49 protein-coding genes and 2 riboswitches (1 of these 51 running past the window's edge) are annotated in these 57,671 nt (G+C 55.2%); of the genes, 21 read left to right on the forward strand and 28 right to left on the reverse strand.

Features of this window, described 5'->3' with window-relative positions; all coding sequences use genetic code 11:
• Positions 1–191 precede the first annotated feature (191 nt).
• A complete protein-coding gene (gene nfo, locus HFD95_RS20840) occupies positions 192–1,037 on the reverse strand; it encodes a deoxyribonuclease IV (RefSeq protein WP_167430674.1) in 846 nt (281 codons plus the stop codon).
• 51 nt (positions 1,038–1,088) lie between these two features.
• Positions 1,089–2,144 (reverse strand): YeiH family protein, encoded by a 1,056-nt coding sequence (locus HFD95_RS20845; RefSeq protein WP_167430675.1) that lies wholly within the window; start codon positions 2,142–2,144, stop codon positions 1,089–1,091.
• A gap of 106 nt (positions 2,145–2,250) precedes the next feature.
• On the opposite strand from HFD95_RS20845, the gene HFD95_RS20850 reads away from it, so the two are divergent.
• From HFD95_RS20850 to HFD95_RS20870, 5 genes are all read left to right on the forward strand, one after another.
• Positions 2,251–2,625, forward strand: a complete 375-nt coding sequence (locus HFD95_RS20850) for a YkvA family protein (RefSeq protein WP_167430676.1) — start codon at positions 2,251–2,253, stop codon at positions 2,623–2,625.
• Positions 2,626–2,634: 9 nt separating this feature from the next.
• Positions 2,635–3,501 carry a DNA-binding transcriptional regulator YeiE gene (gene yieE, locus HFD95_RS20855; protein ID WP_010248285.1) on the forward strand — a complete coding sequence of 289 codons (867 nt, stop codon included), beginning with the start codon at positions 2,635–2,637 and terminating at the stop codon, positions 3,499–3,501.
• Between the two features lie 117 nt (positions 3,502–3,618).
• Positions 3,619–5,085: an amino acid permease gene (locus tag HFD95_RS20860; protein WP_022625044.1), complete on the forward strand. Its 1,467-nt coding sequence runs from the start codon at positions 3,619–3,621 to the stop codon at positions 5,083–5,085.
• A 208-nt stretch (positions 5,086–5,293) separates the two neighbouring features.
• On the forward strand, positions 5,294–6,370 hold the full coding sequence (locus HFD95_RS20865; RefSeq protein ID WP_010248280.1) for an iron ABC transporter permease: 1,077 nt from the start codon (positions 5,294–5,296) through the stop codon (positions 6,368–6,370).
• Positions 6,370–7,158, forward strand: coding sequence for an ABC transporter ATP-binding protein (locus tag HFD95_RS20870; RefSeq protein ID WP_010248276.1), 789 nt, complete (start codon positions 6,370–6,372; stop codon positions 7,156–7,158). The genes HFD95_RS20865 and HFD95_RS20870 overlap by 1 nt, the downstream gene beginning before the upstream one ends.
• 150 nt (positions 7,159–7,308) lie before the next feature.
• Here HFD95_RS20870 and fghA read toward each other — a convergent pair whose 3' ends face one another.
• The 3 genes from fghA to HFD95_RS20885 form a co-directional block, all read right to left on the reverse strand.
• Positions 7,309–8,151: an S-formylglutathione hydrolase gene (fghA, locus tag HFD95_RS20875; protein WP_022625042.1), complete on the reverse strand. Its 843-nt coding sequence runs from the start codon at positions 8,149–8,151 to the stop codon at positions 7,309–7,311.
• 12 nt (positions 8,152–8,163) lie between these two features.
• A complete protein-coding gene (locus tag HFD95_RS20880) occupies positions 8,164–9,288 on the reverse strand; it encodes an S-(hydroxymethyl)glutathione dehydrogenase/class III alcohol dehydrogenase (protein ID WP_010248270.1) in 1,125 nt (374 codons plus the stop codon).
• A 100-nt stretch (positions 9,289–9,388) separates the two neighbouring features.
• Positions 9,389–10,300, reverse strand: a complete 912-nt coding sequence (locus tag HFD95_RS20885) for a LysR family transcriptional regulator (protein WP_010248266.1) — start codon at positions 10,298–10,300, stop codon at positions 9,389–9,391.
• A 117-nt stretch (positions 10,301–10,417) separates the two neighbouring features.
• On the opposite strand from HFD95_RS20885, the gene HFD95_RS20890 reads away from it, so the two are divergent.
• From HFD95_RS20890 to mglC, 7 genes are all read left to right on the forward strand, one after another.
• Complete coding sequence (locus HFD95_RS20890; protein ID WP_061703764.1) at positions 10,418–11,545, forward strand: YbfB/YjiJ family MFS transporter; 1,128 nt, start codon at positions 10,418–10,420, stop codon at positions 11,543–11,545.
• A 125-nt stretch (positions 11,546–11,670) separates the two neighbouring features.
• Positions 11,671–12,336 (forward strand): GTP cyclohydrolase I FolE, encoded by a 666-nt coding sequence (folE, locus tag HFD95_RS20895; RefSeq protein ID WP_010248259.1) that lies wholly within the window; start codon positions 11,671–11,673, stop codon positions 12,334–12,336.
• 49 nt (positions 12,337–12,385) lie between these two features.
• Positions 12,386–13,546: a DUF418 domain-containing protein YeiB gene (yeiB, locus tag HFD95_RS20900; RefSeq protein ID WP_167430677.1), complete on the forward strand. Its 1,161-nt coding sequence runs from the start codon at positions 12,386–12,388 to the stop codon at positions 13,544–13,546.
• Between the two features lie 147 nt (positions 13,547–13,693).
• Positions 13,694–14,734: an HTH-type transcriptional regulator GalS gene (galS, locus tag HFD95_RS20905; protein ID WP_022625039.1), complete on the forward strand. Its 1,041-nt coding sequence runs from the start codon at positions 13,694–13,696 to the stop codon at positions 14,732–14,734.
• A 311-nt stretch (positions 14,735–15,045) separates the two neighbouring features.
• Positions 15,046–16,041 carry a galactose/glucose ABC transporter substrate-binding protein MglB gene (mglB, locus tag HFD95_RS20910; RefSeq protein WP_010248252.1) on the forward strand — a complete coding sequence of 332 codons (996 nt, stop codon included), beginning with the start codon at positions 15,046–15,048 and terminating at the stop codon, positions 16,039–16,041.
• Positions 16,042–16,109: 68 nt separating this feature from the next.
• Positions 16,110–17,630 carry a galactose/methyl galactoside ABC transporter ATP-binding protein MglA gene (gene mglA / locus HFD95_RS20915; RefSeq protein WP_010248250.1) on the forward strand — a complete coding sequence of 507 codons (1,521 nt, stop codon included), beginning with the start codon at positions 16,110–16,112 and terminating at the stop codon, positions 17,628–17,630.
• 19 nt (positions 17,631–17,649) lie between these two features.
• Positions 17,650–18,660, forward strand: coding sequence for a galactose/methyl galactoside ABC transporter permease MglC (gene mglC / locus HFD95_RS20920; RefSeq protein WP_010248248.1), 1,011 nt, complete (start codon positions 17,650–17,652; stop codon positions 18,658–18,660).
• A gap of 733 nt (positions 18,661–19,393) precedes the next feature.
• Here mglC and sanA read toward each other — a convergent pair.
• From sanA to metG, 6 genes are all read right to left on the reverse strand, one after another.
• Positions 19,394–20,113 carry an outer membrane permeability protein SanA gene (sanA, locus tag HFD95_RS20925; protein WP_010248246.1) on the reverse strand — a complete coding sequence of 240 codons (720 nt, stop codon included), beginning with the start codon at positions 20,111–20,113 and terminating at the stop codon, positions 19,394–19,396.
• Positions 20,114–20,248: 135 nt separating this feature from the next.
• Positions 20,249–21,946 (reverse strand): NAD-dependent malic enzyme, encoded by a 1,698-nt coding sequence (locus HFD95_RS20930; RefSeq protein ID WP_010248245.1) that lies wholly within the window; start codon positions 21,944–21,946, stop codon positions 20,249–20,251.
• Between the two features lie 269 nt (positions 21,947–22,215).
• Positions 22,216–23,106 (reverse strand): cytidine deaminase, encoded by an 891-nt coding sequence (cdd, locus tag HFD95_RS20935; protein WP_167430678.1) that lies wholly within the window; start codon positions 23,104–23,106, stop codon positions 22,216–22,218.
• Positions 23,107–23,226: 120 nt separating this feature from the next.
• Positions 23,227–23,919: a CidB/LrgB family autolysis modulator gene (locus HFD95_RS20940; protein ID WP_010248240.1), complete on the reverse strand. Its 693-nt coding sequence runs from the start codon at positions 23,917–23,919 to the stop codon at positions 23,227–23,229.
• A complete protein-coding gene (locus HFD95_RS20945) occupies positions 23,912–24,304 on the reverse strand; it encodes a CidA/LrgA family protein (RefSeq protein WP_010248237.1) in 393 nt (130 codons plus the stop codon). Before HFD95_RS20945 ends, HFD95_RS20940 begins: the two co-directional genes overlap by 8 nt.
• A gap of 233 nt (positions 24,305–24,537) precedes the next feature.
• On the reverse strand, positions 24,538–26,571 hold the full coding sequence (metG, locus tag HFD95_RS20950) for a methionine--tRNA ligase (RefSeq protein ID WP_167430679.1): 2,034 nt from the start codon (positions 26,569–26,571) through the stop codon (positions 24,538–24,540).
• A gap of 177 nt (positions 26,572–26,748) precedes the next feature.
• On the opposite strand from metG, the gene apbC reads away from it, so the two are divergent.
• Positions 26,749–27,861, forward strand: a complete 1,113-nt coding sequence (apbC, locus tag HFD95_RS20955) for an iron-sulfur cluster carrier protein ApbC (RefSeq protein WP_010248231.1) — start codon at positions 26,749–26,751, stop codon at positions 27,859–27,861.
• Here the strand turns inward: apbC and HFD95_RS20960 are convergent.
• On the reverse strand, positions 27,858–28,313 hold the full coding sequence (locus HFD95_RS20960) for a GNAT family N-acetyltransferase (protein ID WP_010248228.1): 456 nt from the start codon (positions 28,311–28,313) through the stop codon (positions 27,858–27,860). The genes apbC and HFD95_RS20960 overlap by 4 nt on opposite strands.
• A 236-nt stretch (positions 28,314–28,549) precedes the next feature.
• Here HFD95_RS20960 and ahpC point away from each other — a divergent pair, with 236 nt between their 5' ends.
• Both ahpC and ahpF read left to right on the forward strand, forming a co-directional pair.
• Positions 28,550–29,113 carry an alkyl hydroperoxide reductase subunit C gene (gene ahpC, locus HFD95_RS20965; protein WP_010248225.1) on the forward strand — a complete coding sequence of 188 codons (564 nt, stop codon included), beginning with the start codon at positions 28,550–28,552 and terminating at the stop codon, positions 29,111–29,113.
• 71 nt (positions 29,114–29,184) lie between these two features.
• On the forward strand, positions 29,185–30,753 hold the full coding sequence (gene ahpF, locus HFD95_RS20970; RefSeq protein WP_010248223.1) for an alkyl hydroperoxide reductase subunit F: 1,569 nt from the start codon (positions 29,185–29,187) through the stop codon (positions 30,751–30,753).
• A 54-nt stretch (positions 30,754–30,807) separates the two neighbouring features.
• Here the strand turns inward: ahpF and HFD95_RS20975 are convergent, their stop codons facing one another.
• Positions 30,808–31,767 carry an AEC family transporter gene (locus tag HFD95_RS20975; protein WP_022625034.1) on the reverse strand — a complete coding sequence of 320 codons (960 nt, stop codon included), beginning with the start codon at positions 31,765–31,767 and terminating at the stop codon, positions 30,808–30,810.
• Positions 31,768–31,864: 97 nt separating this feature from the next.
• Entirely contained in the window at positions 31,865–32,062 is a 198-nt protein-coding gene (locus HFD95_RS20980; RefSeq protein ID WP_010248217.1) for a hypothetical protein, read from the reverse strand.
• Positions 32,063–32,369: 307 nt separating this feature from the next.
• A riboswitch (TPP riboswitch) is annotated at positions 32,370–32,470 on the forward strand.
• A 66-nt stretch (positions 32,471–32,536) separates the two neighbouring features.
• Between HFD95_RS20980 and HFD95_RS20985 the strand changes: the two genes are divergently transcribed.
• Together HFD95_RS20985 and HFD95_RS20990 are read left to right on the forward strand one after the other, a co-directional pair.
• A complete protein-coding gene (locus HFD95_RS20985; RefSeq protein ID WP_167430680.1) occupies positions 32,537–33,631 on the forward strand; it encodes a tyrosine-type recombinase/integrase in 1,095 nt (364 codons plus the stop codon).
• Positions 33,632–33,674: 43 nt separating this feature from the next.
• The gene (locus HFD95_RS20990; protein WP_167430681.1) at positions 33,675–34,508 is read left to right on the forward strand and encodes an AbiJ-NTD4 domain-containing protein; all 834 of its coding nucleotides are present in this window, start codon (positions 33,675–33,677) and stop codon (positions 34,506–34,508) included.
• Between the two features lie 641 nt (positions 34,509–35,149).
• Here the strand turns inward: HFD95_RS20990 and HFD95_RS20995 are convergent.
• A complete protein-coding gene (locus tag HFD95_RS20995) occupies positions 35,150–35,623 on the reverse strand; it encodes a recombinase family protein (RefSeq protein WP_207713353.1) in 474 nt (157 codons plus the stop codon).
• A gap of 969 nt (positions 35,624–36,592) precedes the next feature.
• Here HFD95_RS20995 and HFD95_RS21000 point away from each other — a divergent pair.
• Positions 36,593–37,402: a short-chain dehydrogenase gene (locus HFD95_RS21000; RefSeq protein WP_167430682.1), complete on the forward strand. Its 810-nt coding sequence runs from the start codon at positions 36,593–36,595 to the stop codon at positions 37,400–37,402.
• Between the two features lie 176 nt (positions 37,403–37,578).
• On the forward strand, positions 37,579–37,716 hold the full coding sequence (locus HFD95_RS21005) for a hypothetical protein (protein WP_167430683.1): 138 nt from the start codon (positions 37,579–37,581) through the stop codon (positions 37,714–37,716).
• Positions 37,717–37,867: 151 nt separating this feature from the next.
• Here HFD95_RS21005 and HFD95_RS21010 read toward each other — a convergent pair whose 3' ends face one another.
• Positions 37,868–38,539, reverse strand: coding sequence for a DUF4823 domain-containing protein (locus tag HFD95_RS21010; RefSeq protein ID WP_243208644.1), 672 nt, complete (start codon positions 38,537–38,539; stop codon positions 37,868–37,870).
• A gap of 93 nt (positions 38,540–38,632) precedes the next feature.
• A riboswitch (TPP riboswitch) is annotated at positions 38,633–38,733 on the forward strand.
• A gap of 34 nt (positions 38,734–38,767) precedes the next feature.
• On the opposite strand from HFD95_RS21010, the gene thiM reads away from it, so the two are divergent.
• Together thiM and thiD are read left to right on the forward strand one after the other, a co-directional pair.
• Complete coding sequence (thiM, locus tag HFD95_RS21015; RefSeq protein WP_089413997.1) at positions 38,768–39,565, forward strand: hydroxyethylthiazole kinase; 798 nt, start codon at positions 38,768–38,770, stop codon at positions 39,563–39,565.
• Positions 39,552–40,352, forward strand: a complete 801-nt coding sequence (gene thiD / locus HFD95_RS21020) for a bifunctional hydroxymethylpyrimidine kinase/phosphomethylpyrimidine kinase (protein WP_033778762.1) — start codon at positions 39,552–39,554, stop codon at positions 40,350–40,352. Before thiM ends, thiD begins: the two co-directional genes overlap by 14 nt.
• Before the next feature lie 52 nt (positions 40,353–40,404).
• Here the strand turns inward: thiD and HFD95_RS21025 are convergent, their stop codons facing one another.
• The 12 genes from HFD95_RS21025 to HFD95_RS21080 all read right to left on the reverse strand — a co-directional run.
• Positions 40,405–41,091: a GntR family transcriptional regulator gene (locus HFD95_RS21025; protein WP_010248206.1), complete on the reverse strand. Its 687-nt coding sequence runs from the start codon at positions 41,089–41,091 to the stop codon at positions 40,405–40,407.
• A 100-nt stretch (positions 41,092–41,191) separates the two neighbouring features.
• Complete coding sequence (locus HFD95_RS21030; RefSeq protein WP_167430684.1) at positions 41,192–42,652, reverse strand: mannitol dehydrogenase family protein; 1,461 nt, start codon at positions 42,650–42,652, stop codon at positions 41,192–41,194.
• A gap of 67 nt (positions 42,653–42,719) precedes the next feature.
• Complete coding sequence (locus HFD95_RS21035) at positions 42,720–44,003, reverse strand: MFS transporter (RefSeq protein WP_010248200.1); 1,284 nt, start codon at positions 44,001–44,003, stop codon at positions 42,720–42,722.
• 82 nt (positions 44,004–44,085) lie between these two features.
• Positions 44,086–45,096: a Zn-dependent oxidoreductase gene (locus HFD95_RS21040; protein ID WP_033788256.1), complete on the reverse strand. Its 1,011-nt coding sequence runs from the start codon at positions 45,094–45,096 to the stop codon at positions 44,086–44,088.
• Between the two features lie 10 nt (positions 45,097–45,106).
• Positions 45,107–46,321 (reverse strand): D-mannonate dehydratase ManD, encoded by a 1,215-nt coding sequence (gene manD / locus HFD95_RS21045; RefSeq protein WP_010670990.1) that lies wholly within the window; start codon positions 46,319–46,321, stop codon positions 45,107–45,109.
• Positions 46,322–46,541: 220 nt separating this feature from the next.
• Positions 46,542–47,441 carry a lipid kinase YegS gene (gene yegS, locus HFD95_RS21050; protein WP_033772226.1) on the reverse strand — a complete coding sequence of 300 codons (900 nt, stop codon included), beginning with the start codon at positions 47,439–47,441 and terminating at the stop codon, positions 46,542–46,544.
• 220 nt (positions 47,442–47,661) lie between these two features.
• Positions 47,662–49,044, reverse strand: coding sequence for a tRNA 5-hydroxyuridine modification protein YegQ (gene yegQ, locus HFD95_RS21055; protein WP_033772224.1), 1,383 nt, complete (start codon positions 49,042–49,044; stop codon positions 47,662–47,664).
• Between the two features lie 120 nt (positions 49,045–49,164).
• A complete protein-coding gene (gene baeR, locus HFD95_RS21060; RefSeq protein WP_010248188.1) occupies positions 49,165–49,872 on the reverse strand; it encodes a two-component system response regulator BaeR in 708 nt (235 codons plus the stop codon).
• Between the two features lie 6 nt (positions 49,873–49,878).
• The gene (gene baeS / locus HFD95_RS21065) at positions 49,879–51,267 is read right to left on the reverse strand and encodes a two-component system sensor histidine kinase BaeS (protein ID WP_010670989.1); all 1,389 of its coding nucleotides are present in this window, start codon (positions 51,265–51,267) and stop codon (positions 49,879–49,881) included.
• Positions 51,264–52,670: an MFS transporter gene (locus HFD95_RS21070; protein ID WP_031592103.1), complete on the reverse strand. Its 1,407-nt coding sequence runs from the start codon at positions 52,668–52,670 to the stop codon at positions 51,264–51,266. The genes baeS and HFD95_RS21070 overlap by 4 nt, the downstream gene beginning before the upstream one ends.
• A gap of 51 nt (positions 52,671–52,721) precedes the next feature.
• Positions 52,722–55,796: a multidrug efflux RND transporter permease subunit MdtC gene (gene mdtC, locus HFD95_RS21075; protein ID WP_167430685.1), complete on the reverse strand. Its 3,075-nt coding sequence runs from the start codon at positions 55,794–55,796 to the stop codon at positions 52,722–52,724.
• On the reverse strand, positions 55,793–57,671 hold the 3' portion of the coding sequence (locus HFD95_RS21080; protein ID WP_010248179.1) for an MdtB/MuxB family multidrug efflux RND transporter permease subunit. 1,244 nt of this gene lie beyond the right edge of the window; 1,879 of the gene's 3,123 nt are visible here — the last part of the coding sequence; the start codon falls outside the window, past its right edge; the stop codon is at positions 55,793–55,795. The genes mdtC and HFD95_RS21080 overlap by 4 nt, the downstream gene beginning before the upstream one ends.

The following is a 57,671-nucleotide window of genomic DNA, read 5'->3' on the forward strand; positions in this document are numbered from 1 at the left end:
ACGGTTCGTCGGCACGACGTCAAAGCCGAAGGTACCGCGTGAGCGGCGCGAGGACGGCCCGGCAGCAGCAGAGGTGCACTGGCCCGCACTGCGGCTCGCTCGCACTGACAAAAAAGCGGCCACGTTTGACCGTGACAGCCTTTACAAATCTAATCTTAACTGACCAGCATTAAGCCAGCTGGCTCCCTTTTCTATCCCTGCTGTTCGGCTTTCAGCCAGGCAATCTCATCTTTCCAGATATCGGGATTAATGGTTTCCAGAATCAACGGGATGCCATCAAACCGCGGATCTTTCATCAGCCAGCTAAACGCTGTTTTGCCGATATTGCCTTCACCCAGGCTGTGATGGCGGTCAACGCGACTGTCGAAGGCGCTTTTGGCATCGTTAAGGTGCATGCCGCGCAGATAGTTAAAGCCGACAATGCGCTCAAATTCGGCGAAGGTCGCTTCGCAATCCGCTTCGGTACGCAGATCATAACCACCGGCAAACGCATGGCAGGTATCAATACAGACGCCGACACGCGATTTATCTTCAACATGCTCAATAATGGTGGCGAGATGCTCGAAGCGGAAACCCAGATTACTGCCCTGACCGGCGGTATTCTCAATGACGGCGGTGACGTTCTGGCTCTTGTCGAGGGCGATGTTGATCGACTCCGCAATCCGCTTCAGACAGGCCTCCTCATCAATCTGATGCAGATGGCTGCCCGGATGAAAGTTCAGCAAAGTCAGGCCGAGCAGGTCGGCACGTCGCAGCTCATCAATAAAAGCGGCGCGGGATTTCTCCAGCGCCTCTTCAACCGGATGACCCAGGTTAATCAGGAAACTGTCGTGCGGCAGGATTTGCTGCGGACCGAATTTGTACGTCTCGCAGGCGGCACGAAAAGCATCAATCACCTCAGTCGAGAGCGGGGCGGCCTTCCACTGACGTTGATTTTTAGTAAAGAGCGCGAAGGCGGTGGCTTCTATTTCATGGGCGCGGATCACTGCCTGATCCACGCCACCTGCCGCACTCACGTGTGCGCCAATATATTTCATGCCTTTCTCCTGGGGCTGTGCACGGATGAGACGGCATGATACCCGATGCCGCTAGCCCATGAAATGTTGCACCAGCAGATTGATTGCACCGCCGCCCGCGATTAACCAGACAAACACCATCGCACCCAGCAGCAGCGGTTTAACGCCTGCCTCACGCAATGCCCCGAAACGGGTGGTCAATCCCAGCGCCGCCATCGCCATCGCCAGCAGCAGACCCGCCAGCTGATTCAGCGACGCCACCACCATGGCAGGCAGCAGCTGCAGCGAGTTAAACAGTGCAACACCGATAAACAGCAGGGCGAACCAGGGAAACGTCACAGCCTGGCGCGCGTTGCTCCCTTGACGTTTACCGCGTATCACGGCGCTCAGGCAGAGCAGAAAGGGAGCCAGCATCATTACCCGCAGCATTTTGGCAATGACCGCGCTGTTCTCGGCTTCCGGGCTGATGCTGTGTCCGGCGGCCACCACCTGCGCCACTTCATGGATGGTTGAGCCGGTAAAAACCCCGAACTGCGCCGCACTCAGTCCCGGGAACAGCTCATGCGCCAGCGGCCACAGCAGCGGATAGATAAAGATCGCCAGCGTGCCGAACAGCACCACGGTCGCGATAGCCACCGCAACTTTCGACGGCGCGGCTTTCACTACCGGCTCGGTCGCCAGTACAGCCGCAGCACCGCAGATACTGCTGCCCGCACCAATCAGCCAGACGGTATCGCGATCCAGCTTCAGCAGCCGCATGCCCAGCAGGCAGGTTATCAGGAAGGTGCTGGTCAGGGTCAGCGCATCAATCAGGATGCCGCTGAAACCGACGTCAGCAATTTGTTGTAAAGTGATGCGAAAGCCAAACAGGACGATCCCCAGCCGCAGCAGTTTCTGCTTAGCCAGCAGCACGCCGTTGTCGCAGCGTGACGCCAGCGGCGAATAGATGCTGTTACCGACCAGGATGCCCAGCATAATCGCCAGAGTCAGTGAACCCAGCCCCAGGGCGGCAATCATCGGTTGCTGCGCCAGCCAGCTGGCTGCCCCGGCAATCACGGCGGTCAGCAGCAGACCCGGGATCCAGAGCGGAACGGGATGATGCGGTTTAGCGATGCTCAGTTCAGTCATGGTGGTCACTCCTCCTGGTTGAGATCCGATCATGACGGCGACTAGCTTAAAAGTGAAATTGATAATATATTTATAATTAACCAGAATAAACGATAAGGCAGCAATCATGATAGTTTCGCGTCTGCGCCGCTGGGCGACGCTGATCAAAAGAGATGTGTTTGTGCTGGGGTTTGCCTTCCGCGATCCCCGCACACCCTGGTGGAACAAGCTGGGGATGCTGGGGCTGGTCGCCTATGGCATCAGCCCGATCGATCTCATTCCTGATGTCATCCCCTTTGTCGGTCTGCTGGATGACGCGGTGATTATTCCGACGGGCGTCATGGTGCTGCTGCGTTTACTGCCGAGAGAGGTGCGCATCAGCAGCAGCGAGCGGGCGCAGTCTCAACGTACGCGCGGCAAAAAAATTGCAGGCTGGCTGGTGGCGATAGGACTGATCTGGCTGGCATTAATCATTTACCTGGTCAGGCAGTCACTGAGTTAAGAGGCAACGATGCACATTACGCTGCGGCAAATTGAAGTTTTCACCGAAGTGCTTAAGAGCGGCTCCACCACTCAGGCTTCGCAACTGCTGGCGCTGTCGCAGTCGGCGGTGAGTGCAGCGCTGGCCGATCTGGAGAGTCAGCTCGGCGTGCAACTGTTTGACCGGGTTGGCAAACGGCTGGTGCTGAATGAGCATGGACGGCTGCTCTATCCCCGTGCAGTAGGGCTGCTGGAGCAGGCGGGCGAAATCGAGCAGCTGTTTAAAGAGGATAACGGCGCGATCCGCATCTTTGCCAGCAGCACCATCGGTAACTATCTGCTGCCAGGTATGATGGCCGCTTATCGTCGCGATTTTCCCCGCCTGCCGCTGGAGCTGAGTGTCGGCAACAGTCAGGATGTGATTCAGGCGGTTTCCGATTTCCGCGTCGATGTCGGATTGATTGAAGGGCCGTGCCATATGACCGAGCTGGTCAGTGAACCCTGGCTCGAAGATGAACTGGTGGTTTTTGCCGCACCAGACGCGGCGATTCTGCAACAGCCGGTGACGCTGCAAACTCTGGCTGACGCCCCGTGGATCCTGCGCGAACGCGGCTCCGGCACCCGTGAAATTGTCGATTATCTGCTGCTGTCGCATCTGCCGAGTTTTCAGCTGGGCATGGAGCTGGGCAATTCCGAGGCGATCAAGCATGCGGTGCGGCACGGCATGGGCATCAGCTGTCTTTCGCGCCGGGTGATTGCCGATCTGCTGGAGGCGGGCACGCTGGTTGAACTGACGATTCCGCTGCCGCGTCTCATCCGCACGCTCTATCGCATCCATCACCGGCAGAAGCATATTTCCAAAGCACTGACGCGGTTTTTTTCCTATTGTCGCGAGTAATTACTAATAATTCCGGCGCGATCATGAAGTTAACTAATAACAGGTTGGCATTCGCTATACAGAGGCGATCTGGCTGCTACAATCGCGCCTCATTTTTACCCAGCGTAGCGTTAACACATGCATAATGACTCAAATACAACACAACAACCTGCATTACGACGTGCGTTAAAAGCCCGTCACCTGACGATGATCGCCATCGGCGGCTCCATTGGTACCGGCCTGTTTGTCGCCTCCGGTGCCACCATCGCTCAGGCTGGCCCCGGCGGAGCACTGCTCTCCTATATCCTCATCGGCCTGATGGTCTACTTCCTGATGACCAGCCTCGGCGAACTGGCTGCGTTCATGCCGGTATCGGGTTCCTTCGCCACCTACGGCGCGAAATATGTCGAAGAGGGCTTTGGTTTCGCACTCGGCTGGAACTACTGGTACAACTGGGCGGTGACCATCGCGGTTGACCTGGTGGCGTCCCAGCTGGTGATGAACTACTGGTTCCCCGACACGCCTGGCTGGATCTGGAGCGCGCTGTTCCTGGGGCTGATGTTCCTGCTCAACTACATTTCGGTCAAAGGCTTTGGCGAGGCGGAATACTGGTTCTCGCTGATTAAAGTGGCCACCGTGATTATCTTTATCATCGTTGGCGTGCTGATGATCACCGGCATTATGCGCGGTGCTGAACATGCGGGCTGGCAGAACTGGCAGGTGGGCGACGCGCCGTTTGCGGGCGGCTTTGCGGCGATGATTGGGGTGGCGATGATTGTGGGATTCTCCTTCCAGGGCACCGAACTGATCGGTATCGCGGCGGGCGAATCTGAAGATCCGGCGAAAAATATTCCGCGCGCTGTGCGGCAGATTTTCTGGCGTATCCTGCTGTTCTATGTGTTCGCTATCCTGATTATCAGCCTGATCCTGCCATACACCGATCCGCAGTTGCTGCACAATGATATCGACGATATCAGCGTCAGCCCGTTCACCCTGGTGTTCCAGAATGCCGGTCTGCTCTCTGCCGCCGCCGTCATGAATGCGGTGATCCTGACGGCTGTGCTGTCAGCGGGTAACTCCGGGATGTATGCGTCAACGCGTATGCTTTACAACCTGGCCAGCGAAGGTAAAGCGCCACGGATTTTCGCGAAGCTCTCAAAGGGCGGCGTGCCGCGTAATGCCCTGTGGGCCACCACCGTGGTGGCCGGACTGTGCTTCCTGACCTCAAAATTTGGTAATCAGGAAGTCTATCTGTGGCTGCTGAATACCTCAGGCATGACCGGGTTTATTGCCTGGCTGGGTATTGCCATCAGTCACTATCGCTTCCGTCGGGGCTATGTGGCCCAGGGACGTGACCTGAACGATCTGCCTTACCGTTCCGGCTTCTTCCCGCTGGGTCCGATTTTCGCCTTTGTGCTCTGCCTGATCATCACGCTGGGTCAGAACTACCAGGCATTCCTTAACGACAGCATCGACTGGTATGGCGTGGCGGCAACCTATATCGGCATTCCGCTGTTCCTGATTATCTGGTTCGGCTACAAGCTGACGCGCGGCAGCCGTTTCGTTAAGTACAGCGAAATGGAGTTTCCGGTTCACAAAGATTAACTCTGCGTCATCGCCCGCACAAAACCCGCCAGGGATGGCGGGTTCTGCGTCTTTGCGAAAGGCGCAGGCTCCCTGAGCCATTCTCCTGCCTGCAACACCGTTTTTTACTGTTTTTTCACGTCTCGCTTATGTTCTCGAATTGATAATTATTATCACCTGCACTATTGTGGCTGCGTTTTCTGACGTGATAGCCACACAGGGTTCAAACATGACTACCGAAACTTCGCTGCTGGCGGGGGAAGAGACGCTTCACCACACCATGCAAAACTATCATCAGGTGCTGCGCCGCCGCTTAATCTGGATTGGCGTGCTGTTGCTGGCGATACTCGCCTCGCTGATCCTCGACTTCACGCTGGGTCCGGCGGGACTCTCACTTGAAACGCTGTGGAATACGCTGCTCAGCCCCGAGAGCGTGGATGCCGGCACGCGCGTCATTGTCTGGGACATTCGTCTGCCCTATGCGCTGATGGCGCTGGTGGTGGGGCTGTCGCTGGGTCTGGCGGGCGCAGAAATGCAGACCATCCTGAATAACCCGCTGGCCAGTCCGTTTACCCTCGGTGTCTCATCGGCGGCGGCGTTTGGCGCCGCGCTGGCCATCATCCTCGGCGTGGGTATTCCCGGCATTCCCGATCAGTGGTTAATTTCTGCCAACGCCTTTGTCTTTGCTCTGTTTGCCGCGCTGATGCTGGATGCCGTGACCCGCTGGACTCAGGTCTCTTCGGCGGGCGTGGTGCTGTTCGGTATCGCGCTGGTCTTCACCTTTAACGCTCTGGTATCCATGATGCAGTTCATCGCCAGCGAAGATACCCTGCAGGGCCTGGTGTTCTGGACCATGGGCAGCCTGGCGCGCGCCTCCTGGGAGAAGCTGGGCGTGCTGAGCGTGGCGCTGGCCATTCTGGTACCGTTTTCAATGATGAGCAGCTGGAAGCTGACGGCGCTGCGTCTGGGCGAAGACCGCGCGGTAAGCTTTGGCATTGACGTGCGTCGTCTGCGCCTGACTACGTTACTGCGCATCAGTATCCTCTCTGCCCTGGCGGTCGCGTTTGTCGGCCCGATCGGTTTCATTGGGCTGGTCGCTCCCCATATCGCCCGCATGATGTTTGGTGAAGATCACCGTTTCTATCTGCCCGCCAGTGCGCTGGTCGGCGCGCTGGTGCTGTCGCTGGCGTCGGTCGCCTCGAAAAACCTGCTCCCTGGTGTAATCATCCCGGTTGGCATTGTCACCTCACTGATTGGCGTGCCGTTCTTCCTGAGTATTATTCTGCGTCATCGGGGGACGGTATGATGGAACAGGGTCTGACGTTACGCGGCTTCAGTGCCGGGTACCCAAAAAATAAAGTCATTGATAATCTTAATATCGCGCCGCTGCCGCGCGGCGAGATCACCGTGCTGCTGGGGCCGAATGGCTGTGGTAAATCGACGCTGCTGCGTGCACTGGCCGGTCTGAATAAAGGCCAGGGCGAGATGTGGCTCAACGGTGAGGATCTCATGACCCAGCCGTTTGCCCGGCGTGCGAAGAACGTGGTCTATCTGCCGCAGTCGCTGCCTGCGGGCGTGCATCTGCATGTGCTGGAGTCGATCATCGTGGCGCAGCGTGCCTCCGGGGGTCTGCACAGCGCCAGCAGCGAAGCGGAAATCATGCATCTGCTGGAGCAACTTGGCATTGCCCATCTGGCGATGCGATATCTCGATCAGCTCTCCGGCGGACAGAAGCAGCTGGTCGGGCTGGCGCAGTCACTGATCCGTCGCCCTAAGCTGCTGCTGCTGGATGAACCGCTGAGCGCACTGGATCTCAACTACCAGTTTCACGTAATGGACCTGGTGCGGCGCGAAACCGCCCAGCGTAACATCGTGACGGTGGTAGTGGTGCATGACATCAATATTGCACTGCGTCATGCGCAACATGCGCTGATGCTGAAGCAGGGCGCGCTGGTGGCGGAAGGGCAGCCGGATAAGGTGATCACGCCTGCCACTCTGGCAAAAGTGTATGGCGTCGATGGTCGTATCGAACACTGCTCGCGTGGTATTCCGCAGGTGATGATCGACGGGCTGACAGGCCCGGCACTGGTCTGATATTGAGCAGGCGTCCGGTAGGGCGCTGAGCATCACTGTTCTGAGAAAGGAATTTTACAGGGCAGGCTGGCAGGACGCTGGCTCTGTGACAGAGCGTTAGCCAGCAGAGCAGGCATAAAAGTTCAGGGCCGCGAATGCGGCCCTGATTGTTTACGCCAGCAGATGCTGCGCATGGAAGCGCAGATGATCTTCCACAAAGCTGGCTATAAAGAAGTAGCTATGGTCATAACCCGGCTGAATGCGCAGCGTCAGCGGGAAACCCACCTCATTCGCGACGTCTTCTAACCGCTCCGGTTGCAGCTGATCGGCCAGGAACTGATCGCTGTCGCCCTGATCGATCAGCATCGGCAGCCGATGCGACACCTCTGCCATCAGCTGGCAGCTGTCATATTCCCGCCACGTTGCACGATCGTCGCCCAGATAGGCCTGAAACGCTTTCTGGCCCCAGGGTACCTGCATCGGATTCACAATCGGAGCAAAAGCGGAAGCCGAGGCAAAGCGGTTACCCAGACGCAGCGCCAGCATCAGCGCGCCGTGTCCGCCCATGGAGTGACCCATAATCGACTGACGTTCACTGACCTTGAAGTTATCCGCAATCAGGGCGGGTAACTCGCTGCTCAGATAATCGAACATGCGGAAATGGCTGGCCCAGGGCTGTTGGGTGGCATTGAGATAAAATCCCGCGCCCTGACCCAGATCGTATCCTTCATCATTCGCAACCCCTTCGCCGCGCGGGCTGGTGTCCGGCATAATCAGCACCAGACCCAGTTCCGCTGCAACCCGCTGTGCGCCGGCTTTGCTGGTGAAGTTCTCATCGTTGCAGGTCAGCCCGGCCAGAAACCAGACCACCGGCGGCGGCGCATCACCGTGCGGCCCAGGCAGATAGATGCTGAAGGTCATCGGGCAATTCAGCACCGCAGACTGATGACGCCAGCGCTGCTGCCAGCCGCCAAAAATACGGTGTTCTTCCAGTAGCTCCAGAGTGGATGCCATAACGCCTCCTGATTACTTGTTAAAGTGCACGACCGAGCGAATCGATTTTCCTTCGTGCATCAAATCAAAGGCGTCGTTGATCTCTTCCAGCGGCATGGTGTGAGTGATGAAGTCGTTCAGCGCAAATTTACCGTCGAGGTAATCCTGCACAATGCCAGGCAGCTGCGAACGGCCTTTTACGCCGCCAAACGCGGAACCGCGCCAGACGCGACCGGTCACCAGCTGGAACGGACGGGTGGAGATCTCTTCACCAGCACCGGCGACGCCGATAATCACGGACTCGCCCCAGCCTTTGTGGCAGCACTCCAGCGCGGAACGCATCACGTTGACGTTACCAATACATTCAAACGAGAAATCCACGCCGCCGTCGGTCAGCTCGACGATCACATCCTGAATCGGCTTGTCGTAATCTTTCGGGTTGATCAGATCGGTGGCACCCAGTTTGCGTGCCAGATCGAATTTGCTGGTGTTAAGGTCGATGGCAATGATGCGGCCCGCTTTCGCCATCTTCGCGCCGATGACCGCAGAGAGGCCAATGCCGCCGAGACCGAAAATCGCCACGGTGTCGCCTTCTTTCACTTTGGCGGTGTTCATCACCGCGCCCATGCCAGTGGTCACGCCACAGCCCAGCAGACAAACCTCTTCCAGCGGCGCTTCTTTACTGATTTTCGCCAGCGAGATCTCCGGGATTACCGTGTACTCAGAGAAGGTTGAGGTGCCCATATAGTGGAAAATGGGTTTGCCATCTTTAAAGAAGCGGGTGGTGCCATCCGGCATCAGGCCTTTGCCCTGAGTGGTACGGATCGCCTGGCAGAGGTTAGTTTTGCCTGAAAGACAATATTTACATTTGCCACACTCCGGCGTGTAGAGCGGAATGACGTGGTCACCCACTTCAACGCTGGTCACGCCTTCGCCCACGGCTTCGACGATACCGCCGCCTTCATGGCCAAGAATCGCCGGGAAAACGCCTTCCGGGTCGGTGCCGGACAGGGTGTAGGCGTCGGTATGACAGACGCCGGTCGCGACGATACGCACCAGCACTTCACCTTTCTGCGGTGGCATTAAATCAACTTCTTCGATTTTCAGCGGTTCGCCAGCAGCCCAGGCAACAGCGGCACGGGTTTTGATCATATTCATGCAATCCCTCTTCCAGTCAGATTGTGACGCGCAGTGGCGCCGGGTGGTCGTGATGATTCAAAGCCTGGTGGGTCAGGCTCTTAAACATAGCGTGGAACGCTTATTCCGCCGCCTGTAATGGGTAAATCAGCTCATCGTTGAGCGGACGATCGTCAAATTGTTCAATAATCAGGTACTTCAGTGCTTCAACATTCGGCGTAAAGGCGTCGCGTCGCCACATCAGCCAGGTGGCGGTGTCGCGATAAGCAGGAGGTAACGTATGCGCCTGCACCCGTGACCGATCCGCCATCTGTTTCAGCACCGAGGCCGGGATCATCGCTACGCCCGCACCGCCTGCCACGCAGGCCAGCATGGCGTGATAGGACTGAATCTCCATCACACTGTTGGGCGCGGTCTGGCTGTCCCGATACCAGCTCTCCAGCTTCACCCGGTAAGAGCAGCTGTTGCGAAAGGCAAACAGGGTATCGTCCTGCACGTCGCGCGCGGTGGCGATTGGCGCATGATCGAGCCCGGTGATCAGTATCATCTCTTCGCGAAAGGCGATGCAGCCATTGAGATCGTCATGGGAGACCGGGCCATCCACCAGCGCGGCCGCCAGGGTGCCTTCACGCACCCGATCGATGATTTCGCCCGAGGTGCCGGTAATCAGCGATAGCGCCACTTTGGGGAAGCGCTGGTGATAGGCGGCGAGCAGGCCGGGCAGACGCGTCGCCGCGGTGCTCTCCATTGAGCCCAGCGCAAAGTTGCCCGCCGGTTCACCGGTGCGGGTCATGCTCATCGCTTCTTCACTTAATGCCAGGATACGCTGCGCATAATTCAGAAAATTATGGCCCATTGGTGACAGGCGAATGCGCTGTTTCTCACGAATAAAGAGATCCACACCTAATTCTTCTTCCAGCTGGCGCAACCGCGTGGTGAGATTAGAGGGGACGCGATGCAGCTGTTCTGCTGCGCGCGCCAGCGAACCCGTTTCGGCGACGGAACAGAACATACGCAGCTGAACTAAATCCATATCTTCTCTTCCTGTAAGCAAGTTGGTTAAAATTATTCACTTTCCGTGAGTTTAATCATCCTGCATGCTGTTAGCAAGTCAGAAGAGATCTCAGGGCAGAACAACAGGAGTTCAGCAATGGCGTTACGCGTCGCGCTCAGCGCGTTTTTAACCTTATTTGTCGCGATGGGCATTGGCCGGTTTGCCTTTACGCCCCAGGTGCCGCTGATGATTCAGGCACACCAGCTGACACTCACCAGTGCCAGCCTGGTCGCGGCACTTAACTATCTTGGCTATCTGTGTGGCTCATTTGATGCCATGCGCGCACACCGGCGGGTTGAGCTGCGATTGCAGGCGGGCGTATGGGGCGCGGTGATCCTGACCCTGCTCTCAGCATTCGCCAGCGGACCGTGGCTGCACGGCGCAATCCGCTTTCTGATTGGCTGGTCCAGCGGCTGGGCGATGGTGCTGGTGGCGGCCTGGAGCAATGAACAGCTGCATCGTCATGGCCGGGCAGGGCTGTCGGCGGCCGTTTTTGCCGGGCCGGGCTGCGGCATTTTTGTCAGCGGTCTGCTGGGGGTAGCGCTGCACACATTGCAGGTTTCTGCCGGTCTGGCCTGGGCCGCTTACGGTGCGCTGGCGCTGCTGCTGATTGCGCTGATTACCCGTAATCTGCCGCGTCGGGGCGAACTGCATCGCCCGGATCAGGCACCCGAGCCGCTGGTGCTGGATCGCAACCTTAAACGGCTGGTACTGAGTTACAGTCTGGCAGGCTTTGGCTACATTCTGCCCGCCACCTTTTTGTCGCAGATGGCCGCCACGCGGTTTCCTGACGGCATCTTCGCGCAGTTTGTCTGGCCGATTTTTGGCGGCGCGGCGATGATCGGCATCCTGCTGGGGATCCTGACGCGACGCTGGGGGCACAGCCACGTCCGCCTGGCACTGGTGCTGTGGGCGCAGGCGCTGGGCGTATTTGCCGCGGCGCTGCTGCCAGGCTTTAGCGGCCTGCTGGCCGGTGCGCTGCTGGTGGGGGGCGGTTTCCTCAGCGTGGTGCAGCTGTCGCTGCTCTGCGCCCGTGAGCTGGCACCCAATCATCTGCGCTACATGGCTGGCCTGCTGACCACCGGCTATGCTATCGGACAGCTGGTCGGCCCGCTGCTCTCTTTTCTCTCCACAGCCCTGTTACATCGGCTGGAGCCTGCCCTGTGGGTTGCAGGGGTTAGCCTGGTCTGGGCCGGCCTGCTGGTGTGGCGGCGAACCGGGTGAAAAGCTTTCATCACCAATCTGATTGATTGCTGGATTCCCCGCAAAGAAAGTTTCACAATACGCGCCTGATTACAGGGCCCGCTGGCAAAAGCTGGCGGGCGCAACACCAGCCGGAGAAGAGTAAGATGAGCACCCTAAGTCAGGAAGCTGCCCTGGTTCACGAAGCGCTGCTGGCGCGTGGACTGGAAACGCCGTTACGTGCACCGACGCGCGATATAGATGACAACACACGTAAAAGTCTGATTGCCGGGCACATGACCGAGATTATGCAGCTGCTGAATCTGGATCTTGAAGATGACAGCCTGATGGAAACGCCGCATCGCATCGCCAAAATGTATGTGGATGAAGTCTTTTCCGGTCTCGACTACGCCAACTTCCCGAAAATCACCGTCATTGAGAATAAAATGAAGGTTGATGAGATGGTGACCGTGCGTGATATCACGCTGACCAGCACCTGTGAACACCACTTTGTGATCATCGATGGCAAAGCGACCGTCGCCTACATTCCCAAAGAAAAGGTGATTGGCCTGTCGAAAATCAACCGTATCGTGCAGTTCTTTGCCCAGCGCCCGCAGGTGCAGGAGCGTCTGACGCAGCAGGTTCTGGTCGCACTGCAGACACTGCTGGGCACCAACAATGTGGCTGTTTCTATTGATGCGGTGCATTACTGCGTGAAAGCGCGTGGCGTAAAAGATGCCACCAGCGCCACGACGACGACCTCTCTGGGCGGCCTGTTCAAGTCCAGCCAGAATACCCGCCAGGAATTTTTGCGCGCGGTGCGCCATAGTTGAGTCTACGGCGGGCGCATAACGTTGCCCGCCTCAATGGTGCAGGTGCCGCATGCAACGCTATCACGCGCTGGATTTCATTCGTGGATGTGCCATTCTCGGCATTCTGCTGCTCAATATTGTCGGCTTTGGCCTGCCTTCTGCCGCCTACCTTAATCCGGCCTGGCAGGGCAGCGTCAGCCTGTCCGATGTCTGGACATGGGCGATCTCTGACGCCTTTGCCCAGCTCAAATTCCTCACCCTGTTTGCGCTGCTGTTTGGCGCAGGTCTGCAAATGCAGCTGCCACGCGGCAGTCGCTGGCTGACTGCCCGGCTCTCACTGCTGGTGCTGATCGGTTTTCTGCACGGCGTTTTTCTCTGGGAGGGCGATATCCTGCTGGACTACGGCATTATCGGACTGGTGGTCTGGCGGGTAGTGCGCGATGTCCCTTCCACCCGCAGCCTGATGAATACCGGCATTCTGCTCTATCTGGTGGGCTGTGGCGTTCTGCTGGTGTTTGGGTCAATCTCCGATCCTGAACCGACCCGATCCTGGCTGCCAGGTGCTGCCGATCTGCAATATGAACAGTACTGGAAACTGACCGGCGGCTGGGAAGCGATACAGAACCGGCTGGATCATCTCTCGTCAGGACTGATGGCGCTGGCTGCGCAGTATGGCTGGCAGCTGGCGGGCCTGATGATAATCGGTGGCGCACTGCTGCGCAGTGGCTGGCTGATTGGCGAGTTTTCAGCGCAACATTACCGTCAGGCGGCGGCGCTGCTGCTGACGATGGGGTTGTTGATTGCGGTGGCCGGTGTGGCAGCGCAATGGCTGTTACATTGGGAATTCCGCTGGACCGCTTTTTATCTGCAAGCCCCGCGCGATCTCGCCAGCCCGCTGATTAGCCTGGGCTATGCCGCGCTCTGTCTGGCTTACTGGCCGCAGATAGCGCGCTGGCGCATCAGCTATGCCATTCAGTGCGTGGGCCGCATGGCGCTGACCAACTATCTGCTGCAGTCGCTGATCTGCACCACGCTGTTCTATCGCTTCGGCTTCTATATGCACTTCACCCGGCTGGAGCTGGTGCTGATGGTGCCTGCGGTCTGGCTTATCAATATCCTGTTTTCACTCATCTGGTTACATTTCTTCGCCCAGGGTCCGCTGGAGTGGCTGTGGCGGCGGCTCACGCTGATCTCAGCCGGTAAATCGCGCATCACTGACAACGCCAGATAATGACCGCCATCACAAAGGTTACAGAATTGTATGTAACCGTTTTCATTGATGTGACGCAATTCACGCTGTACGCCTCCTGCCCCTGACAAAATAGCGCCGGTGTTCAACCCGGCGTGATGCCTTATTTTTCCTTTGTGGAACTGCTGCATGATAACAATTCGTGATGTTGCCCGTCAGGCTGGCGTGTCGGTGGCGACCGTGTCGCGCGTCCTCAATCAGAGCAGCGCCGTCACCTCTGACACCCGCGACGCCGTGTTACAGGCGGTGGAAGCGCTGGGCTATCGCCCCAACGCCAATGCGCAGGCGCTGGCGACGCAGGTCAGTGACACCATTGGTGTGGTGGTGATGGATGTTTCGGATCCCTTCTTCGGTGCACTGGTTAAAGCGGTGGATACCGTGGCGCAGCGCGTGCACAAACATGTGTTAATCAGCAACTCCTGGCATCAGGAAGAGAAAGAGCGTCATGCCATTGAAGTGCTGATTCGTCAGCGTTGCAGCGCCCTGGTGGTGCACGCCAAAACACTGCCTGACGCTGAGCTGGCGGATTTTATGCGCCACGTTCCGGGCATGGTGGTGATTAACCGCATCGTGCCCGGATTTGAACACCGCAGTGTCAGTCTGGATAACGTCACGGGTGCATTGATGGCTTCACGAACCCTGCTACAGCAGGGGCATAGCCGGATTGGATACCTTTGTTCCAGCCATCCCATCGAAGATGTGGCGCAGCGCCGTGAAGGGTGGATTCAGGCGATGGCAGAGCAGGGCATCCGGCCCCAGGAGAGCTGGATAGCCAGCGCAGAGCCCGATATGCAGGGCGGCGAAGCGGCGATGGTGGAGCTGCTGGGACGCAATCTCAACCTCAGTGCGGTGTTTGCCTATAACGACGGCATGGCGGCTGGTGCACTCACTGCGCTGAAAGACAACGGCATCCAGGTGCCACAGCATTTTTCTGTCATTGGCTTTGATGACATCCCCATTTCCCGTTACACCGATCCGCAGTTAACCACTGTGCGCTATCCCATTGTATCTATGGCAAAAATCGCCACTGAACTGGCGCTGCAGGGCGCAGCCGGACTGCTGGATGACACGGCAACGCACATCTTTATGCCAACGCTGGTGCGGCGTCATTCGGTGGCGCAGCGGCAAAATGTGGAGTCCGTCACTAATTCAGGCGATTCAGCCATGTAACCGTTTTCAATCTGTGATTACATTCACAGTTAATTAACATTGCTCTCACTATGATGGCAGCGTCTTACCGGACTGAAACATTATGTAACGCCAGTGTAACGGCATCAGTTGTGGTCTCAGTAGCCGGTTAAAGGGTTTATACCCTCTTCATGGAAGCATTCTGTCACAGGGAAGTCAGGTTTTAGACGGTGTTCAATGGCTTAACATCCTCATTACGTTAACCGACGCGCCGATCTGTTTTACCGATTGCTCTCCCGCCTTTATGGCGCGGTAGCGCTAAAAAGACCCTGCATAATAAAACCGGAGATACCATGAATAAGAAGGTTTTCACGCTTACAGCACTGGTTGCCAGCATGATGTTTGGTGCAACCGCTCACGCAGCTGACACCCGTATCGGCGTGACCATTTACAAATATGATGACAACTTCATGTCAATGGTGCGCAAAGACATCGAGAAAGAAGCGAAAGCGATCGGTGGCGTGCAGTTGCTGATGAATGATTCACAGAATGACCAGTCCAAACAGAACGATCAGATTGACGTGCTGATGGCAAAAGGCGTGAAAGCGCTGGCGATTAACCTGGTTGACCCGGCTGCGGCTGCGGTGGTAGTAGACAAAGCGCGTGCCAACGACGTGCCGGTGGTCTTTTTCAACAAAGAACCTAACGCCAAAGTGCTGGCCGGTTATGACAAAGCTTACTATGTCGGTACCGACTCTAAAGAGTCAGGCATCATTCAGGGTCAGCTGATTGAGAAGCACTGGAAAGCCACACCAGCGTGGGATCTGAACAAAGATGGTCAGATTCAGTTCGTGCTGCTGAAAGGCGAACCGGGCCATCCTGATGCAGAAGCCCGTACCAAATATGTGATCGATACCCTGAACAAAGATGGTCTGAAAACCCAGCAGTTAGCGATGGATACTGCAATGTGGGATACCGCTCAGGCCAAAGATAAGATGGATGCGTGGCTGTCAGGCCCGAATGCCAAAAAAATCGAAGTGGTGATTGCCAACAACGATGCGATGGCGATGGGTGCGGTTGAAGCGCTGAAAGCGCACAACATGACCTCAATTCCGGTCTTTGGCGTCGATGCACTGCCAGAAGCGCTGGCGCTGGTGAAATCCGGTGCGCTGGCCGGTACCGTGCTGAACGATGCGGAAAACCAGGCGAAAGCAACGCTGGATATTGCCAACAATCTGGCTAACGGCAAAGCCGCCACCGACGGAACAAACTTCAAGATGGTTGATAAGATCGTCCGCGTTCCTTACGTGCCGGTTGATAAAGAAAATCTGTCTCAGTTCGTGAAATAAGATCGATTACGGGCGCGACCGCTGTCGCGCCTTTTTTATGTCACCACCGTTTTTTAGCCAGGTAAAATATGGCCAGTGATAATACGACCGCGCAGCGAGAATATCTGCTGGAAATGACGGATGTCTCAAAATCATTTCCCGGCGTTAAAGCGTTAGATAATGTGAATTTAAAAGTGCGGCCTCACTCTGTTCATGCATTAATGGGCGAGAACGGTGCCGGGAAATCCACCTTATTAAAATGCCTGTTTGGTATTTATAAAAAAGATACCGGCAGCATCCTGTTTCAGGGTAAAGAGATCGACTATAAAAGTTCCAAAGAGGCGCTGGAAAATGGCGTGTCGATGGTGCATCAGGAATTAAATCTGGTCCTGCAGCGTACCGTGATGGACAATATGTGGCTTGGGCGTTATCCGCGCAAAGGCTTCTTTGTCGATCAGGATAAAATGTACCGGGATACTAAAGCGATTTTTGACGAGCTGGATATCGATATCGATCCGCGCGATAAAGTTGCCAATCTTTCTGTATCGCAGATGCAGATGATTGAAATTGCCAAAGCGTTTTCCTATGACGCGAAAATTGTGATTATGGATGAGCCGACCTCCTCGTTAACCGAGAAAGAGGTTAATCACCTGTTCACGATTATTCGTAAGCTGAAAGATCGCGGCTGTGGCATTGTTTATATTTCGCATAAAATGGAAGAGATTTTCCAGCTGTGTGATGAGATTACTATCCTGCGTGATGGTCAGTGGATCACTTCTCAGCCGCTGGAAGGGCTGGATATGGATAAGATCATCTCCATGATGGTTGGCCGTTCACTGAACCAGCGTTTCCCTGACCGTACCAACGTGCCAGGCGAGACGATTCTTGAGGTGCGTCATCTGACGTCACTGCGTCAGCCATCGATTCGCGACATCTCATTTGATTTGCGTAAAGGGGAGATACTCGGCATTGCCGGGCTGGTGGGCGCCAAACGTACCGATATCGTCGAAACGCTGTTTGGCATTCGCGAAAAATCGGGCGGCACCATTAAACTGCATGGCAAACCGATTAATAATCACAGCGCCAATGAAGCCATTAACCACGGTTTTGCGCTGGTGACTGAAGAGCGTCGCTCAACCGGTATTTATGCTTTCCTCGACATTGGTTTTAACTCGCTTATTTCCAATATCAAAAAATATAAAAACAGTATGGGACTGCTGGATAATAAACGCATGAAGAGTGATACCCAATGGGTGATCGATTCTATGCGTGTAAAAACGCCAGGCCACCATACTCAGATTGGTTCGCTTTCGGGCGGTAACCAGCAAAAAGTGATTATTGGCCGCTGGTTATTGACCCAGCCTGAAATCCTGATGCTTGATGAACCCACTCGCGGTATTGATGTTGGTGCAAAATTCGAAATTTACCAGTTAATTGCTGAGCTGGCGAAAAGAGAAAAGGGCATCATTATTATCTCATCCGAAATGCCGGAGCTGTTAGGCATTACCGATCGTATTCTGGTAATGAGTAATGGTCTGGTAGCAGGCATAGTTGATACCAAAACGACCACGCAGAACGAAATATTGCGTTTAGCGTCATTACACCTTTAATGAAGCAAGGGCTGTTAACATGAAAGCGACTACAAAAAAGAATGCGCTAACCTGGTTAAAAGAGGGCGGCATTTATGTCGTGCTGCTGGTATTGCTGGCTATTATTATTTTCCAGGACCCCTCATTTTTAAGTTTAATGAACCTGAGTAATATTCTGACCCAATCTTCGGTGCGCATTATTATTGCACTGGGTGTGGCGGGTTTGATTGTGACGCAGGGTACTGACCTGTCAGCCGGACGTCAGGTCGGTCTGGCGGCGGTGGTCGCCGCGACGCTGCTGCAGGCGATGGATAACGCGAACAAGGTTTTCCCGACGCTGGATACGGTGCCGATTCCACTGGTTATTCTGACCGTGTGCATCATCGGCGGCGTGATTGGTCTGGTCAACGGTGTGATTATTGCTTACCTCAAGGTAACGCCATTTATCACCACGCTGGGCACCATGATCATCGTTTACGGTATTAACTCACTTTATTACGACTTTGTTGGCGCATCACCGATTGCCGGTTTTGATACAGGGTTCTCGAAATTTACCCAGGGCTTCTTACGCTTTGGTGATTTCAAGCTTTCGTTCATCACCTTTTACGCCGTGATTGCCATTATTTTCGTCTGGGTGCTGTGGAATAAAACCCGTTTCGGCAAGAACATTTTTGCTATCGGCGGTAACCCGGAAGCGGCGAAAGTCTCAGGCGTTAACGTCAACCTGAACCTGATCATGATTTATGCCCTGTCAGGTGTGTTCTATGCCTTCGGCGGGATGCTGGAAGCGGGTCGTATCGGTTCGGCCACCAACAACCTCGGCTTTATGTATGAGCTGGATGCGATTGCGGCCTGTGTGGTCGGCGGTGTCTCCTTCGCCGGTGGTGTGGGTAGCGTGGCGGGCGTAGTGACCGGTGTGTTGATCTTCACCGTCATCAACTATGGTCTGACCTATATCGGCGTTAACCCTTACTGGCAGTACATCATTAAAGGCGGCATCATCATCTTCGCCGTGGCGCTGGATTCCCTGAAATATTCTCGTAAGAAGTAAGTCTTCTTCAGTGCTCATAAAGCGACCTTCGGGTCGCTTTTTTATTATGTGGAAGTGGTGGGTGTTGCTGTGAGATCGAGTATGCGAAGGGAACACGGTCAGATCGGAAAGTCGCTAAGGCCAGTAAATGATCTGCCCGTATCATTCCTCCGCAGAACGCTTTTTATAGCGGAGAGTGCTGGGGTCGTTGCTGTGAGATCGAGTATGCGTAGGGAACACGGTCAGATCGGAAAGACGCAAAACCTGTCATCCATGACACGCTCGTCCCGCGTCGTCCCTGACGCGGGACGCTTTCCTCTTCTGACCCTGTTCCCTGCGCGCTGAGCTGATTTATTGCTGTTGGATTCATCCTAATTCAGACTGATAAGCAGTCAGCTTAAAAATCGCTGCGGAATGGTCTTCTGTCAGACGGCGACAAAAGCTAAAGCGATAGGAGCATACGCCTGTAGCAAAGCGTTGGCCCGTTTACGGGCGCACCTCAGGGAGGGTGTGCGTACTAAAAAGGCCGGGAGCGTTTTTGAACAACGCAAAGCGTTGGCCGGTTTACGGGCGCACCTCAGGGATGAGGTGCGTCATCGCCCACGCTGAGCCCGCCAGGTATAGAGGTCTTGCGTCTTTGCGGAAGGCGTATGCTCCCTGAGCCAGCATATTACCGTCAGCTCCCTGAACCCTGCACGTTACTGCCAGACTTCGGCACAGCAGTAACCAGCATAAAGAAGCCGCAGCGCGTGAGCTATTTCCGCAGCTTCTGTTCCAGCTCCAGCAGCTGCTCCGGCGTCACTGCCGGGTAACTCTGCGCATCTTCAGGGACATCGCGTACGGCGGGGATCGGCACCAGTGGGCCCAGGAAGCGGGGTTCGCGCTTTAGCAGGAAGAGATCCACCAGCGCGCCCAGCCGGGCACCTACCTCACGGAAGCGCACGCTAAGCATGTTCTTCGGTGAGGGCACCGCATAACACTGCGCCTGAATACCCAGCTGTAAGGCGATAAACAGCGCACGCTCGCAATGGAAACGCTGCGTGATAATAATGAAGTCGTTGGTATCAAACACTTTGCGGGTGCGCACAATCGAATCCAGCGTGCGGAAACCGGCATAGTCCAGCACGATATCGGCCGGATCGACACCGGCTTTGATGAGATCGCGGCGCATCGTCATCGGCTCGTTATAGCTTTGCAGCGCGTTATCACCGCTTAGCAGCAGATAATTGACCTTGCCGCTGTTGTAGGCATTCAGCGCGCCCTGCATACGATAGAGGTAATACTGATTGATGACGCCGGTGCGATAATATTTCGCCGTACCCAGTACCACACCGACCTGACGATGTGGCAAAGAGGCGACATTTTCGTAGATAAAGGGCGCAGTTTTCCAGCTGATCCAGCGATCAAGGCCGAGCGCCGTTGCCATCATCAGTAAGATGATGAAAAGCAGACCAATGAAAACGCGTTTCAGCATGCGCCTGGAGACTCGATGTCAGAATAGTGAGATGGGACAAGGCTACTTGAGCTATCACTGTGAAGCAAGTTACTGCCGGCTGGCTGTGCTCTTTTTGAACACTGCCGGATCGGATGCAATCCGGCAGTCTGAAGATTAAATCGAGGTACGACGATAATGACGGTACTGCGGCAGCCAGAAGTTGTTGGCGATAGCCTGTGACAACACATCTTCAGAGGTCACCACGGCGACACCCGCCAGCTGAGCAGCTTTACCCACTTCCATCGCAATAATTTTCGATACACCCTGGATATCTTTAATCTCAGGCAGCACCGGGCCTTCACCTTCATTCACCAGCGGAGAGCAGTCAGCGAGCGCGCGGCTGGCGGTCATCAGCATGGTATCGGTAACGCGGCTGGCACCCGAAGCAATCACACCCAGACCAATGCCCGGGAAGATGTAGGAGTTGTTGCACTGCGCAATCGGATAGGTTTTACCGTTCCAGCTCACCGGCGAGAACGGACTGCCGGTTGCGACCAGTGCGGCACCGTCAGTCCAGGCGATGATATCGGCTGGCGTCGCTTCCACGCGTGATGTCGGGTTCGACAGTGGCATCACAATAGGGCGCTTACAGTGCTTGTGCATCTCGCGGATGATCTCTTCGGTGAACAGGCCCGGCTGGCCAGAGACACCAATCAGAATATCGGGCTGCGCATTGCGCACCACGTCCAGCAGCGAGATGGAATCATTGGTGACATCCCACTGCTGCAGGTTTTCGCTCTTCTGCACCAGCTTGCTCTGGAAATCGAGCAGGTTAGGCAGCTTGTCAGTGAGCAGACCAAAGCGATCCACCATCATTACGCGGCCACGCGCTTCCTCGTCACTCAGACCTTCGGATTTCATCTGTGCGATGATCTGTTCAGCGATACCACAACCCGCGGAACCGGCGCCCAGGAACACCACTTTCTGCTCGCACAGGCGGCTGCCGGCGGCGCGGCTGGCGGCAATCAGGGTGCCCACGGTCACGGCGGCAGTGCCCTGAATATCATCATTAAAGCAGCAGACTTCATCGCGATAGCGGTTCAGCAGCGGCATGGCATTCTTCTGGGCGAAATCTTCAAACTGCAACAGCACTTTCGGCCAGCGGCGTTTAACGGCCTGAATAAAATCGTTCACGAACGCATCATACTCTTCGCCAGTGATGCGCGGATGACGCCAGCCCATATAGAGCGGATCGTTCAGCAACTGCTGGTTGTTGGTACCCACATCCAGCACCACCGGCAGGGTGTAAGCTGGACTGATGCCGCCACAGGCGGTATAGAGTGAAAGCTTACCAATCGGGATACCCATACCACCGATGCCCTGATCGCCGAGGCCCAGAATACGCTCGCCATCGGTCACCACGATCACCTTCACATTCTGCTTGGTGGCGTTTTGCAGCATATCTTCGATATGGTCGCGGTTAGGGTAGGAGATGAACACGCCACGCGCACGACGGTAGATTTCAGAGAAGTGTTCACAGGCTGCGCCGACGGTCGGGGTGTAGATGATGGGCATCATCTCTTCGAGATGGTTATCCAGCAGGCGGTAGAACAGCGTTTCGTTGGTGTCCTGGATGTTACGCAGGTAGACATGCTTATCGTTATTGTTTTTGAAGTCCTGGAACTGACGCCAGGCACGCTGCGCCTGCTCTTCAATCGATTCCACTGCTTCTGGCAGCAGACCGTTGAGGTTGAATTCGTTACGTTCTTCGATGCTAAAGGCGCTGCCTTTGTTCAGCAGGGGAAATTCCAGCAAAATCGGGCCAGCATAAGGGATATACAGCGGGCGTTTACTTTCGTAGTCGAGTTCCATGCGGTAATGCTCCGGTTGCAGTGTTGTCTGGCGTCACGCCGGAAAGGTAGCGCCAGTTTTCTTACCCGTTATAGCTCAGACTGCAGGCCTGGCAGCGGCAGGGTAACCGCTGCAGAAACATTCACGACCGTGCTGCTATCCTGCAACCTGAATTATTCAGAGTAATTTGTAATGACGTGAATTCTGGCGCCAGATCCTATGAAATTTCCCGCAGAAGTACAGCGTTTGTTCATAAAAGCTCACAAAACTGTGGCCTCTCTGACAGCGGGTTATGCTTTGTACAGCGTCACCTGCAGCAGCTCACCGCAACCAAATGTCTCAAGTGTCGCCTGTGTGGCGGCGAACTGGCTTAGCGTGGCATTTTCTACTTCGGCTAATACCGCTTTTTTTATCTGACGAACATCGCCACCCTGCATGTTCAGCAGGACCAGCGCCGCCTGAAGGGGCGGGAAACTCGGGTTAAAGGCGGCATTTTCCGCATAGCGCCCGGTGACAATCGCGTCGTTTGCGGTCAGCAGCGCAACACCGGCGTGTGACTGGCTGTAAGGCGCGTGGCTGGCATTGGCAGCGGCAACCGCGGCCTGCACCAGTTCATCGCCTTCGGCTACATAACCGTGATCCACGCTGTCCATCAGGAAGGTCGTGATGTCCAGATCGCGCGGTCCAAAGGCATCCGGCAGATAATCGGCCAGGGTGCTGATCGCGCGTTGTGGCAGGCTGATGCGAATGTTCGTGCCGCTGTTCAGCTCGTTCATAAACTGACGGCAGTGACCGCACGGCGTGTAGTTAACGGTGATCGTCTCAAGCTGACTTTCGCCACGCAGCCACGCATGAGTAATGGCGCTCTGCTCGGCGTGAACCGTCTGCTGCAACGGCGTACCGATAAATTCCATGTTGGCCCCGAAGTACCAGTTGCCGCTGACGCCACGGGCGATAGCCCCGACGTTAAAATGCGACACGGTAGCAACGGCACAGGCCGCCGCCAGGGGCAGCAGCGCCAGCGCCAGAGCATCGGCATCCATCTGTGTCTGTTGCTGCAGTGAGGCGACCTGGCCGGCGCTCAGCACCGCCTGAAAGCCAGGATCGTCCAGCAGCGGAGCGAGTGCGGTTTGCAGCGTTGACGGCAATGCCTCAAAGGCAGAGAGGAAACGGGATTGCATGTGAGCCTCATTAGATTCAGCAGGGCGATGTGCCAGTCACCGGTTTATATGTGATCCACATCGCTCTGACAATGTAACCTGTGTTGCATGTTTCAACTTTGCGAGATCTCTCGCAAACTTTCAGCCAAACCAGTGCAGCAGCAGCGGAAAAATAAACGGCGCCAGCAGTGAGGTGATGATGCCGCAGATCACCAGCGCCAGTGAGCTGAATGCCCCTTCCTGATAGTCGAGTTCAGCGGCGCGCGCTGTGCCGAGGGCGTGCGACGCGTTACCTATCGCCAGTCCGCGCGCTGCCTTAGATTTCACGCCAAGCAGATTCAGCACGGTATGTCCGAACACCGCACCCAGTACTCCGGCAATCAGCACGCAGATGGCGCTGATGGCGGGAATGCCGTGCAGCGAACCGGAGACGGCCATCGCAATGGGCGTGGTAACGGATTTAGGAACAATGGTAGCGGCGATTTCAGGCGTGGCACCCATCCACAGAGCAATAGCGGTGCCAGAGGTCATGGCGGTCACACTGCCGATAAAGCAGACGCCAATAATCGATTTCCAGCGGGCTCGGATCTGATGCATCTGCTCATACAGCGGCAGTGCCAGCGCGACAACAGCCGGTTGCAGCAGCTGATTAAGAATCTGACTGCCCGCGAAATAGCGCGAATAGGGCAGCTGCAACAGCAGCAGAATCGGGATAATAATCGCCATCGCGACCAGCAGCGGATTAAGCAGCGAGATTTTCAGCCGTATCGCCAGTTTGCGCGCCAGAAAAAATGCCGCCAGGGTCAGTGGCAGTGACCACCATATTTCACTCATCGCCTGACTCCCCGGCTGGACGGCGACTATGAAGCTGGTGGGCGCTTACGCCGACAATAGAGAGAACCAGGAAGGTGCTGACGACGCAGGAGATCACGATAGGGCCAAACTGCGCGGTCAGAATATCGGTGTAGCTCATCACCCCGACGCTGATTGGCACAAACAGCAGCGCCATATAGCGAATCAGCAGATGGCAGCCCGGTTTAACCCAGCTGACAGGCAGGATCTGCGAGGCGAGCAGGGCAAACAGAATTAACATCCCAAGGATGCTGCCAGGCAGTTTGATGGGCAGCAGCGAGGCGATGCCGATTCCGGCGTATAAACAGAGATATATGATGATAAAGGCGCGAAGATAGCGCCCGCAGACAGACAGCACGGTGAGCATGGCAGGCTCCTGTTTTCACTGAGCTTCATCATACGCATTAACCGCTTAGCGTGCTAGCGATCACATTTATGCAGCGGTGTGGCCGCAGCAGATACAGTTTTTCTGGGGCGGGAGTGGAATGGAAGCGGTGCACATTCAGAGCGAGGAGTGATAACCCTTCGCGCCCGTGATGAGGCACGAAGGGTTTGAGAACGGCACTGCGCTAAGCGGTTAAAGCCGCAGAATGCAGAGTGTTACTTAACGGGCATTCCCGGTACAGCACCGCTGTCGACGGACAGCACAAACAGATCTTTGCCGCCAGGACCCGCTGACAGCACCATGCCTTCAGAGATACCAAAGCGCATTTTACGCGGCGCGAGGTTGGCCACGATAATGGTCATTTTACCGACCAGCACAGAGGGATCGGGATAGGCGGCGCGGATACCCGAGAAGATCTGACGCTTTTCACCGCCCAGGTCGAGCTGCAGGCGCAGCAGCTTGTCCGAACCCTCAACCAGTTCCGCCTGCTCAATCAGCGCCACGCGCATATCAACTTTGGCGAAATCGTCGATGGTGATGGTGTCACCTACCGGCGAATCTGCCAGCGGGCCGCTTGCGGCCGGTGCACTGGCGGCAGCGGCATCCTCTTTCGAGGCCTCAATCAGTCCTTCAACCTTTGCCATCTCAATGCGGCTGTAGAGCGCTTTGAATGGCGCAACCTGGTGATCCAGCAGCGGTTGCGCGATAGCATCCCAGCTCAGTTCGCCGTTCAGGAAGCCTTCTGCACGGGCGCTCAGTGACGGCAGCACCGGCTTCAACCAGGTCATCAGAATGCGGAACAGGTTAATGCCCATTGAGCAGATCGCCTGCAGATCGGCATCACGGCCTTCCTGCTTCGCCACCACCCACGGAGCCTGCTCATCGACATAGCGGTTCGCCAGGTCAGCCAGCGCCATGATCTCACGGATAGCACGGCTGTATTCACGACCGGCCCAGGCGTCACCAATCTTCTCTGACGCGTCCACAAAGGTCTGATAGAGCGCCGGATCGGCCAGCTCAGCCGCCAGTTTGCCGTCAAAGCGTTTAGTGATAAAGCCCGCGTTACGTGACGCCAGGTTAACCACTTTGTTGACGATGTCGGCGTTTACGCGCTGGACGAAATCTTCCAGATTCAGGTCGATATCGTCGATACGTGAAGAGAGTTTCGCCGCGTAGTAGTAACGCAGGCTGTCCGCATCCAGATGCTGCAGCCAGGTGCTGGCTTTAATAAAGGTGCCGCGCGACTTCGACATCTTGGCACCGTTGACGGTGACATAGCCGTGCACAAACAGATTGTTCGGTTTGCGGAAGTTGCTGCCTTCCAGCATCGCTGGCCAGAACAGGCTGTGGAAGTAGACGATATCTTTACCGATGAAGTGATAGAGCTCGGTAGTGGAGTCTTTACGCCAGAATTCATCGAAGTCGATGTCGCCGCGCTTGTCGCACAGGTTCTTGAACGAGCCCATGTAGCCGATAGGCGCATCCAGCCAGACATAAAAATATTTGCCTGGCGCGTCCGGAATTTCAAAGCCGAAGTAAGGCGCATCGCGGGAGATATCCCACTGCTGCAGGCCCGATTCGAACCACTCCTGCATTTTGTTCGCCACCTGATCCTGCAACGCACCCGAGCGGGTCCAGGCCTGCAGCATGGCGCTGAACGAGGGCAGATCAAAGAAGAAGTGTTCAGAGTCGCGCAGAACCGGTGTCGCGCCAGAGACCACCGATTTTGGCTCGATTAACTCGGTCGGGCTGTAGGTCGCGCCACACACTTCGCAGTTATCGCCATACTGATCGGCAGATTTACATTTCGGGCAGGTGCCTTTTACAAAACGGTCCGGCAGGAACATCCCTTTTTCCGGATCGTAAAGCTGGGAGATGGTGCGGTTTTTAATAAAACCGTTCTCTTTCAGACGGCCATAAATCAGCGCAGAAAGCTCACGGTTTTCGTCGCCGTGGGTCGAGTGATAGTTGTCATAGCTGACGTTGAAACCGGCAAAGTCGGCTTCATGCTCGCTTTTCATTTCTGCAATCATCTGCTCCGGTGCAATCCCTAACTGCTGAGCTTTCAGCATGATAGGCGTGCCGTGCGCATCATCGGCGCAGATGAAATAAACCTGATTGCCACGCATTCGCTGATAACGCACCCAAATGTCGGCCTGGATATGCTCGAGCATGTGGCCGAGATGGATTGATCCGTTCGCGTAAGGCAGTGCGCACGTTACCAGAATTTTTTTAGCGACTTGAGTCATAGTTTGCGTAGCTTTCTGTTGATTGAAAAAACGGGCTTAGATGGTAACTGAAGGCTTCTCCTGCGTAAACACAAGGGATTCACCCCCTCCGGTCACCGCAGATCCACGAGCATCTGATATCATTGACAATACATCGCTGAAACACAGCGTAAGCACAGCAGAAATAAGGAGTAGGGGATGACAGCACAATCCCGGGAACCGCAGACGCCAGAAGGCCTGCGCGCCATCGTGGCTGGCGTATTGAGAAGCTTTGAGCATCCGACCCTTAAGCAGAATCTCACCGCCCTGAAGGCGTTACATCACGTGGCACAGCTTGACGGTACGCTGCATGTGGAGCTGCTGATGCCGTTTGCCTGGGCCAGCGGGTTCGACGTCCTGAAAGAGCAGGTCAGCGCCGAACTGCTGCGTCAGACCGGCGCGGGTGCCATCGACTGGCGACTCAGCCATGACATTGCCACCCTGAAACGGGTGAAAAACCAGCCGGGCGTCAACGGCGTGAAAAATATTATTGCAGTCAGCTCTGGCAAAGGCGGCGTGGGTAAATCCAGCACCGCCGTGAACATGGCGCTGGCGCTGGCAGCAGAGGGGGCGCGGGTCGGCATTCTTGACGCCGACATTTATGGCCCGTCAGTGCCGAACATGCTTGGCACCCAGGATCAGCGGCCTACCTCGCCGGATGGCACCCACATGGCGCCGATCATGGCGCACGGGCTGGCAACCAACTCTATTGGTTATCTGGTAACGGACGACAATGCGATGGTGTGGCGCGGGCCGATGGCCAGCAAAGCGCTGATGCAGCTGCTGAACGAGACGCTGTGGCCTGAGCTGGATTATCTGGTGCTGGATATGCCACCCGGTACCGGCGATATTCAGCTGACGCTGGCGCAGAACGTACCAGTCACCGGCGCGCTGGTGGTGACCACGCCGCAGGATATCGCCCTGATTGATGCCCGCAAAGGGCTGGTGATGTTTGAAAAGGTCAATGTGCCGGTACTTGGCGTGGTGGAAAACATGAGCCTGCATGTCTGCAGTCAGTGTGGCTTCCATGAGCCGATTTTCGGCACCGGCGGCGCACAAAAACTGGTAGAGGATTACCAGACGCAACTGCTGGCCCAGCTGCCGCTGCACATTGACCTGCGCGAAGATCTCGATGAAGGTCAGCCGACGGTGATTCGCCGGCCCGATAGCGAGTTTACCGCGCTTTATCGCCAGCTGGCCGGACGCGTTGCTGCCCAGCTTTACTGGCAGGGCGAAGTCATCCCCGGCGATATCGCGTTCCGCGCGCTTTAAGCCCGACCCGACCCGCTGGCATATTGCGAGGCCAGCGGGTAGTGCATTAACACGTAGCCGCCATGTTCGCCTTCGCCCTGTGAAATCATCTTCCAGCCATGTTTCAGGTAAAAGGCCTGCGCCGCTTTATTCTTCTGCAGGCACTTCAGCGCACCGGTTGAGGTAAAGTGCGCCTCTGCCGCCTTAAGCAAAGCGCTGCCCACGCCGCGCCCCTGCCAGTCAGGATCGACATAGAGGCTGTGCAGGAAGTTATCGTTCTCCAGCAGGCCGGCAAATCCGACCCGCTGTCCATCAGCTTCCGCGACCAGCACGGTTTCACCCAGGATTACCCCATCAAAATCTTCCAGCTGCCACTCGCTGCCGTCCAGCCAGCGCCAGTTATGCCGACGCGCCGCCAGAAACAGCGTACGCAGAAAAGGACGATCGGCTTCAGTAAACGGACGAATCTCCACAAGTCAGCTCCCTTTTAATCCGGTCTTACAAAACTAGCAGCGATTCGCGGAGAGGGGCGGAAAAGATAAAGCGGGTTAAATGTCACGTAAATCGCTGTACACTGCCTGCCGGGCCAGAGAGCATCAGGCTCTTAGCGTTTGATAGCTTTCGTTAATCAAATTGATAACGACTGCATATTAGATGTTGGCCCGGAAATTATGTAACCTGCATCACATATTTTAACGGAGGCCACCAGATGTCTATTATCAATACCAAAATCAAGCCGTTCAAAAACGCAGCATTCAAAAACGGCGAATTCATCGACGTAACCGAGAAAGACGTTGAAGGTAAATGGAGTGTGTTCTTCTTCTATCCAGCTGACTTCACCTTCGTCTGCCCGACCGAGCTGGGCGACGTGGCTGATCACTACGAAGAGTTCCAGAAACTGGGCGTAGATATCTACTCCGTTTCTACCGATACCCACTTTACCCACAAAGCCTGGCACGGTTCTTCTGACACCATCGCGAAAATCCAGTACACGATGATCGGTGACCCGACTGGCGCGCTGACCCGTAACTTCGAAATCATGCGTGAAGACGAAGGTCTGGCTGACCGCGGTACCTTTATCGTTGACCCGGAAGGCGTTATCCAGGCAATCGAAATCACTGCTGAAGGCATTGGCCGTGACGCCTCTGACCTGCTGCGCAAAGTGAAAGCGGCTCAGTACGTGGCTTCTCACCCAGGTGAAGTGTGCCCGGCTAAATGGAAAGAAGGTGATGCAACACTGGCTCCGTCTCTGGACCTGGTTGGCAAAATCTAATTCCGCTTCGGCCTTTCGACCATTCTCCAATCGGGTGCTGCGGCACCCGATTTTTTGACCAGGATATCACTATGCTCGACACAAATCTGAAAACCCAGCTCAAGGCTTACCTTGAGAAATTAACCAAACCTGTTGAGTTGATTGCCACGCTGGACGAAGGTGCAAAATCAACCGAGATCCGTGAACTGTTGGTTGATATCGCCGGTTTGTCTGACAAAGTCAGCTTCCGCGAAGAGAACGATCGTCAGGTGCGTAAGCCCTCATTTCTGATCACCAACCCAGGTTCGAACAGCGGCCCGCGTTTTGCCGGTTCACCTCTGGGTCACGAATTTACCTCACTGGTGCTGGCACTGTTACAGACCGGTGGGCATCCGTCGAAAGAAGCACAAAGCCTGCTGGATCAGATTGCCGCGCTGGACAGCGACTTCCATTTCGAAACCTACTATTCACTCTCATGCCATAACTGCCCTGACGTCGTACAGGCGCTGAACCTGATGGCGGTGATTAACCCGCGCATCAGCCACACCGCTATCGACGGTGGCCTGTTCCAGAACGAGATTCAGGAACGTAACGTGATGGGCGTGCCAGCGGTTTACCTCAATGGTAAAGAGTTTGGTCAGGGTCGCATGAGCCTGGCGGAAATTGTCAGCAAAGTGGATACCAATGCCGACAAACGTGCAGCGGAAGAGCTGAACAAGCGTGACGCCTATGAAGTCCTGATTATCGGCAGCGGCCCGGCGGGCGCAGCGGCAGCCATCTACTCAGCACGTAAAGGTATCCGTACCGGCCTGCTGGGTGAGCGTTTTGGCGGCCAGGTGCTGGACACGGTCGATATCGAAAACTATATCTCCGTACCGAAAACCGAAGGGGCCAAACTGGCCGGTTCACTGCGCGCACACGTGGATGATTACAACGTGGACGTCATTGAAAGCCAGAGCGCCATCAAACTAATCCCGGCAGCGAAAGAGGGCGGAATGCACGCCATCGAAACCGCCTCCGGCGCAGTATTGAAATCACGCAGCATCATCCTGGCGACCGGCGCACGCTGGCGTAACATGGGCGTGCCGGGTGAAGAAGAGTATCGCACCAAAGGCGTGACCTACTGCCCACACTGCGATGGCCCGCTGTTTAAAGGCAAACGCACGGCGGTGATCGGCGGCGGTAACTCCGGCGTGGAAGCGGCCATTGACCTGGCCGGTATCGTTGAACACGTTACGCTGCTGGAGTTTGCCGGTGAGATGCGCGCCGATCAGGTGCTGCAGGATAAGCTGCGCAGCCTGAAGAACGTGGATGTGATCCTGAACGCGCAGACCACCGAAGTGAAAGGCGACGGCACCAAAGTCACCGGCCTGCACTATATCGACCGTACGACGCAGACCACTCATGAGCTGCCGCTCTCCGGTATCTTCGTTCAGATCGGTCTGTTGCCGAATACCCCATGGCTGGAAGGCGCGGTTGAGCGTAACAAAATGGGTGAGATCATCATCGATGGTAAATGCGAAACCAGCCTGAAAGGCGTGTTCGCCGCGGGCGACTGCACCACCGTACCGTACAAGCAGATCATCATCGCCAGCGGCGAAGGTGCTAAAGCCTCACTGAGCGCTTTTGACTATCTGATTCGTACCAAATCGGCTGAGTAACATTTAGTTAGCCAGACAATAGCCCTTCAGCACGTGTGCTGAGGGGCTTTTTTGTTAATAGCCCGCCAGCGTCATCAGCATCATCCAGATTGGCGTTGTAACCGCCGCAAACACGGTAGAAAAGAGCATGCTCGCCGCCGCCGGGCCGGTAATGACATTAAACTTCTGCGACATCAGATAGACGTTAACCCCGACTGCCATCGATCCCAGCAGCACCACCACTTTACTCTCCAGCGGCGGCAGATCGGTCAGCCACGCGATAGCCCATACCGTCATCGGTTGCAGCACCAGCTTCAGCAGGCAGATGGTATAGCTCTCTTTTAAGCCATCCCGCACCCGATAGTGCGCCAGGCTCATGCCCAGCGTCACCAGCGACAGAGGTGCAGCCAGTGAGGCCAGCATCTTTAGCGGTTCAGCGGCCAGCAGCGGCAAGGGACGTTGCAGAAAGCTCCAGGCTGTACCGCTGAGAATACCGATGATCAGCGGATTCTTCAGCACGCCGAGCAGGGTGCGCCAGAGTCCTTCCAGCGAGAAGCTGCCCTGTTTTGCCCACTCGACCGAAACGGTCAGTAAGGTCCAGAGGATCAGGCTGTTAAACACCAGCACCAGCGCCACCGGGGGCAGGGCTTCTGGCCCCAGCAGTACCGTGGCCACTGGGATCCCCAGCATGACGTTGTTGGAAAAGATGCCGCCCAGCGCAAAAACCGACGCCGCTACGCCATCCAGATTAAACAGCCTTGTTGCCAGCAGTCGCCCCACGATAAACACCAGCAGGCAACTGCCGAAAAAGGCCAGCAACAGGCGCGCATCCACCGGCGGACTTTGCGAGAAGGTGCTCATCACCCGAAACAGCATGCAGGGCAGAGCAACGTTAAACACAAAGCGGTTCATCCCTTCACTGATGCTGGCGGGCCATTTCCCGAGGCGCGTCAGGCAGTACCCCAGCAGGATCAGGATAAACAGCGGGGCTGACAGGTAAATTTGATGGCTTAAGCTTTCAAACAGCAGTGGCATAGAGAGAGTCTGGTCAGACGATGATTAGTTACCAGACTAACAAATTGCTAACTAACAGTTAACCTGAACTGTGTCCGGAATGACCGTTACCGGGACGCTAACCTAACCAGCGGCGCGCCTGCCGATCGCTGATGTCGCGATAATAGACCCGGTGAATAATTTCGCCACAGCCTGTGCAGCGGGCGGAAATATAGGTGGAGAGGTACTGTCTGCCATTGGGTGCCACGGCACCCTTGCGTTCAATATTAATATCCTGCCATCGATGGCGGTGTGGAATAAGCGCTAAAAATCGCATCATACATCCTGAATAGTATGAAGTTCCGCTTCAGGAGTTTTCTGACTCCATGAAATAAAGTGTTTTTTACGATGATGCTGCAAGCAGGTTAATTATTATGGGGTGACCAGAGTCACTGCGGGAAATATTACCTATCCGGGTAATAAGCGGGGCTACCTATAAAGAGGTATCTCGTTAACCCGCAGCATTAAGCCTTTTTTTGCACCCTCAGGCGTTGATCGGGATCATGTGAATTGTTTCAGCTCTGATTATTTCCCAGGCGGGAGTCGCTTGCTTTCGCTGCGCGGCTTGCCTATGCTGCAAGCCGTAACACGACTCGGGGTGCCGCTTTCCACACGGAAAGGGCTGAGAAAAACCCGCTGACCTGAACTGGATAATGCCAGCGTAGGGGTGTTAATACCTTCAAGTTTCATATAGATAGCACTTATTCCATCTTGTATTTATTAGCCACTGGCACAAGATGAGGAACACCAATTGCTGTCTAAACGCATCCGCTACACGTTCAAACGCCATTCAATTTATTACGTCCAATTCTCCCTCCCTGCTGGGAAGATGTATCGACGTTCTCTTGAGACTGATAGCTACAGAGAAGCCAATGCATTGATGCTTGCTGAAGCATGGGAGAAATACAAAGCAGAACGTGGGATGAAATGGACTATAGCTATAGCCTCAGCTAATGAGCGTTACATTAAGCCATTGATAGCCCTAATTGGACCTCAGAGCGATGTAGAGAAGATAACAACACGTGACATACGTCAGGTTATGGAGGCTGTAGAAAACCTCCCTAAGCGCGTTATACAGCCCTATAGGTCTATGACAATTCAGCAGCTATTAGCCTGTGATAATGTGCCAGAGAAAGATGTGATAGGCTCTGAAGCTATACATAAACACCTGAAGATTTATAAATCCCTGTTCAAAACTTTCCTGACAGATGAGAAGGGGATATTAACCAAATCTCCTACGGACGGAATAACGGCCCCTCCATCAGCAAAACGCTTTGGAGCCTATACGCCTAATGAAATGCGCTCATTCGTTTCATACGCCATCAATGAGGCTGAGGGCTGGCTGAAATGGGTTGTCCTGCTGCTTGCTTATACAGGAGCCAGACGCAGTGAGATAGCAACGCTCACTAAAGGGCAGGTGTATTTTGATGATGATAGCAATCGACACCACTTGCTAATCAGGGATGGTAAGACAGACAACGCTACAAGGCAGATTCCCATTCATCAGCATCTGATTGATTTGGGATTTCTTCAGTTTGTTGAAGTAAGTAATGATGCGCTATTCCCTGAAGTGTCAGGAACCAACATGGCTAAGATTGGCAAGGAGCTAACCACCATCAGGGAGACGCTAGCTATCCCGTATCTGGACATACACAATCAAAGACGTATTGTGCATAGCTTCAGGCATAGCGTTGTAACTGCTGCTTCTGGATGGATGAATAACGTTGCTCATTTACAGCAGGTAGTTGGGCATGAGAAAACAGGAACGGGAATCACGAGAAGATACATGCACGACTTCCCGCTATCTGTTGTTTGTCATATCATTGATAATCTGAATTGGCTCTAAGCCATTACACGGCGCAAACTCAGCATAGAAAGCAGGGGCAAAAATGGCTAGACGATTCTCCCAACGATATGGATATGTGAAAGTTGAAGACGTAATCCAAATTGAAAGCCTGAACAATGATTCGAGAATAGGTATCTGGAATTGCATTCATAGAAACTTAGGGTTAGGGGGAGTTACAATCGCAGCAGATACCCAGTATTGTCTGAGGGGAATATGGACTGACTACTTAAACCGGCCAATCGATGATATACCATCTTTGGTGAGAGGTAATATCTACTCTCCTTCTATGGCTGATATGCTAAAGAACTCAATATCCAATGATGATTGGTACAGCGTATTGGATGTAATTGAGTTTATAATTCAAAGTGTTAATGAGACAAATAAAAAAGCCCTTTTAAGGGATATGAATCAAACTTTTAGAAAATTTGGTGTTGCTTATACTATCATCAACTATCTTGTCACTCCCATATCAAGTGAGGTTGAAGTACAGAGCATACAAGAGGCCATTGCTAATAGTCCCGAATCTTCAGGTTTGCACTTTGAAAGGGCGCTTGAATTAATGGCTGATAGGGAGCAACCTGATTATCGAAATTCCATCAAAGAATCTATATCAGCTATTGAATCACTATGTAAAAAGATCACTGAGGATGATAAAGGTACGCTAGGAAAGTGTCTTACTTTAATTGAGAAGCAAGGGTATATCCACCCTGCAATGAAACAAGCCTTCACTCAGTTGTATGGTTACACTAGTGACCAGCCAGGAATACGCCATGCATTAGGCAATGATTCCCCTGAACCTAGCTTAGAGGATGCGCGATTTATGCTGATTGCTTGTAGCGCATTTAATAACTATCTACTTGCGAAGACAGGCTCATAACAATACATGTTGACGCTAGGCAATATCTCGCTTCAGCGTCAGCAGTAATAAACGTGCTTTAGCACAGAGGATGAGAAAACACCTATATCGATACCCGCTTCGCTCCTATGTATCGTGGGGTGTCCTATCAACCCCATCTAATATAACGCAGCAAAGCTGCGAGAATAGTCACTATGTTCATTCTCCATTCCCTCATTCACCAGCTATTCGCTGGCTCATTCAGGGTGACATACGTCACGGAGAATACGCCTTAATACAACCTGTCTCGCCGTAGGCGTTATAGAATGACAAACAATAGGATATACAGGGGGAATGATTTTCAGGAGGGAGGAATAACATAAATGGAATGTGTATGAAAGGAGAGGGGAGAGTAGGGTCAATGGCTTATTTTACTCTGACTAACAAATGCTATTATAGGGCACGCAGCAGAGCTGCAAAGGTCAACAGAAACGCACCAATCTCCCTCACAGCTGGGGCTGTTCGTTAGCTTGTACATTCCGGAGGGTAGTTGTTATTCACTGTTCCTGACTAACGCTCCGTTTCCCCCTGAGAAGCCTTTAAATACTATTGCGGTAATTAATTTAATACTTTGTGCACGGTAGTGCGTGAGATAGAAAGCTCCTTACTAATAGCCAACTTATTCATTCCCCCTCATATAGCTCACGTATACGTGTATGAAGAGCTTCATCAGGCTTAGGGCCAAAAACTACGCCTCTCTCCTTAGCAGCCTTCTTACCCTCATTGGTACGCTCTAATATACGCTTACGCTCAAACTCTCCCACAGCTGCAATCACTGTGTAGATAACACGTCCAATGTCAGAGTTAATATCTGTTTGCCCTAAGTCCATACACACTAAGCCTACTCCCTTAGCCTTCAGCTCATCAGCAATAGACAGAGCATCACGTGTATTACGTGCTAAGCGGTCTAGCTTCATCACAACAACAGTGTAGCCTTCCTGCACATCAGCAAGCAGGCGTACCAGCTCAGGCCTCTGAGCATTCTTACCAGAAATGTTCTCATGATACACACGCTCACAGCCCAGCTCTGTGAGAGCAGTTACCTGTATGCCTGTGTTCTGCTCCTGTGTACTAACACGTGCATATCCATATTTCATTTCGCTCACTCCAGCCTGTTATTAATGTGTATAGAGTGATTGAGTGTCCATAGTTTTACTCAGGATTTCACCTGTAGCTTTATCAATGGCAAACATCATGCCATCTACTTTAATCCATTCAATTTTCATTATTATTGTTATCCTTGAAAGGGTAGTTTATTTCGGCGGTAGTTATTAAGGGCTAATAGCGAGGTAGTTATTAAAGGATTCTATACCCTCTTATCTATCTGCATACATGATACATATCATGGGCATTTCCTGCGGAGCCTGCCCATGCGGGGAATGTCAACAGAATGCCTACGGCGTTACGCTGAGAACTCATTCAGCTAGCAATAAGCTAGCCTCACTTCGTTCAGAAAGAATAAAGGCTGTTGCTGGGAGCGTGGCGAGCACGAGAGTGCGAGATAGCTTCAGGCGTTTCTTTTAGCCTGCCCGGCTAGGGCGTTAGGATGTTATTCATTTCTATTAGGATTAATAGATAATAATTAATAGTACCTATACTATGTATTACCGGGTGAACAGGTAAAAAGTAACGAATTTTCTTCATAAGGACAATAAAAAAATAATGTCTCTATATAGTAATATCGAATTTTTAAGAAAAATACTGCAAACTATTTTAATTATCTCGCCTGAATCCTCTAACTTATTGATAGGTAAAGAAGGGAAAATTCAGGACAAAAAGCTTCCTAACTATTCATTATAGCATTTAATTGTTAGCCACTGTTCAGCCAGTCTATGGCAACAGGTATGCGTGCCATTTAAACGCCCTGTAACGCATTAGGAGGAGAGGTAATATAAAGGGCAGGGGTATGTGTTATTTTAAGCGAGATACTGCCAGAATGCCTCTGAGAGCGTTAGAGGGTAAATGTCTTTTCTTCTTCTAATTTTACTACACTTAGTAGTTCACACACCATACAGATTCATCCTATGATGCCAGCTTACATTGTACACAAAAACAAGGGATCATCAATGTCAGCCTCCTCCGATAACTCTCCTGTCCTGCCTTCTTCAGAGGATTTTTACCTTAAATACGCTCTTTATGATAGCGTTGATATCCGCAACGTAAATAAAAACTTGTTTGAATTATTAATTTCAGCACCGGACACTATTGATTCATATTGCCATGGGTGTAAGTCACATAGCGTTTTTAGCAGAGAGTCTCGCAGAAGCAGTTCTATACTCGAGGGGTTCGACATTAGCTATGGCTATAAACAGCAACAATTTTATTGCGCAAGGGAACAGAGTCACAAATTAGTATTTTTCTTGTATGTGTCAGAAGTAGATTTTACGCTTCAGAAAGTTGGTCAAAACCCAAGTGTAGCTGATTTGAATATGCATGATGTGAAAAAATACTCATCTGTGCTTAGCAGGCAATATTTTAATGAATTAAAGAAAGCTATTGGTCTTGCGGCTCATGGTGTAGGCGTAGGTTCATTTGTTTATCTGCGTAGAATTTTTGAAAGCCTGATTGAAGAGGCTAAAGCAGAAGCATTAAAAGATGATAGCTTTGATGAGCAAGCATTTAAAACGGCCAGGATGAATGACAAGATAAAAATGCTTAGCGGACATCTTCCCCCCTTCCTTGTTGAGAACCATCAGCTTTATGGAATCCTTAGCAAAGGGGTGCATGAGCTAAGCGAGCAAGAATGTTTAGACGCCTTCCCTGTGGTTAAAGTCGGCATTGAGTTAATTCTTGATGAGCACATTGTTGAGAAGCAACGCAGGGCTAAAATTGAAGCCAGCAGAAAAGCGCTAGCTGCATTGGCTATTAAGAAATAAATATTCTTGACTTTTAAACCTTAACAGCATTAACATTAACACAAGTGCGTTTAGCAAGTGTATGCGTAGGTTCGAGTCCTACCTCAATGCTTGCTCTTCTGGCCCTTCTCTTAATCTTAAACCTAATACGCTATATCAGCGTTTTGTTAAATGATTATGCTAATAAGGGGGTGCCTATGAATAAACTTTTGCGTCACATCGTGTTGTTTGTCGCTTTATTTTTTGAAACGTTGTGGGCTGGAATAGTGAGCGTTGCCGCTGGCGGAATCACAGGCGGAGTCCAGAATGTCTGGACACTAGCTAAGCGCATTTGATTATGGCTAATCCCTTAGCCTTCTCTTCATCATCCCATCAAATCAGCCACACTACTCGCCTTAATGTGGCTGTATCTGACTGATTAATTTCTGAAATTTTAACATTTCCCTCATGCTTATATATCACTCTATCTTTATCTTAAGTTAATCCTTAGTAGAGGGATGATATATAGCTGTTAATAGGTACTGATAACAAATCCTGAGGATGGTCACCGCCCCAGGTTGCAATCTTACTTGAACCATTAATTACCGAAGAGCTTAGCAAAGATAAATCTGATGATTTATAAATAGCTAATTTTATCTCGATTTTATCAGGCTTCATTGACCATTCAGTAGCCCTGTCTTCCCAATGTAGAATCTGAGGTACTACCAAGTATGTATAATCATTAGAGTTATTCTTTAGGCATTGAATATCTGAGCACTGCTGAGAAATGCTGACATTATCTGAATGCCGTGTAAACGCGGCCTGTATAGCACTGGCTGTTTCCTGCCCGGAACTACGATAAACTGTTGTGTCATAGAAGCCATCTTTAGGCATGGCAATGAGTACAGAACCTTTCCTATCTAAAAGTTCAGTAGTTTGCTTTACGTCAATTTGATTATATTTAGCAGAGCAGCCAGCTAACATAATAGCCGCTAACGACAGGGCAGTTCCTTTCATGATCTTCCCAAATAAGATTGTAATATTGCATTGCTCTAAGAGTTTTCCTAAGTATCCAATTTTTAAAGCATCAAAAGCAAGCAATTGATTGTTTTGAAATGGGTAGGTGAGTTCGATGCATGTCACAAACACTGTGATAAAATTGGCACAAAACTGTGACATTCCCTTTCGGCGTAATCAATGCGGTCAGGCATCAGGACACAGGCTTGTGCAAACAAGCCCCTTCCCGTAAGCTGCTAATAGATGGAGTAATATCTATATGACTCGGGGTGCCGCTTTCCACACGGAAAGGGCTGAGAAAAACCCGCTGACCTGAACTGGATAATGCCAGCGTAGGGAAGTCTGATGCCTGACCGCATTCGCCTTCTTGTTCGCCGGTTGGGAGCTACGATGACACATCAATCTCAACACCTTTCTGCCGCGCACTTCGCGCCCATTCTGCACGCTTTCCGGCGCCAGTCACCGCTGGTGCACTGTATGACCAATGACGTGGTCCAGAACTTCACCGCCAACGTGTTGCTGGCACTCCATGCCTCACCGGCGATGGTGATCGATGCCGCTGAGGCTGCCCAGTTCAGTAGCATGGCCGATGCACTGCTGATTAACGTGGGCACCTTAACCCGCGATCGCCAGCAGGCGATGCAGGCTGCCGTCACCGCGGCTAATCAGGCGGGCACGCCCTGGACACTCGATCCGGTTGCCGTCGGCGCGCTGACGCTGCGCAGTGACTTCTGCCAGCAGTTGTTAAACCAGCAACCGGCGGTGATTCGGGGGAATGCGTCAGAGATTCTGGCGCTGGCACAACAGGCCAGCGGCGGGCGCGGTGTCGACACGCTGCATCAGGCGGATGCAGCACTCGATGCGGCCCAACAGCTCGCGGAAACCTGGAGCACGCTGGTGGTCGTCACCGGTGAAGTGGACTACGCCACCGATGGTCAGCGACTCCTTGCTGTACACGGTGGAAGCCCCTTAATGACACAGGTAGTCGGGACCGGCTGCGCCCTCTCGGCAGTGGTGGCGGGTTTCAGCTCTCTGCCTGGCGATCGGCTGATGAATGTCGCGGCCGCCTGTCAGGTGATGGCGCTGGCGGGTGAAAAGGCGGCGGCGCAGGCTGCCGGACCCGGCAGCTTTGCCACGGCGTTTATTGATGCACTCTGGACGCTGGAGGGTAATCATGAAACGTATTAACGCTCTGACGATTGCGGGTACCGATCCCAGCGGCGGCGCAGGGATTCAGGCCGATCTCAAGACCTTCTCCGCTCTGGGAGCCTATGGCACCAGCGTCATCACCGCGCTGGTGGCACAGAACACCTGCGGCGTGCAGTCGGTTTATCGCATTACGCCTGACTTTGTGGCCGCCCAGCTCGATTCGGTGCTCAGTGATGTGCGCATCGACAGCGCAAAAATTGGCATGCTGTCAGAAACGGCTATCGTGGAGCAGGTTGCGGCCCGGCTGAGCAATGCGGCAATCCCGTTTATCGTGCTGGACACGGTCATGGTTGCGAAAAGTGGTGATGCGCTGCTCTCGCCAGACGCCGTAGCCAGTGTACGAGAGCTGTTATTGCCGCAGGTCTCGCTGATCACGCCTAATCTGCCGGAAGCGGCGGCGTTGCTGGATTGCGCCATTGCGGCAGATGAAGAGGAAATGCGCGAGCAGGGACGGGCATTGCTGGCACTGGGCTGTCAGGCCGTGCTGATGAAGGGCGGTCACCTTACGGCGGCGGAGAGCCCGGACTGGCTGATCACGCACTCAGCAGAGCAGCGATTCAGTACGCCGCGCGTGAATACCCGTCATACGCACGGCACCGGCTGTACGCTGTCGGCAGCCTTAGCCGCGTTGCGACCACGTCATGCTGACTGGGCAGAGACGATCGGGGAAGCCAAAAACTGGTTACAGCAGGCGCTGCTGCAGGCGGATTCGCTGGAGGTCGGGAAGGGTATCGGGCCGGTTCACCATTTTCATCAATGGTGGTAACGACGAAGGCCCGCATCGACCTGGTAATCAGGTGGTGCGGGCGGTTTCAGGTTCAGGGTGCTTCAAACCAGGCGCTGTTACGCTCGGCAATCGGGGTGATAGAGAAGATCATCTCCTGCAGATGACGACGCATTGCCGCTTCGGCTGCATCGGCGTCATGACGCTTCAGCGCCGCAAAAATCTCTTCATGCTGCTCAATCAGCTTGTCCGGTGGAGAGACTTCACTCAGCGTCAGAAACCGCACCCGGTCCATGGCCGCTTTGATGTTCTCCACCGTTTCCCAGGCCAGCTTACAGTCAATGCTTTCAGCAATCAGGCGATGAAACTCATCGTCCAGAGTGAGAAAAGCCTGGCTGTCATGCCGTTCAGCGGCCATGCGCTGCAGCTGCAGGTTATGCTCCAGCGCCATCAGAGCCGGATCATCAATCTCCAGTGCCGCACGGCGAACCACCGACACCTCGACTGCCTCCCTGATAAAACGGCCATCCGCCACCCGCTTAGCGGAGATTTTGCGCACGAAAGTGCCACGCTGCGGCAATACCTGTACCAGTCCGGCTTCGGCCAGCTTGATGAACGCTTCACGCACCGGCTGGCGTGAAACGTTGAAGCGCGCGGACACCTCTTTTTCCGAGAGCAGCGAGCCCGGCTGAATTGCGCAGGTGACGATATCTTTGCGCAGATACCGGTAAATCTGCTGATTTACCGGTTCGCTGGTAGTAATGGTATAGGCGATCGACATGCAGCAATATCCATATTACGGCTGGCAGGGGCCAGCGCGATGGGAAAGTGTCAGTCTAATCAGCGCGCTGCATCTGCGCCAGCGCTTTGTCACCAGGCTATTATGCCTGACTCATACACTGTTGCACCGTCGCCCGCGCGCCCTGAGTCGTCAGTTGCTGGTAATACGTCGTCAGTCGGGCCACCAGATCGGCGTTCTGCGCTAAATCTTCGCCAAAGATGTCGCGCAGACCCAATAGCGCACGGACACGCGCTTCGCCTTCTTCGCTTCCGGCAACCGTCTCTGCCAGCGTGGCTTTCAGCGGATCGCGGATCTCAATCGGCTGACCCTGTTCATCGATGCCGCCGACATAGCGCATCCAGCCCGCCACGCCCAGCAGCAGCAGGTCGCAGCGGCTGCCGCGCTGCAGATGCCAGCGCAGGCTGTCGAGCATGCGTTGTGGCAATTTTTGCGATCCGTCAGTGGCGATTTGATATGTGCGATGTTTAATGGCACGGTTTTCGTAACGGGCGATCAGCGAATCGGCATAGGCGTTGAGATCCACGCCCTGGGTACGCAGCGTCGGCGCCTGCTCATCAATCATCAGTGAACGGGCGGCGGCGCGGAAATGGGGATCGGCCACGCAGTCGCTGATGTACTCATAACCGGCCAGGAAGCCGAGATAGGCCAGAAAAGAGTGGCTGCCATTCAGCATGCGCAGTTTCATCTCTTCATAGGGCAGAACGTCACTGACCAGTTCTGCGCCCGCTTTTTCCCACGCCGGACGGCCATTGACGAAGTTATCTTCAATCACCCACTGAAAGAAGGGCTCCGCTTCAACCGCAACCGGGTCATCGGAACCCAGACGCGCGCCTAGTGCCGCAAACGCCGCATCGGTCATGGCCGGAACGATACGATCGACCATGGTGGAGGGGAAGGTAATGTGTTGCTGAATATAGTCTGCCAGGGCCGGATCCTGATGCTGTGCCAGTTGCACAACAACGTTGCGGGTCACGTGACCATTTTCCGGCATGTTGTCACAGGACATCACGCTAAAGGCGGGTAAGCCCTGATCCCGTCGGCGGCGAATCGCGGCCAGAATCAGACCGGGCAGCGAACGCGGCGAATGCGGATTCTGCAGGTCATGCACGATGTCAGGGTGATCGGGATTTAAATTGCCACTGGCAGGCTGGTGGCAATAGCCTTTCTCGGTGACGGTCATGGAGATAATCGCCACCTCAGGCTGGCTCATGGCATTGATCACCGCCTCAATACCGTCACTTTTGCCGTGCAGTGCCTGAGTAATGACGCCAATCACCCGGGTATGCAATGAATCATCGGCCATCTCGGTGAGGGTATAAAGCAGCTGCTGCTCTCGCAGGGCCTCAATCAACGCGCCGCTGTTGAGGTTCACTTCACAATAACCCCAGTCGCTGCCCTGTTCAGCCAGCTTATCGCTGCAGAGCGCCTGATGGGCGCGGTGAAATGCACCAAAACCGATATGTACCATGCGGGTTTTTAACTGGCTGCGGTCGTAAGCGGGGCGCTTGACCTCAGCGGGCAGGCGATCAATCTGTAACATAGTCCATCCTTATGGCAAACGGGGCGCAAAGCGCCCCGAAATCATACATCTGTTAACGAAACAACACTCAGACCGAAACCGGTTTATCCTGGGTTTTCGGACTGCGAATCACAAATAACACCAGGAAGGCACCCAGCGCGGCGACACAGCCCGCCAGGATAAAGGCGCTATCGAATTTACCGGTGTGATGAACAATAAACCCGGTGACGATGGGCCCGATGATGCCGGAGAGGCTACCCACCAGATGGATAAAGCCGCTGATGCTGCCGATACGGCTCTTGTGCACCACATCCTGAATAATCGCCCAGTAGATTGCGCCGGTGATATAGAGAAAGAAAATCGACACCGACATCATAATTACCGCAGGCACCACATCTTTTATCGTACCCGCCAGCGCCACACAAATTGCGGCGGCCAGCAGTGAGACCACCAGCACAATTTTGCGGGACAACAACAGCTTGCCGGTGATGTTAAAGATCTTATCGGAGATCCAGCCACCCAGCGCCAGGCCAACGAAACCGACGATCCACGGGATCATGGTGGTGATGCTCATCGATTTGATATCCAGGCCGTGCGCCTGCACCAGGTAGGCCGGGAACCAGCTCAGGAAGAAAAACAGAATGTAGTTGTAGCAGAAGAAGGCAAAAGCGGTGACCAGGATAATCGGCTGGCGCAGGTAGTAGCCAAACGGATGTGACGTTTCCGACAGATCAACTTCATCATTCGGGTTCGTTGCTTTCAGGCGATCAATCAGCAGACGTTCCTCTTCGCTGACACGCTTGCTCTTCGCCGGATTGTCAGCGGCGAAGAAGAGCCAGAACGCCATCCACACCAGTCCGATACAGCAGACAATTACGAACGCCGGACGCCAGCCATAGGCGAGCGCCAGATAACCAATGATCGGGCCAGCGACCGCGCCACCCAAAGGTGATCCGGCACTCAGTAAGCCCATGGCCGTCGCGGCCTGTTTTTTCGGGAACCAGCCGTTAATCGCTTTGTTGGCCGAGGAGCAGATCGGGCCTTCAGCCATGCCGAACAGCACACGCAGGATCAGCAGCGACCAGAAGCCGGTGGCCAGTGCGGTCATGCCGCAGAAAATGGACCAGGCTCCTACCGCCACAGCCAGCACGATTTTAGGGCCATAGCGGTCAGTAGCAAGGCCGCCAAGGAAGTTAAACAGGGCATAGCCAAAGAAAAAGCTGCCGAAGATCATGCCAAACTGCTCAGCATTGATCGCCAGATCTTTTTCCACCAGCGGCACCGTCAGCGACAGGGCGACACGATCGAGGTAGTTAATCATGTAAACCAGGAACAGCAGCAAAACGAGGGTCCAGCGCAGATTCTTGAACATACAAACTCCGTGATCTGTTTTATCTTTATAGTCATGCCGGCGGGTACGCACCGGCTGAGGAGACCTGGTGTTCAGCGGATAATTAACCCATCTGAAGTATGACTTTGCAGCAGGTGCGCGGATCTTTTTCAAACAGGGTCATCGCACGCTCAATCTCCTGCAGCGGGAAGTAGTGCGTGACCAGTTTCTCTGGCTGGATTAACCCTTTTTCCATCCATTCGATCACCTGGGGGAAACGATTGCTGTTAAGACGTGAGGTAAACAGCGACAGCTCCTTGCTGGTCAGGCTCTGCTGAGTAATGCTGCACGGCTCGCCGGAGAAACCCAGCAGGCCAATGCGCGCGGCCGGTGAGGCGAGGGCAGCTGCTTCAGCCAGAATGGTGGGATGGCAGGCCGCGTCGATAATCAGCGTAGGCTGCACGCCCTCAAGCTGTGCCGCCAGCGGGATTTCGCTGTTATCGAACAGTTGATCGGCACCGCTCTGCTCTGCAAGTGCCAGCCTTTCCGGCAGGCGATCTACCACCATCACCTTTTTAACCTTATAGACGCCCTTCAGCACCTGAATCGCAGTGAGCCCCATCGGACCGGCACCGTAAATCAGCGCCACATCGTCTGGCTGCGGCTTGAGAAATGCGGTGATATTGGCGGCGATCGTGAAAGGCTCAACCAGACTGGCGAGCCGATCGGGGATGCTGTCCGGCAGGGAAAAAGCATTTTTTGCCGGAGCCAGCGCAAACTCGCTGAAGCCGCCGTCACGGTGCACGCCAATCACCTGCAGTGTGGTGCAGACATTGGGACGGCCTACCGAGCAGGGATAGCAGCTGCCGCAGCTCACCACCGGATCCACCGCCACGCGGTCGCCCAGCCGGGCCGGATCAACACCGTCGCCCACCGCGTCAATGACGCCGAAAAATTCGTGACCAATTACCCGTGGATATTTCGCGAACGGGTTATGCCCGTGCCAGATATGCACATCAGAGCCGCAGATACTGGCATAAGCCACTTTGACCCGGACTTCGCCCGCCGCAGGTTGTGGCAGCGGACGTTCAGCCACCACCAGTTCACCCGGCTGTTCAATAACAACGCTTTTCATCAGCTTCTCCTTACCAGTTCCACAGGGTGCCATCTTCAAGACGGGCGACCGGGAGATAGGCAGGTTCATAGGGATATTTCGACGCCAGTTTCTCGTTGAATTCAATGCCGAGACCGGGTTTGTCGCCTGGATGCATGTAGCCCTGGTCAAAGGTCCAGTTAGCATCAAACAGCTCCATCATCTGTTCGGAGAAGCCCATGTACTCCTGCACACCGAAGTTCGGCACCCAGAGGTCAAAGTGCAGTGCAGCCGCCATGCAGACAGGGGAGAGATCAGAAGGACCGTGCGAGCCGGTGCGCACCTGATAGAGCGAGGCAAAATCAGCGATACGCCGCATACCGGTAATGCCGCCCGCATGCGTAATGGTGGTGCGGATGTAGTCGATCAGCTGTTCTTCAATCAGCTGCTTACAATCCCAGATGCTGTTGAACACTTCACCCACGGCAATCGGCGTAACGGTATGCTGGCGGATCAGGCGGAAGCACTCCTGATTCTCAGCAGGCGTCGGATCTTCCATCCAGAACAGGCGATAATCTTCCACGCTCTTGCCAAAACGCGCCGCTTCAATCGGCGTCAGGCGATGATGCATGTCATGCAGCAAGTGCTCGTCGAAACCAAACTTGTCACGGATGGCGGCGAACAGTTTCGGGGTGAAATCGAGGTATTTCTCGGTTGACCAGAGCTGCTCTTCCGGCCAGTTGCCTTTGGTTGCAGGCTCATAGGCCAGACCTTTACCTTTCGCCATGCCGTAGGTGGTTTTCATGCCCGGAACGCCGCACTGCGCGCGAATCGCTTTGAAGCCCAGCTCTTTGTGCTTCGCGTAGTCATCCATCACTTCATCAATGGAGTGGCCGGTGGTGTGGCAATAGACCATCACGCCGGTGCGTGATGCGCCACCCAGCAGCTGATAAACCGGCATATTGGCGGCTTTGCCTTTGATATCCCACAGTGCCATATCGACGGCCGAGATAGCGGACATGGTGACCGGGCCACGACGCCAGTAAGCGCCCTTGTAGAAATATTGCCAGATGTCTTCGATCTGATGCGCATCGCGGCCAATCAGCTGCGGGCAGACGTGATCTTTCAGGTAGGAGGCGACCGGTAATTCACGGCCATTCAGCGTTGCGTCGCCAATGCCGGTCAGACCCTGATCGGTGGTGATCTTTACGGTGACAAAATTTCTGCCTGCGCAGGTTACAAATACTTCTGCCTTAACAATTTTCATCCTGGTTGCCTTAAGTCAGCGTTTAATGATGAAAAAGTACGCTCTTTAATACTACCATACAAGTTAGGGTGGCAGAGTTGTGAACGGAATCACAGAGTGTTTATATTGCCTGAAAACGCCCGTTAAGGCGTGATAAAGCGAGGCAGCAGGAGGGATGTTACGGAGAAAATGGGCGCTAATGGGAGCAGAAGAAAAAGGGGCTTTCGCCCCTGATGTCGGTTCAGGCAAGCAGCGCGCACTGCGGCGGCAGGCGGCAGCTCAGCGCGCCCGCCATCACCTCAATCACGAATTCGCGCCCGGAAAGCGGCTCGCCATCGAGGTTAAAGGTCATCTCATGCGGAGAACGGATCGTCAGTGACTCCAGTTGCGTGGTCACGATGCCGGGATTGTCATCGTCGCCGGTCAGCGAGTGCAGCAGGGTAGGCAGCAACTCCTGCGCGGTGACAACACTGACGTCAAGTCGGCCATCGTTGATCAGGGCAGAAGGGCATAACCGCTGACCGCCGCCCGCCTGACGACCATTACCGATACCGATCACCAGCGCATCACCCTGCCAGGCAAAATCGGGGCCGCTGATCTCGCAGGTATCCGGTTTCAGCGTATCCATGCGCATCAGGCCGTGAATAAAGTAGGAGACGCCGCCCAGCGCCGACTTCAGCTTTTCCGGCGTTTCAGTCGTGATACGGGTGCCAAACCCGCCGGTCGCCATATTGATGAAGTAGTGGCTCTGGTTTACCCTGGCCAGATCGATGGCACTGGCTTTGCCCTGAATCGCCAGTCGCAGTGCCGGTTCCATCTCTTCCGGGATGCCGACGCTGGTGGCAAAATCGTTGGCGGTACCCAGCGGCAGGATGCCCAGCACCGGGCGATGATCCGCTTCAGAAGAAGCCAGCGCTGTCGCAATTTCATTGATGGTGCCATCGCCACCACCGGCCACCACGGTCGCGGCCTGCAGCGCAATGGCCTCTTTAACGTACCGATCGCCGTCACCTTTTTCAAACGTGACACGCACCGCAATGTCGAAGCCTTCTTCACGCAGGGTCGTAATAGCTTCACGCAGATCATCATTACCCGCGCCTTTCCCATTCAGGATGAGCAGCGTAAGCGGTTTATTATCCATTTTGCGTTCCTTGAAGATCTACAGAGTAAGAAGGGATTTATAACACAGCTGCCAGCAGTAAATTATTGGCGAAAGAGAGAAAAAAGAAAACCCGCACGGGGGAGCCGGGCGGGTAAATGAGGTGGTTCCTGGTAAATCTGCCGTTTATTGTTACTCGTTAGCAGCAGGCGGGACTATAAAGCAGCGCCGCGCAGGGGTCTGTGATCCTGTTCTGATTTCCTCAAAATGTTTCCGTTGGTAAACGATTATGAGGGTCCCGGGTATCTTCACCGTGATCGAAGTTGCGCAGCAGCAGTGCAAAACGCAGATCCACCTCCTCTGGCACCCGCAGCCAGACGCGATGGCCATCGCCCGGGGCAACTTCAGTGGGCTCACCACGTGCATTCTGCAGCGCGTCCAGCTGGCAATTCAGGTTCCCCTGAGGCGTCATGATCTCCACGCTGTCGTGCAGCATAAACTTATTCTTCACCGCCACTTCAGCCCATTCGCCCCGGCGTTCGCCGGTGAATTCGCCGACAAACTGCTGGCGGTCGGACACCGAAAAGCCCTGCTGATAATTCTGGTAGCTGTCGTGAGTGTGGCGACGCAGGAAGCCTTCGGTATAGCCACGATGTGCCAGGCCTTCCAGGGTTAACAGCAGTGAGGGATCAAACGGCTTACCGGCAGCGGCATCATCAATCGCCCGGCGATAAACCTGAGCGGTGCGGGCGCAGTAGTAGTAGGACTTGGTGCGTCCCTCAATCTTCAGCGAATGAACGCCCATCTCGCTGAGCCGCTCCACGTGCGCAACCGCGCGCAGATCCCGCGAGTTCATGATGTAGGTTCCGTGCTCATCTTCGAATGCGCTCATCACCTCGCCGGGCTTCATCTTCTCTTCCAGCAGAAACACCTTGTCGGTGGGCTGACCAACGCCCAGCGTTGGCGTCACATCCTGTACGGCGACAGGCTGGTGGATACCGACGATATTCCCCACCTCATCCTGCTGACCCTCCGCCACTTTATACTCCCAGCGGCAGGCGTTGGTGCAGGTTCCCTGATTCGGGTCGCGTTTGTTCATATAGCCGGAGAGCAGGCAGCGACCGGAGTAGGCCATGCAGAGTGCGCCATGGACAAAGACTTCCAGCTCCATCTCCGGGACCTGCTGGCGGATCTCGGCGATCTCCTCCAGCGACAGCTCGCGTGACAGAATCACCCGGCTCAGCCCCATCTGCTGCCAGAATTTTACCGTGGCCCAGTTAACCGCATTGGCCTGCACCGACAGATGAACCGGCATCGTCGGGAAAGCGTCGCGCACCAGCATGATCAGGCCGGGATCGGACATGATCAGCGCGTCGGGCTGCATCGCCACTACCGGCGCTAAGTCACGAATAAAGGTTTTCAGCTTGGCGTTGTGCGGCGCAATGTTCACTACCACGTAGAATTTTTTACCCAGCGCGTGCGCTTCACTGATGCCCAGCGCGAGGTTTTCGTGGGTGAATTCGTTGTTGCGCACCCGCAGGCTGTAGCGCGGCTGGCCGGCATAGACGGCATCGGCACCATAAGCAAACGCGTAACGCATGTTCTTCAGGGTGCCAGCGGGGGAAAGCAGTTCGGGTTTCATGATTTTCTCACTGATGTCAGGTCAGCATGTCGCCTCAGGCGGCAGGTGCAGGGCAGTGAAGCCCTGCAAAAGGTGCGGAATTGTAGGCAGTGAGAAAAGGGAAGTAAATTGATCGGGATCAAACTAGATCAAATGACAGGCATCGGCTTCCCAGCGATAGCCCATGCCGTAGACGGCGCGGATAAAAGGTTGCTCGCTATCGAGAGTCTCCAGCTTGCGCCGCAGGTTCTTTATATGGCTGTCGATGGTGCGGTCCGTGACCACGCGGTAGTCATCATAGAGATGGTTAAGCAGCTGTTCGCGTGAAAAGACCTTGCCCGGCTCCAGCGAAAGCGTTTTCAGCAGACGGAACTCCGCCGGCGTGAGATCCAGCGGCTTGTCGCGCCAGCTGGCGAAGAAGCGGCTCTCATCGACGCGAAGTAACGAGGCGCTTTGCGGCTCTTCCGCCGACCGTTTTACCCGGCGCAGAATCGTTTTAACTCGCGCCACGACTTCACGCGGGCTGAAGGGTTTACAGATGTAGTCATCCGCGCCCAGTTCCAGCCCCAGCAGCCGATCGATCTCCTCGGTGCGGGCGGTGACCATAATAATCGGCAGTTCGGAATGACGACGGATTTCACGGCACAGCGTTAAACCGTCGGTGCCTGGCAGCATCAAATCCAGCAGCATCAGGTCCGGTGGCGTCTGGCGCACGTACTCCAGCACCGCGTTGCCGTCAGCAATGTGATGGGTACGGTAGTTCGAGGCATGCAGATAATCGATCATCAGCTGCGCCAGTTTCGGCTCATCTTCGACCACCAGAATCAGCGGGTCGTGGTTTTCCAGGCTCATAAGCGTCTACACAAGGGGAACATAGCGCAAGTGTAGCGCGATTTTCAGTCCACCTAAATCAGAGTGCGCCGCATGAATATCGCCGCCATGCGCGTCAGCGATATTTTTACAGATGGCCAGGCCCAGGCCCGAGCCACCGCTGGCGCGATTGCGCGAGCCTTCGGTGCGGAAGAAGCGCTCAAAAATCTGGGCCTGATGTTCCCCATCCACGCCCGGTGCGCTGTCATCAAACTCGATGCGCCAGTTGGGTGCCTCATAGTTCAGCGTCACTTCAACCCGGCCCCCGCTGTCGGTGTAGCGCAGGCTGTTCTCCAGCAGATTAGTGAACAACTGCATCAGGCGGTCGGGATCGCCAAAGAAGGGGGCGTTATCGGGCAGATTGAGTTTCAGCGTCAGCCCGTGTGCACGATAGCGTTCGGCAAAGCTGCCTGCCGTCACTTCCAGCAGCTGCACCAGATCGGTTGCCTGTTTGCGGTAGGCAAGGGCGCCCTCATCGGACAGCGACAGCTGATGCAGATCGTCGACCAGCTTGGTCAGCACCACCACTTCGCTTTGTAGCGAGGCGATCGCTTCCGGCGTCAGTTTGCGCACGCCATCCTGCATCGCTTCCAGTTCACCGCGCAGGATCGCCAGTGGTGTGCGTAATTCATGGGAGATATCGGCCATAAAGGCGCGGCGCATGCTCTCATTTTTCTCCAGCGAGCTGGCAAGGAGGTTAAAGTCCCTGGCCAGCTGGCCCAGCTCATCCCGGCTGCTGACCTCAACGCGGGTGGCAAAATTACCGGCCGCCAGATGATGGGTGCCGTCAACCAGTCGTTTGACCGGAGCCAGCAGACCGCGCGCCATCAGCCAGGTTGCCAGCGCCGCCAGCAGCGTGGACAGCCCGACGATAATCCAGCTGGTGCGCCGCTGCTGCTGATCAAAGTTAATGTCGGTGCTGCGCGTCAGCCGCTCCGGCGGCGAGCCGATGACCCAGCCGACCACTTTATTATTGCTGGTGGTGATATTGCGTCGCGTGCCTTCGGGCGGCACCGGCGATTTTGGCCCGGCCAGCACTTTATATTGCTGATCGAGGATCCAGAACTGGGTGCGCCAGCCGTGCGGCGGCAGCTGACTGTTACTGTCGGGATTCTGCTCCAGCGAACGCAGCATGGTGAACACCAGCCGGTCGTTGTGGCGCAAAAAATCCCAGTTGCCGTGCTGCTCATACTGATCGGCCAGAGCATCGCTGAGCAGATTTAACCGCTGCTCGTTGCCGCGCTTAATGTAGTCGACAAAGCCATGCTCGAAACTGAGGCGAACCCCCCAGTGCATGGTAATCAGCACCAGCATGCAGGTGGCGAAAATCGCCATAAACAGTTTGGCCCCGATGCCCAGGCGCAGGTTATCTCTCATTTTTTTCTCCGGCGTCGCAAATCAACGTTGGTACTCACCTGTGGCGGCACGCGCCAGAACACCAGCGCGGGCAGGATGATAATCAGCGACATGCAAAGGTAGGTATAAATAAACATCTGATGTTCCGCCGTGCTGTTCGCTGCGCTTTCCTGAGCAAATGCCCCCAGCAGCAGCCCGGCCACGGTAACGCCGATACTCATCGACAGCTGCATAATCATCGACAGCAGGCTGTTGCCGCTGGACGCCAGCTCATCGGGCAGCTCCTTCAGCGTCAGGGTATTCATTGAAGAGAAGCGGATGGCGTTGACCATGCCCTGCAGAAACAGCACCAGTGGCAGCAGCCAGACCCAGCCCAGAATTGCCACCAGCGGGAACAGCAGGACCACCAGCGCCAGTGCCACGGTCGACATCACCAGCACGTTGCGGTAGCCAAAGAGATTGACGATGCGCACCACAATGCGTTTCATCCCCATATTCCCCAGCACCATCGGAATCATCATCAGACCGGCGTGAAACGGGCTGTAACCCATGCCGAGCTGCAGAAAGATAGGCGTCATAAAGGGCAGCATGCCGCTGCCGATGCGGCCGGTAAAACTGCCGAGCAGGCCGATGGAGTAGATGCGATTATCAAACAGCTTCAGGCTGAACAGCGCATTATCATTGCCGCGCGCATGCATCAGGTAGAACAGCAGAGAGAACATACCAATGAGGATCATGGCACCCAGCAGCAGCGGAGAGCCGCCACTGCTGCGCTGACCATCCAGCGCCAGTGTCAGGGTTGCCATTCCGGCGGCCAGCAGGATAAAACCGCCGAAATCAAAGCGCCGCGTCTGCATGCTGTAGTTGGGCATCAGCATCAGGGTGGCGATAGCGCCTGCAATGCCGACCGGGATATTGATCAGAAAGATCCAGTGCCAGCTGGCGTACTCCACCAGCACACCGCCCAGCGCCGGACCCAGCAGCGGGCCAATCTGGCCGGGCAGAGTGACAAACGTCATGGCGGACATATACTGTTCGCGCGGCACGATTTTCATCACCGTCAGGCGACCCACCGGCACCATCATGGCCCCGCCAATCCCCTGAACCACCCGCGACAGCACCAGCTGGTCCAGGGTGCCGGAAAGGGCGCACAGCAGTGATCCCAGGCTGAACAGCACAATCGCGCAGAAGAAAATGTTGCGCACGCCAAAGCGATCGGCCAGCCAGCCGCTGACCGGCAGCATCACCGCCACCGTCAGCACGTAATAGACGATGACCGAGTGCATGTGCAGCGGGCTGACACCCAGATCGTGCGCCATCGACGGGATCGCGGTATTCACGATGGTGGTATCCAGCGTCTGCATAAAGAAGCCGATGGCAACAATCCACAGTTGCCAGCGGACGTTAGTGCTTTGCGTACTCATCGATCCCCCCGATAAAGGCGTCACGTCCGATGCCTGCTGCTGCCATACCTGTTACGGCTGCTGCGCGGCGGCCAGCGGGCGTTTTTTACGGCGCAATTTATTCATCATTAAATAGACCACCGGCGTGGTGTAGAGCGTCAGTAACTGGCTCATTACCAGCCCGCCTGCAATGGTAATCCCCAGCGGCTGACGCAGCTCTGCGCCGTCGCCGCTGGTCAGCACCAGCGGCAGCGCGCCAAACAGCGCCGCCAGCGTCGTCATCATAATCGGCCGGAAGCGCAACAGGCACGCCTGGAAAATTGCCTCCCGCGCGCTGAGCTGGCCGTTGCGCTCTGCCTCCAGCGCAAAATCGACCATCATGATGGCGTTCTTTTTCACGATACCGATCAGCAGCAGAATACCGATCAGCGCAATCAGGCTGAAGGGCGTATCGAACAGCTCCAGCGCCAGCAGTGCACCGACACCCGCCGAGGGCAGGGTAGAGAGGATCGTCAGCGGATGGACATAGCTCTCATAGAGGATCCCCAGCACGATATAGACTGCCGCAATCGCCGCCAGCATCAGCCAGAGCTGATTGCTTTGCGACTGCTGAAACACCTGCGCCGTACCGGCAAAGCTGCCGCGCACGCTGGAGGGCACGCCAATCGCGGTCATGGTGCGTTCAATTGCCTCCGACGCCTGCGACAGCGACACCCCTTCCGGCAGGTTAAATGAGATGGTCGAGGCGGCAGACAGCCCTTCATGATTGACCGAGAGCGGCGCATTCGCGGGCTGCCAGTGGGCGAACCACGACAGCGGAATCGCTTTACCTTCGCTGTTTATCACGAACATCTGCGACAGGGCGCTGATATCCTGGGTGTAGCGCGGATCGACCTCCATCACCACTTTGTACTGGTTAAGCGGCTGATAGATGGTGGAGATCTGACGCTGACCAAAGGCGTTATTCAGCAGGGCATTGGCCTGAGAGACATCGATGCCAAGCCGCGCCATACTTTCCCGGTCATAGGTCAGCGCCATTTCGCTGCCTTTATCCTGCTGATCGGAGTTCACATCCGCCAGCTGTGGCAGGGCAGAGAACGCCTGACGGATTTTTGGCTCCCACTCACGCAGGGCGTTAAGGTCGTCCGACAGCAGGGAATATTGATAACCGGCATTCGATTCCCGACCGCCGACGCGCAGATCCTGCACCGCATTCAGATAGAGACTCGCCCCGGGTTCTTTCGCCAGCTTATTGCGCAGGCGGGCGATAATCTCCACTGCGCTCTCTTTCCTCTCCGACAGCGGCTTCAGCGAGATAAACATAGAGCCGCTGTTGGTACGCATCCCGCCGGTGAAGCCCACCACGCTCTCTACCGCCGGATCGGCCCCGACAATCTCCATAAAATCCTGCAGCTTACTGCGCATCGCCTGAAACGAAATGCTCTGGTCGGCAGAGATAAAACCGGAAAGTCGTCCGGTATCCTGCTCCGGCATAAAGGTTTTCGGAATATGGACAAACAGCCAGCCGGTCAGGACGATGGTGGCGAAAAACAGCACCATCACCCAGCGCGCATGGTTCAGTACCACGCTAAGCGAGCGGCCATAGCCCTGCTGGATCGCCATCAGTAACCGGCCCGCGCCGCGCTGACGCGGCTGACTGCGCGGCGCGTGCGGCTTCAGCAGATAGGCGCACATCACCGGCGTCAGGGTGACCGAGATAAACAGCGAGATTACGATAGCCACCGACAGCGTAATGGCAAATTCTGAGAAGAAGCGGCCAATCAGTCCGCCGATCATCAGCAGCGGCAGGAACACGGCAATCAGTGACAGGCTCATCGACAACACGGTAAAGCCGACTTCACGCACCCCTTTCAGCGCGGCGGCCAGCGGCTTCATGCCCGCTTCTACGTGTCGGGCAATGTTCTCCAGCACTACAATCGCATCATCCACCACAAAGCCGGTGGCGATGGTCAGCGCCATCAGCGACAGGTTGTTGAGGCTGAAGCCGCACAGGTACATCGCGGCGAAGGTGCCGATCAGTGAAACCGGCACCGCGACGGCGGGGATCAGCGTGGCGCGGCCCGAACGCAGGAAAACAAACACTACCAGAATCACCAGCGCCACGGCGATCACCAGCGACTGCTCCACCTCATGCAGCGAGGCGCGAATGGTGGGTGAACGATCCTGAGCGATCTGCAGATCGATGGCGGCCGGGATCACCTCATGCAGCAGTGGCATTTCGGCGCGGATGCGGTCCACCGTATCGATGACGTTGGCTTCAGGTGTTTTGCGGATCAGCAGCAGCACCGCCGGTTTACCGCGCGACATCCCGGCGTTGCGTACGTCCTGCACTGAATCTTCGACTGTCGCCACATCCGACAGCCTGACCGCCGCGCCGTTGTTGTAATGCACTATCAGCGGCTGATACTCACTGGCGGTCTGCAGCGCGTCATTGGTACGCAACTGCCAGCGCTGCTGCGAATCATCCAGTGCGCCCTGCGGCCGTCGCTGATTGGCGTTGGAAATGGCGGTGCGCACTGCATCCAGCGAGACGCCCTGATTAAACAGCGCCTGTGGATTCAGGGCCACGCGGACCGCAGGCAGCGAGCTGCCACCCACGGTGACGTCGCCCACGCCCTCAATCTGTGACAGTTTCTGCGCCAGCTGGGTCGAGGCGTAATCGTAGAGCTGACCCGGATTATAGGTATCCGAGGTCAGCGTCATGATCATAATCGGCGCATCTGAAGGGTTCACTTTGCGATAGGTCGGGCGCGACGGCATCCCGGTAGGCAGCAGGCTTTGCGCCGCGTTAATCGCGGCCTGAACATCGCGCGCGGCTCCGTTGATGTCGCGATCAAAATCAAACACCAGAATGATGCGGGTGCTGCCCAGCGAACTGGTTGAGGTCATTTCACTGACGCCCGCGATGCGTCCCAGTGAACGCTCCAGCGGCGTGGCCACCGACGACGCCATGATCTCCGGCGCGGCACCCGGCAGCGAAGCCGAGATAACGATCACCGGAAAATCAACCTGCGGCAGCGGCGCCACCGGCAGCAGCCGGAAACCCAGCATCCCCGCCAGTGCGATGGCCAGCGTCAGCAGCGTGGTGGCGACGGGCCGGTTGATGAACAGGGCAAAGAACTTCACTCTGCGGCCTCCGTGCGGGCAAAGCGGCGGCGGGTGGCGTGCGCCAGTCGATCAAACAGCAGGTAGATCACCGGGGTGGTAAACAGGGTCAGCACCTGGCTCAGAATCAGCCCGCCGACCATGGCAATCCCCAGCGGATGACGCAGTTCGGCACCGACGCCGGTGCTGAGCATCAGCGGCAGCGCGCCGAGCAGGGCGGCCAGCGTGGTCATCAGAATCGGGCGGAAGCGCAGCAGGCAGGCCTGATAAATGGCATCAACAGGCTTCATACCCTGTTCACGCTCGGCCGCCAGCGCAAAGTCGATCATCATGATGGCGTTCTTTTTCACGATGCCGATCAGCAGGATGATGCCGATTATCGCCACGATATCCAGCTCATTGCCGCTGAGCATCAGCGCCAGCAGCGCGCCGACACCCGCCGTAGGCAGCGTTGAGAGAATTGTGATGGGGTGAATAAAGCTCTCATAAAGCACGCCCAGCACGATGTACATCGCCACAATAGCCGCCACAATCAGCCAGACAGTGCTGCTCAGCGCCGCCTCAAACGCCAGCGTGCTGCCCTGGAACTGCGTCATCAGCTCTGCGGGCATGCCAAGCTCGGCTTCAGCCTGCGACACCGCTTTCACCGCATCTTCCAGCGAATAGCCGTCAGCCACGTTGAAGGAGAAGGTCGCCGACGGGAACTGGTCGAGGTGGTTAATGCTGAGCGGCGTGTTGCGCTGTTCAATGCGGGCAATGGCGCTCAGCGGTACGCTGCCGCCGTCGCTGCTGTTAAGGCGAATCGCCTCCAGGCTCTCCATGCCTGGAGTGGCACTATTGTCCTGCTCCAGCACCACCCGATACTGGTTCGCCTGAGTATAAATGGTGGAGATGAGCCGCTGACCAAAAGCGTTGTACAGCGCGTTATCGACATCCGCCATGCTGATGCCGAGGCGGCTGGCGCTGTCGCGGTCCACTTTGACATAGGCTTCCAGTCCCTGATCCTGCCAGTCACTGCTGACATCGCGCAGCTGTGGCAGGGTGCTGAGCCGGGTCAGCAGCGCCGGAACCCAGGTGCTGAGCGACGACAGTGAACCCGATTGCAGCGTGAACTGATAGGGCGTACGGCTCGCTTGGGTATCGATGGTGAGATCCTGCACCGCCTGCAGCCACAGCTGCACGCCCGGTACCTCACTGACCTGCTGTTGCAGACGCTGCTGAATAGCAGGAATGCGGTCGTCGCGTTGATCCAGCGGTTTGAGGTTGATCTGCAGACGCGCGCTGTTCAGCGAGGCATTGGTGCCATCCACGCCGACAAACGAAGTCATGCTCTCCACTGCCGGATCTTTCATGATGATGGAGGCGACATCGCGGGTGCGCTGCGCCATGCTGGCATAGGAGACCGACTGCGGTGCCTGCAGCGTGCCCTGAATAATGCTGTTGTCCTGCTGCGGGAAAAAGCCTTTCGGAATGATCATCCACAGCACCAGCGTCAGCACCAGGGTGCCAAGCGCCACCGACAGCGTGAGCCAGGGATGATTAAGTACCCGTTTCAGGCCGCGGCCATAGGCGGCCACGATACGATCAAACATCGCTTCGCTGGCCCGCGAAAAGCGGTTCTGTTTGCGCAGCGACTCCGCGCTCAGCATCCTGGCGCACATCATCGGCGTCAGGGTCAGTGACACCACCGCTGAAATCAGAATCGCCACCGCCAGCGTCACGGCAAATTCGCGGAACAGACGGCCGATCACGTCGCCCATAAACAGCAGCGGGATCAGGACCGCAATCAGCGAGAAGGTGAGGGAGATGATGGTAAAGCCGATCTCGCCGGCACCTTTCAGCGCGGCGGTCAGCGGCTTTTCCCCTTTCTCGATATAGCGTGAGATGTTCTCAATC

The organism is Pantoea sp. EKM10T (assembly GCF_011800685.1).
In the GTDB taxonomy this organism is placed as follows: domain Bacteria; phylum Pseudomonadota; class Gammaproteobacteria; order Enterobacterales; family Enterobacteriaceae; genus Pantoea; species Pantoea agglomerans.

Bases quoted from the DNA above. Each gene is read 5' to 3' on its own strand.
- nfo (WP_167430674.1), bottom strand. From the start codon at position 1,037: ATGAAATATATTGGCGCACACGTGAGTGCGGCAGGTGGCGTGGATCAG.
- HFD95_RS20845 (WP_167430675.1), bottom strand. From the start codon at position 2,144: ATGACTGAACTGAGCATCGCTAAACCGCATCATCCCGTTCCGCTCTGG.
- HFD95_RS20850 (WP_167430676.1), top strand. From the start codon at position 2,251: ATGATAGTTTCGCGTCTGCGCCGCTGGGCGACGCTGATCAAAAGAGAT.
- yieE (WP_010248285.1), top strand. From the start codon at position 2,635: ATGCACATTACGCTGCGGCAAATTGAAGTTTTCACCGAAGTGCTTAAG.
- HFD95_RS20860 (WP_022625044.1), top strand. From the start codon at position 3,619: ATGCATAATGACTCAAATACAACACAACAACCTGCATTACGACGTGCG.
- HFD95_RS20865 (WP_010248280.1), top strand. From the start codon at position 5,294: ATGACTACCGAAACTTCGCTGCTGGCGGGGGAAGAGACGCTTCACCAC.
- HFD95_RS20870 (WP_010248276.1), top strand. From the start codon at position 6,370: ATGGAACAGGGTCTGACGTTACGCGGCTTCAGTGCCGGGTACCCAAAA.
- fghA (WP_022625042.1), bottom strand. From the start codon at position 8,151: ATGGCATCCACTCTGGAGCTACTGGAAGAACACCGTATTTTTGGCGGC.
- HFD95_RS20880 (WP_010248270.1), bottom strand. From the start codon at position 9,288: ATGAATATGATCAAAACCCGTGCCGCTGTTGCCTGGGCTGCTGGCGAA.
- HFD95_RS20885 (WP_010248266.1), bottom strand. From the start codon at position 10,300: ATGGATTTAGTTCAGCTGCGTATGTTCTGTTCCGTCGCCGAAACGGGT.
- HFD95_RS20890 (WP_061703764.1), top strand. From the start codon at position 10,418: ATGGCGTTACGCGTCGCGCTCAGCGCGTTTTTAACCTTATTTGTCGCG.
- folE (WP_010248259.1), top strand. From the start codon at position 11,671: ATGAGCACCCTAAGTCAGGAAGCTGCCCTGGTTCACGAAGCGCTGCTG.
- yeiB (WP_167430677.1), top strand. From the start codon at position 12,386: ATGCAACGCTATCACGCGCTGGATTTCATTCGTGGATGTGCCATTCTC.
- galS (WP_022625039.1), top strand. From the start codon at position 13,694: ATGATAACAATTCGTGATGTTGCCCGTCAGGCTGGCGTGTCGGTGGCG.
- mglB (WP_010248252.1), top strand. From the start codon at position 15,046: ATGAATAAGAAGGTTTTCACGCTTACAGCACTGGTTGCCAGCATGATG.
- mglA (WP_010248250.1), top strand. From the start codon at position 16,110: ATGGCCAGTGATAATACGACCGCGCAGCGAGAATATCTGCTGGAAATG.
- mglC (WP_010248248.1), top strand. From the start codon at position 17,650: ATGAAAGCGACTACAAAAAAGAATGCGCTAACCTGGTTAAAAGAGGGC.
- sanA (WP_010248246.1), bottom strand. From the start codon at position 20,113: ATGCTGAAACGCGTTTTCATTGGTCTGCTTTTCATCATCTTACTGATG.
- HFD95_RS20930 (WP_010248245.1), bottom strand. From the start codon at position 21,946: ATGGAACTCGACTACGAAAGTAAACGCCCGCTGTATATCCCTTATGCT.
- cdd (WP_167430678.1), bottom strand. From the start codon at position 23,106: ATGCAATCCCGTTTCCTCTCTGCCTTTGAGGCATTGCCGTCAACGCTG.
- HFD95_RS20940 (WP_010248240.1), bottom strand. From the start codon at position 23,919: ATGAGTGAAATATGGTGGTCACTGCCACTGACCCTGGCGGCATTTTTT.
- HFD95_RS20945 (WP_010248237.1), bottom strand. From the start codon at position 24,304: ATGCTCACCGTGCTGTCTGTCTGCGGGCGCTATCTTCGCGCCTTTATC.
- metG (WP_167430679.1), bottom strand. From the start codon at position 26,571: ATGACTCAAGTCGCTAAAAAAATTCTGGTAACGTGCGCACTGCCTTAC.
- apbC (WP_010248231.1), top strand. From the start codon at position 26,749: ATGACAGCACAATCCCGGGAACCGCAGACGCCAGAAGGCCTGCGCGCC.
- ahpC (WP_010248225.1), top strand. From the start codon at position 28,550: ATGTCTATTATCAATACCAAAATCAAGCCGTTCAAAAACGCAGCATTC.
- ahpF (WP_010248223.1), top strand. From the start codon at position 29,185: ATGCTCGACACAAATCTGAAAACCCAGCTCAAGGCTTACCTTGAGAAA.
- HFD95_RS20975 (WP_022625034.1), bottom strand. From the start codon at position 31,767: ATGCCACTGCTGTTTGAAAGCTTAAGCCATCAAATTTACCTGTCAGCC.
- HFD95_RS20980 (WP_010248217.1), bottom strand. From the start codon at position 32,062: ATGCGATTTTTAGCGCTTATTCCACACCGCCATCGATGGCAGGATATT.
- HFD95_RS20990 (WP_167430681.1), top strand. From the start codon at position 33,675: ATGGCTAGACGATTCTCCCAACGATATGGATATGTGAAAGTTGAAGAC.
- HFD95_RS20995 (WP_207713353.1), bottom strand. From the start codon at position 35,623: ATGAAATATGGATATGCACGTGTTAGTACACAGGAGCAGAACACAGGC.
- HFD95_RS21000 (WP_167430682.1), top strand. From the start codon at position 36,593: ATGTCAGCCTCCTCCGATAACTCTCCTGTCCTGCCTTCTTCAGAGGAT.
- HFD95_RS21005 (WP_167430683.1), top strand. From the start codon at position 37,579: ATGAATAAACTTTTGCGTCACATCGTGTTGTTTGTCGCTTTATTTTTT.
- HFD95_RS21010 (WP_243208644.1), bottom strand. From the start codon at position 38,539: ATGTCACAGTTTTGTGCCAATTTTATCACAGTGTTTGTGACATGCATC.
- thiM (WP_089413997.1), top strand. From the start codon at position 38,768: ATGACACATCAATCTCAACACCTTTCTGCCGCGCACTTCGCGCCCATT.
- thiD (WP_033778762.1), top strand. From the start codon at position 39,552: ATGAAACGTATTAACGCTCTGACGATTGCGGGTACCGATCCCAGCGGC.
- HFD95_RS21025 (WP_010248206.1), bottom strand. From the start codon at position 41,091: ATGTCGATCGCCTATACCATTACTACCAGCGAACCGGTAAATCAGCAG.
- HFD95_RS21030 (WP_167430684.1), bottom strand. From the start codon at position 42,652: ATGTTACAGATTGATCGCCTGCCCGCTGAGGTCAAGCGCCCCGCTTAC.
- HFD95_RS21035 (WP_010248200.1), bottom strand. From the start codon at position 44,003: ATGTTCAAGAATCTGCGCTGGACCCTCGTTTTGCTGCTGTTCCTGGTT.
- HFD95_RS21040 (WP_033788256.1), bottom strand. From the start codon at position 45,096: ATGAAAAGCGTTGTTATTGAACAGCCGGGTGAACTGGTGGTGGCTGAA.
- manD (WP_010670990.1), bottom strand. From the start codon at position 46,321: ATGAAAATTGTTAAGGCAGAAGTATTTGTAACCTGCGCAGGCAGAAAT.
- yegS (WP_033772226.1), bottom strand. From the start codon at position 47,441: ATGGATAATAAACCGCTTACGCTGCTCATCCTGAATGGGAAAGGCGCG.
- baeR (WP_010248188.1), bottom strand. From the start codon at position 49,872: ATGAGCCTGGAAAACCACGACCCGCTGATTCTGGTGGTCGAAGATGAG.
- baeS (WP_010670989.1), bottom strand. From the start codon at position 51,267: ATGAGAGATAACCTGCGCCTGGGCATCGGGGCCAAACTGTTTATGGCG.
- HFD95_RS21070 (WP_031592103.1), bottom strand. From the start codon at position 52,670: ATGAGTACGCAAAGCACTAACGTCCGCTGGCAACTGTGGATTGTTGCC.